Source organism: Polaromonas sp. P4_F9 (assembly GCF_056401235.1).
The window spans coordinates 57,000-114,670 of sequence record NZ_JBFUJT010000003.1; the positions used below are offsets into that span (position 1 = coordinate 57,000).

A 57,671-nucleotide genomic window follows, 5' to 3' on the forward strand; every position below is an offset into this window, starting at 1 on the left:
ACCTGAAGCCGTCTGGCAAGTACCTGGCCGTGGACCTGCACCGCGCCGGCGGCATTCCGCAGGTCATGAAGATCCTGCTGGCGGCCGGCCTGCTGCATGGCGACTGCCTGACGATCACCGGCCAGACCATTGCCGAGGTGCTGAAAGATGTGCCCGAGGCACCGCGCGCCGACCAGGACGTGATTCGCCCCATCGGCAACCCCATGTACGCCCAGGGCCACCTGGCCATCCTGAAGGGCAACCTTTCGCCGGAAGGCTGCGTGGCCAAGATCACCGGCCTGAAAAACCCGGTCATGACTGGCCCGGCCCGCGTATTTGACGACGAGCAGTCGGCGCTGGCCGCCATTCTGGCCGGCAAAATCAAGGCGGGCGACGTGATGGTGCTGCGTTACCTCGGCCCCAAGGGCGGTCCCGGCATGCCGGAAATGCTGGCGCCCACCGGTGCGCTGATTGGTGCCGGGCTCGGCGAAAGCGTGGGCCTGATCACCGACGGCCGCTTCTCCGGCGGCACGTGGGGCATGGTGGTCGGCCACGTGGCCCCCGAAGCCGCCGCCGGCGGCAACATCGCCTTTATCAACGAGGGCGACTCCATCACCATCGATTCAAAACAGCTGCTGCTGCAACTGAACATCAGCGACGCAGAGCTGGAAAAACGCAAGGTCGGCTGGAAGGCGCCGGCACCGCGCTACAACCGCGGCGTGCAGGCCAAGTTTGCCTTCAATGCCTCTAGCGCCAGCAAGGGCGCGGTGCTGGACGACTATTGATGCCGGCTGACCTGTAAAACAAAAAAAGAGCCCGTAAGTCACAGACTTCACGGGCTCTTTACTTTGGTAACAGGGCAACGCTTAGGACAACTCCTGGCGGCCCGAAATCCAGTTATTTTCGTTTTTTGAGCATGCCCATGGCATCGCGCTGCTTGTCAATGCGGTCCTGCTTGCGCTTGGCCATCTTGTCAACTTCCTTCTGCTTGGTATAGCCCGAAGCGTCCGCCCAGGCCCACCAGGCCACCGCCAGCGCAAAAGGCGACAGCACGACCCACCAGCTCCAGGCTGCGACCGGGTCTATTTCCAGGTACTTCATCACCAGGCCAACAATTCCGATCAATAACAAATACATACGTAACTCCTGAGGATTTGGGGGGAAAGCGGCCGGGTATTCCCCTGCAGCACGGGGTCAACCGGCATCACTACAATCGCGTTAGTTGACTGTAACTGAATCTATAACTCTCCCTCACGAGGACAATCCATGAAACGCATTCTTTTGGCAATCGCTTCCGTGGCTACCGGCTTTGCCGTATCGACTCCCGCGCTGGCAGACCTGCAGCTGGCAACCGCCAAGAATTGCATGGCGTGCCACGCTGTCGACAAAAAACTGGTGGGCCCTTCGTACAAGGATGTGGCCGCCAAATACGCCGGCCAGAAAGACGCGGCCGACAAACTCGCAGCCAAAGTCATCAAGGGCGGCTCGGGCGTGTGGGGCCCCGTGCCGATGCCGGCCAATGCGCAGGTCACCCCTGACGAAGCCAAAAAGCTGGTGGCCTGGATCCTGGCGCAAAAGTAATCCTGGCTCACGACCTGCCCCTCCGGCATCGGTGGGTACAGGGAAATGAAAATGAAAAAGGCCCGTCAAAATGACGGGCCTTTTTTGTGGGCGCTACGGGGTGACCGTACGACCGACCAGCCCGATGGGCATTGGTCAGTCTCATTAGTCAGTGGTGAGTGGTCAGTGGCCGGCCGGTACCGACCCCTCTCAAGGATCTCTCAAAGCCTCCTCAGAAACCTCTCAAAGGTTTTCAGACAGCTGATCGAGAATGGCGGGGTTTTCCAGCGTCGAGGTGTCCTGCGTGAGGGCCTCACCCTTGGCAATGCCGCGCAGCAGGCGCCGCATGATTTTGCCGCTGCGCGTCTTGGGCAGGTTGTCGCCAAACCGGATGTCCTTGGGCTTGGCAATCGGGCCAATCTCCTTGCCGACCCAGTCGCGCAGCTCCTTGGCAATCGCCTTGGCTTCATCGCCCGTGGGCCGCGAGCGCTTGAGCACCACAAACGCCACGATCGCCTCGCCGGTCAGGTCATCAGGACGGCCCACCACGGCAGCCTCTGCCACCAGGGTTGAGTGCGCCACCAGTGCCGATTCGATTTCCATGGTGCCCATGCGATGGCCCGACACATTGAGCACATCGTCAATCCGGCCGGTGATGCGGAAGTAGCCGTTGTCGGCATTGCGCACCGCGCCGTCGCCGGCCAGGTACATCGTGCCGCCCATCTCCTCCGGAAAGTAGCTCTTCTTGAAACGCTCGGGGTCGTTCCAGATGCCGCGAATCATGGACGGCCACGGGCGTTTGACCACCAGCAGGCCACCCGAGCCGTTGGGCAAGTCCTTGCCGGTTTCATCGACGATGGCAGCCATGATGCCGGGCAGCGGCAAGGTGCAGCTTCCGGGCACCAGCGGCGTCGCGCCAGGCAGCGGCGTGATCATGTGCCCGCCCGACTCGGTTTGCCAGAAGGTGTCCACGATCGGGCAGCGCTCGCCACCAATGTTTTTGTAGTACCACATCCAGGCCTCGGGATTGATGGGTTCGCCCACCGTACCCAGAATGCGCAGGCTGCTCAGATCCGAGCGGGCCGGGTGTATTTTTTCATCGCCTTCAGCGGCCTTGATCAGCGAACGGATGGCGGTGGGCGCGGTGTAGAAAATCGTGACCTTGTGCTTCTCGATCATCTGCCAGAACCGGCCGGCGTTCGGGTAAGTCGGAATGCCTTCAAAGATGACCTGCGTCGCACCAGCCGCCAGCGGACCATATGCCACATAGGTGTGGCCGGTGATCCAGCCGATGTCGGCGGTGCACCAGAACACATCAGCGGGCTGGATGTCGAAGGTCCAATCCATGGTGAGCTTGGCCCACAGCAGGTAGCCACCAGTGCTGTGCTGCACGCCCTTGGGCTTGCCGGTGGAGCCCGACGTATAGAGGATAAACAGCGGGTGCTCGGCGCCCACAAATTCCGGTTCGCAGGTGGCTGCGGCCTTGGCCGTGATCTCGTGCATCAGGCTGTCGCGCCCGGCCACCATGTTGCAGGCCGTGGCGGTGCGCTGGTAGACCACCACGTTCTTGATCGACTCGCAGCCGCCCATGGCAATGCCTTCGTCCACAATCGCCTTGAGCGGCAACTCCTTGCCGCCGCGCAACTGGTAGTTGGCCGTGATGACAGCGGCAGCACCAGCGTCCTGGATACGCTCCTGCAGGCTCTTGGCCGAAAAACCACCGAACACCACCGAGTGCGTGGCACCAATGCGGGCGCAGGCCTGCATGGCCACCACGCCTTCAATGGTCATCGGCATGTAGATGATGACACGGTCGCCCTTCTTCAGCCCCAGGTCCTTGAGCGCACTGGCAAACTGGCTGACTTTCGCATGCAGCTCCTTGTAGGTGACATGGGTCGCCTTGCCATCGTCGCTCTCGAAAATAATGGCCTTCTTGTTCTCTGTCGGGGTGCCAAGATGGCGGTCCAGGCAGTTGTAGGAGGCGTTCAGTTCACCATCGGCAAACCATTGGTAAAACGGCGCATTGGACTCGTCCAGAACCTGGGTGAAAGGTTTTTTCCAGCTGAGATTGTCCTTGGCCAGCCTGGCCCAGAAGCCGTCAAAATCATTGTCGGCCTCCCGGCACATCGCGGTGTAAGCCTCCATGCCGGAAATGCGGGCGGCCTTGACGATGGCTGGGCTGGGCGGGAACACGCGGTTTTCAACCAGCACGGACTCGATGTTGGACGGGGCGGAACTCATTGCTTTTGTCTCCTGTTTGTCATTGGGATGCGTGATACTGTCAATACTGCCGATACTGTCATATCCCGCACTTACAAGCCACTGACTGGCTTGAACCTTACAAAATTCCGCAAAGCGGAGGGTCTTTCCTGCATCCCTCCCGCTACCTTACAATTTTCCAACTTTTCAGTCACGCGCCCCATGTCAGAACCCACACCAACAAAACCAATTTCGCTTCATCCCCTTCCTAACTCAACGCCGCTTCGTCCCCTTCCCAACCTGATTTTCGCCAGCCGCTGGCTGCAATTGCCGCTTTACCTGGGCCTGATTGCGGCTCAGGCCGTCTATGTGGTTCACTTCCTGGCGGAGCTCGTGCACCTGATCGAGGCTGCGTTTGGCAGCGAGACGGCCCTGCAGGCGCTGATCACCAGCATTGGCTACAAGACGGCCACCCCGATTGCCGCCCTGAACGAGACAGTCATCATGCTGGTGGTGCTGGCCCTGATAGACGTGGTCATGATCTCCAACCTGCTGATCATGGTGATTGTGGGGGGCTATGAGACCTTTGTGAGCCGCATGAACCTGGAAGGCCACCGCGACCAGCCTGAATGGCTGAGCCATGTCAATGCGTCCGTGCTCAAGGTCAAGCTGGCCACGGCCATCATCGGCATCAGCTCGATTCACCTGCTCAAGACCTTCATCAATGCGGACAACTACAGCGACCGCGTGTTGATTGCGCAGACCGCCATCCACATCACCTTCCTGCTGTCCGCGCTGGCCATTGCCTACACCGACAAGGTGATGTCGGCCATTGCGGCCCAGCGCCACTGAAGACGCAGGGCCGCAAGGCCTCGCCTCATTCCGCCGACGGGGCAATCCGGCCGAAGCTGGCAACGCGGCTCGGTGCAGCTGCCGGCAGCACGGCCTTTTCCATCTCGGCACGCCGCATCGGGCGCAGCACATACCAGGCCATCAGCGCCGCGATCGCGTTCATGACGCTGCCAACAATGAACACGGCGTGCCAGTTGCCGGTCATTGCGGTGAGCACGCTGGACAGCGGAACCAGCAGCGACGCCGTGCCCTTGGCGGTGTAAAGCAAGCCGGCGTTGGAAGCGGCGTACTTGGAGCCAAAAGTATCGGCACAGGTCGAGGGAAAGAGGCTGTAGATCTCGCCCCAGGCGAAGAACACCATGCCCGTCAGGATCACGAAGGCGATTGGGTTGTGGCCGAACTGGTACAGCGCCAGGATGCCGATCGATTCGATGCCAAAGGCGATCAGCATGGTTTTTTCACGGCCGATCTGGTCCGACACCCAACCGAAGAAAGGACGGGTCAGTCCGTTGAGCACGCGGTCGATGGCTAGGGCGAACGTGAGCGCAGGCAGCATCAGGCCCATGATGCTGACAGGCACGTCACCGACGTGGAAATCCTTGGCGATGGGGCCGAGCTGGGCCGTAGCCATCAGGCCACCGGCCGCCACCATCACGAACATGACGTACATCACCCAGAACACCGGCGAGCGCAGGACTTCGGACGGCTTGTAGTCGCGCCGGCTCTGCTGCACATTGATCGTGGAGATCGAGCCGCTCTTGGCCAGATTCTCGGGCGCCCGTGTCAGCAAGAACGACACAACAAATACGACCGCCCCCTGGATGATGCCGAAATAGAGGAATGCGGCTTCATAGCCACTGCCCTTGATCATGGCCGAGATCGGGAGAATGGTGAGCGCGGAACCCGCACCAAAACCCGCAGCTGTCAGGCCCGCCGCCAGGCCACGGCGATCCGGAAACCACTTCAGGGCATTGCCGACGCAAGTGCCGTACACCGCCCCGGCGCCAATGCCGCTGACCGCGGCGGCGACGTAGAGCAGCATCAACGAATCGGCGAACGAATTGAGCACCCAGCCTACGCCGCAAAGAATGCCACCGACCATGACCACCGGGCGCGGCCCGAAGCGGTCGACCAGGTAGCCTTCAATCGGCACGAGCCAGGTTTCAGTCAAAACGAAAATCGTGAAGGCAACCTGGATGGCGGCCTTGCTCCAGCCGTGCTTGTCGGCTATCGGGTTCACAAAAAGGGTCCAGCCGTATTGCAGGTTCGCGATCATCGCCATGCAGACGATGCCCATGAGAAGCTGCATCCAGCGATGTGCGCTGGACGGCGCGGTGAGTGCCTTGTTGGCGTATGTCATTCATGTCTCCTGTCGCTTTTGTACCGTGGAAATTGCAATCGAAATTGCAATGGCTAATGGTGTTGTTGTTGTTGTTGTTGTTGTTGTTGTTGTTGTCGGCCGATTGTCAGAGCGTGATTTCAAAAGCCCCTTGACCACGATCAATTTTGGGAAATTTTTACGCGACGTTGCATGCGATACAAATACGGCAGGGCCAAACAAAGCTCAGTCCATTGCTGTGGACTTCATAGCAGCGAACCTGATTCGTGAAATTGGAGGGCGTAACAATCGCGGCGCCGAGCCTGGCGCGCCATGCGTGGATCAGCAAACGCCCGGCGTTGCACCGGGCTGGGGAAGCACAAAAAAGAAGCCGCGCAACGCAGCCTGCCGCCGGTGGCGCAGACCGGCCGGCAGGAGGCAGTACTTAGCGGCTACGCAGTGCGCTGATGAAGATGTACAGCGGCGTGGCGGCGATCAACTCACGCAGCAAGTTGCGTACGCGTGCACCAAATGCGGGCTGGACAATCTTCGAATACAGGGCGAAGGTGATCATGATGTTCCCTTGGTGGTCAGAAGATTCCTGACCGCAATCATAGGGTAAACCCTATGATCTTGTCAATGAGTCAAGGGAGCAACTGCCGAACCGGGTTGCCGCCAACCTCAGCCCACCATGTTTTCAGGCCGCACCCAGGCGTCAAACTGCTCGCCCGTGACATAACCCGAGGCGAGCGCGGCGTCGCGCAGCGTGCTGCCCTCCTTGTGCGCTTTTTTGGCGATGAACGCCGCCTTGTCGTAGCCAATGTGAGGGTTGAGCGCCGTCACCAGCATCAATGACCGCTCCACCAGTTCGGTGATGCGCGCCCGATTGGGCTCAATGCCGGCGGCGCAATGGTCGTTAAAGCTCACCATGCCGTCGGCCAGCAGGCGCACGCTCTGCAAAAAATTGTGCGCAATCATGGGCCGGAACACATTGAGTTCGAAGTTGCCCGATGCACCGCCAAAGTTGATGGCCACGTCGTTGCCGAACACCTGCGCGGCCAGCATGGTGACCGCCTCGCTTTGCGTCGGGTTGACCTTGCCCGGCATGATGGACGAGCCGGGCTCGTTTTCCGGAATACTCAGTTCCCCAATGCCGCTGCGCGGCCCGCTGGCCAGCCAGCGCACGTCGTTGGCAATCTTCATCAGGCTGGCGGCCAGCGTCTTGAGCGCACCGTGCGCGTGCACCAGCGCATCGGCAGCGGCCATCGCCTCGAATTTGTTGGGTGCCGTCACGAACGGCAGCCCGGTCAGGCTGGCCAGCTCGGCCGCTACCTTCTCGGCATAACCCTTGGGTGCATTCAGGCCGGTGCCCACCGCCGTGCCGCCCAGTGCCAGTTCATAGAGGTGCGGCAGAGCCGCGGCCACGTGCCTTTCACACTGCTCCAGTTGCGCCGCATAGCCCGAGAACTCCTGGCCCAGCGTCAGCGGTGTGGCGTCCTGCAGGTGAGTTCGTCCAATCTTGACAATGTCATCAAAGTCGCTGGCCTTCTGTGCCAGCGTGGCGCGCAGCTTCGCGATGGCCGGCAACAACCGACGCGTGATGGCCTCGACCGCCGAGACATGCATGGCCGTGGGAAACACGTCGTTGGAGGACTGGCTGCGGTTGACGTCGTCATTGGGATGCACCAGCCGGCCATCGCCACGCTCGCCGCCCAGCAACTCGCTGGCGCGGTTGGCCAGCACTTCATTGACGTTCATGTTGGTCTGGGTGCCCGAGCCGGTCTGCCAGACCACGAGCGGGAATTCGTCAGGATGCCGGCCTGCGATCACCTCATCGGCGGCGGCCACAATCGCCTCCGTCTTTTTTTCGCCCTGCAAACCCAACGCGTGGTTCACCCGTGCGGACGAACGCTTGATTTCCGCCAGCGCCCGGATAATTTCGCGCGGCTGCTGCTCGCCGGAGATGTCGAAATTCTGCAGGGAGCGCTGGGTTTGTGCCCCCCACAGCCGCTCGGACGCGACTTCAATCGGCCCAAAGGTGTCGTGTTCAGTACGTGTTTTGCTATGTGTGCTGCTATGTGTGCCGGTACGGGTTTTCATGGTCATTTCCTCATGGCGCAGGGCCACCTGTTCACACCTGTCAAAATACGGGGTTGCGGCTACCGTAGCACAGAGTGACCGCCCCGAAAAGACCGCCCCGAAAAAGCAACCCGGAAAAAGCCATTCCCCCACCCAAGCACCTGACCATGACGACCATCATCAAACAAGCCGACCTGATTGAATCCGTTGCCGCCGCCCTGCAGTACATCAGCTACTACCACCCCACCGACTACATCGCCCATCTGGCCCGTGCCTACGAGCGCGAACAGAGCCCGGCGGCCAAGGACGCGATTGCGCAAATCCTGACCAACAGCAAGATGAGCGCCACGGGCCAGCGGCCGATCTGCCAGGACACCGGCATCGTCAACGTGTTTTTGAAGGTCGGCATGGACGTGCGCTGGGAGGGTTTTACCGGCAGCGTGGACGACGCCATCAACGAAGGCGTGCGCCGCGGCTACAACCACCCCGACAACACGCTGCGCGCCTCCGTGGTGGCCGATCCGCAGTTCGACCGCAAGAACACCAAGGACAACACGCCCGCCGTGATCTTTACCGAGCTGGTGACCGGCAACACGGTTGAAGTCACGGTGGCAGCCAAGGGCGGCGGCAGTGAAAACAAGAGCAAGATGGTCATGCTCAACCCCGGCGACTCGGTGGTCGACTGGGTGCTGAAAACCGTGCCCACCATGGGCGCCGGCTGGTGCCCGCCCGGCATGCTGGGCATCGGCATCGGCGGCACCGCTGAAAAAGCCGTGCTGATGGCCAAGGAAAGCCTGATGGACGACCTGGACATGTATGAGCTGCAGGCCAAGTCGTCTTCGGGTGCCAAACTGACCAAAACCGAAGAGCTGCGCCTCGAACTGTTCGACAAGGTCAACGCGCTCGGCATTGGCGCGCAGGGCCTGGGTGGTCTCACCACCGTGCTCGACATCAAGATCAAGATGTACCCCACGCACGCGGCCAGCAAGCCCGTCGCCATGATCCCGAACTGCGCGGCCACGCGCCACGCGCATTTTGTGCTCGACGGCAGCGGCCCGGTTTACCTGGATCCGCCGTCGCTGGACCTCTGGCCCAATGTGAACTGGGCACCGGACTACAACAAGAGCAAAAAGGTCAACCTCAACACGCTCACGAAGGAAGAAGTCGCCAGCTGGAAACCCGGCGACACCCTGCTGCTGAACGGCAAGATGCTGACCGGCCGCGACGCCGCGCACAAACGCATCGCCGACATGCTGCTCAAGGGCGAAAAGCTCCCGGTCGATTTCACCAACCGCGTGATTTACTACGTCGGCCCGGTGGACCCGGTCAAGGGTGAAGCGGTCGGCCCCGCCGGCCCGACCACCGCGACCCGCATGGACGGCTTCACCGAAATGATGCTGGCACAAACCGGTTTGATTTCGATGGTGGGCAAGGCCGAGCGCGGCCCCGTCGCGATTGAGGCCATCAAGAAACACCAGAGCGCTTACCTGATGGCCGTGGGCGGCGCCGCCTACCTAGTGTCCAAGGCCATCAAGCATGCCGAAGTGGTGGGCTTTGCCGACCTGGGCATGGAGGCGATTTACGAGTTTGACGTGGTGGACATGCCCGTCACCGTGGCAGTGGATGCCGGCGGCACCAGCGCGCACATCACCGGCCCGGCCGAGTGGCAGAAAAAAATCGCCACCGGCGAGTTCAAGAACATCCCGGTCGCCGCGGCTTGAACGGCCGGCCCATCGGCGTTTTCGACAGCGGCGTCGGCGGCCTGAGCGTCCTCGGGGCGCTGCGCGCCGAGTTGCCGGCCGAGGACTTCATCTATCTTGCCGACGCCGGCTTTGCGCCGTACGGCGAGCGTGGCGACAGCTACGTGATCGAGCGGACGCGCACCGTGGTGCGGCGCCTGGTACAGGAGGATCGCGTCAAGGCCCTGGTGATCGCCTGCAACACAGCAACCGCTGCCGCCATTCACCTGGTGCGCGCAGAGTATCCGCAGCTGCCGCTGGTAGGCGTCGAGCCCGCGCTGAAGCCGGCGGTGGCGTTGAGCAAGACCCGGCGCGTCGGCGTCATCGGCACGCGCGGCACGCTGGCCAGCGCCAAAGTCCACACGCTGCACGACTCGCTGAAAGACCAGGCCGAGTTCGTATTCCAACCCTGCGACGGCCTGGCCGATGCCATCCAGAACGACGACATGGCGCAGATCACAACGCTTTGCGCGCGGTACATGGAGGCCCTGGGGCCCTTCGGCACGCAAAGCGGACAGATCGACACGCTGGTGCTGGGCTGCACGCACTACCCTTTCGCCCAACACGTTCTTCAGGCACTGRTAGGCGAGACAGTCCAACTCATCGAAACCGGTGAGCCCGTCGCACGGCAGACAAGGCGACTGCTGGAAGCCGGGATGCTTTTGAAGAACGAGGGGATGGGCAGCGTGACGCTGCTGACGACCGGCGAGCCTGGGCAGCTAAGATCTGCCGCCGCACGCTGGCTCTCGCTCTAAGAGCCTGTTCACGATCTACAGGGGGTCGCGTTGGCCTGCAGCGCCGCTTCGCGCCCGCGCCGCATGTTCACCGGGATCAGCAGCACCAGCCCCACGACAAACAGCGCGGCCGTCGACAGAATGGCCATGCGCTGGTTACCGCCGGTCATCCAGGTGATGGCGCCGTAGCTCAACGGCCCGATGATGCTGGCCAGCCGGATCGCGAAGGTCCATAACCCGTAGAACTCCGCCAGTTGCCTTTTGGGCGCGAACATGCCGGCCATGGCGCGGCCGGCCGACTGGCTCGAGCCCATGCACAGGCCCGCGATCGCGGCTGCGTACCAGAAGCCGCCCTTGGTCGTTGTGACGGCAGCGATCACGCAAGTGGCGATCCAGCCCACCAGCGTGATGCCTAGCGCAAGCTTGTGGCCGATGCGATCCTGGAAATAACCAAAGGCGAACGCGCCGCCGGCGGCTGCAAGGTTGAGCACGAAGATCAGCACCATGGTTTCCTGCGGCTGGAAGCCGATCACCTGCTCGGCGTAAATCGCAGCCAGCGCGATGGCCACGGCCACGCCCCCCTGGTAAAACACCGCGCAGGCTAGCAGCCACATGAAATCCTGGTAACGCCTGGCCTGGCGAAAAGTCTGGCGCAGTTGCGCAAGCGAAGCCTTCATGCCGCTCTGACGCAAGGCAGCCGGGTTGGGCTGGGCCCGTTCATTGAGCAGGCGAAACGTGACCAGCGATGCCAGGCCGTAGATCACCGCCGTGATCAGCATGGTGACGGGAACAAACTGGTCGGCCTTGATGCCCTGGCCTTGGGCCCAGATCACGTAGCCCAGGCAAAGCCCCAGCGCCAGCATGCCGCCAAAATAGCCAAAACTCCAGCCCCAGCCACTGACCTTGCCCAAGGCCTCGGCCCTGGCCAGCTCCGGCAGGAAGGCGGCTGTCAGCGATTCGCCATACGAAAAGAAGGTGTTCGACAGGATGATCAACAACATGGCGAACGCCACGCTGCCAGGCCCTGCAAACGCGAGCGCTGCGGTGGTCACCACACAACCCACCGTCGTCAGCATCAGCAGCCGTTTCTTGGCTGCGCGCAGGTCGGCATAGGCACCGATGCTGGGCATGGTGAGCATGACAATCGCGTAGGACACGCTGAGCGCCACCGTCCAGGCAAAGGTGGCCCACTCGGCCTTCTGCGCAATGCCGCCCACGAAATAGGCGGCAAACACTGCCGTGATCACAACGGTGGTGTAGCCCGAGTTCGCAAAATCGTACATGGCCCAGCCAAACACCTCGCGTTTGCGTACGCCGGGGTTGAGGGCATCCTGGGAAAAAAGGGCCATGATTCAGCTCCTGAAGAGGGGCAAGCATAATTCACGGAGATGTCAGTGCCGATGGCGCGGTCGCCGGCCACCGCCGTTGCCGGCACTGCCCGGACCGCATCGAGCGCGGCATTGACGCTGCGGCCGACGTCTGAATTGCTACAAAAATAATAGCAACCGTCTCCCAGCACACAATGGCTAGAGCCCTAAAATATCATTAACCTTGGGCCTACGGGCGCTCCGGCGCCGCCGGCAGCGCTCACACCTCCGCCACGGGCTGCACTGCCGAAGGGCCCGGGTCCGCCGCACTGCGGATCAACCCCAGGTTGGCCTTGAGCATGTCGAACACCTTGCGCGTGACCGGGTTGATAACGTTCCGGCGAATGAACAGGTAGTAGTCCAGGTCGGGCAGCCGCGGCAGGCCGTCGTTTTCGCCCAGCACGCGCAGGTCGGCGCCGGCCATCTCGATGCCGCGTGCTGTCACGCCCAGGCCCGCCCGCAGCGCGGCCTTGATGCCGATCAGGCTGGAGGCGGTGTAGTTGGGCGACCACGGAATGCCGGCGGCGTCCAGCGCCTCGCGCGCCAGCCGGTAAAACACGCTGGGCCCTTCCACCAGGATCAGCGGCACCGGCTTGGCGCGGTCATGCACGTAGCTGGCCGAACACAGCCACACCGTGGGCGAAGTGCGCAACACCACACCGTCCAGCGCCGGGTCGTTGCGGTTGGAGATGGTCATGTCGAGCTCGCCGCGCTTGAGCGACTCCATGAGGAAGGGGCTGCGCCCCACGTGGATGTCGAGCTGCAGCAGGGGTGAGGCGCGCGCCACCTGCGCCAGCAGCGTCGGCAGCATGGTGTCGGCCACGTCGTGCGGCGCGCCTATGCGCAGCACGCCCTCCAGGTTGCCCTGCTGCAGGCTGCGCAAGGCATCGTCATTGATGGCCAGCAGGTGGCGCGCGTAATCCAGCAGCTTTTGCCCGTGCGGCGTCAGGCGCTTGTGGCGCCCCTGCTTTTCAAACAGCGGGTGGCCGATCTGGTCTTCCAGGCGCTGCATCTGCTGCGTCACCGCCGACTGGGTTTTGCCCAGCTGGATGGCGGCGCCGGCAAAGCTGTTCCGTTCTTCAATGGCCACCAGGGTCCTCAGCAATTCCAGGTCAAGCGTGTTCATTCAAGGTCACCAGCAAGTCATCAGCAAAGCCATCAGCAAGATTTACATATTACAAATACTAATGTATTTATCTCTATTTTTGAGTTGTTTCAGAAATATGACTTGACTATATTAGGTCCATCAAATCGAAATTTCACTAGGAAAACACCCATGAACGCAGCAGCAGAGCGCAACCAGGTGGTTGGTGCCGCCATTAAAAACATTAAAAATATTGTTGGAAACGGCGAGGCGACGCGCCAGTCCCTGGCCGGGGTGCTGGCCGTGCTGAACCAGCTGGCCGGCCGCAAGGACCTGTGGAGCGCCGCAGATTTCGCGCCGCCTGAAAGCCCCGAGCTGCAGGCGCGCTACCTGATCGCCGAAGACGCTGACCAGAGCTTCGCGCTCTACCTCAACGTGATGCGCCCCGGCAAACGCATCGTGCCGCACAACCACACCACCTGGGCCTGCATCAGCGCCGTGGAAGGGACCGAGCTCAACCGCGTGTACGAACGCCAGGACGACGCCTCGGTGCCGGGCAAGGCACAGCTCAAGGAAGTCAGCTCGGTCGTGGTCGAGCCCGGCACCGGCATCGCGCTGATGCCGGAAGACATCCATTCGGTGGAGATCCCGGCCGGTCAGGTGATACGCCACCTGCACATGTATGGCCGCGCGCTTGAAACGCTGAACACACGCACCGGCTACGACCTGGAAAAGGGCACGTACGAAACCATGGGGATCGGCGTGCAGACCCGCCGCTGATGACCTTGCCCTCCCACTCCACGCACTCCACGCACTCCACACATTCCACGCGCTCCCGATCCATGACACGTTTTATAGACGCCGCCACGCTGAAAACCTGGCTGCACGACGGCGAGGAAATCGCCCTGTTTGATGTGCGCGAGCACGGCCAGTACGGCCAGTCCCATTTGTTTTACGGCATTCCCCTGCCCTATAGCCGGCTGGAACTGGACGCGCCACGCCTGGCGCCGCGCCAAAGCGTGCGGCTGGTGGTGTATGACGGCGATGGCTGCGGCGCAGCGCCCCTGGCCGCGCGCCGCCTCACCGCGCTCGGCTACAGCGATGTGCAGGTGCTGCAGGGCGGCACGGCTGGCTGGCAGGCCGCCGGTTTTCCGCTGTTTGCCGGCGTCAACGTGCCATCCAAGACCTTTGGCGAGCTGGCCGAGCAGGTCTACCACACGCCCCGGGTGAGCGCGACCGAGTTGGCGGCCATGCTGGCGCGGCAGGACGACGTCGTGGTGCTGGACGGGCGGCCGTTTTCGGAATTCCGCAAGATGAACATCCCGACGGCGATCAGCTGCCCGAATGGCGAACTGGCCTTGCGCATCCGCGAGCTGGTGCCCAGCGAGCAGACCCACATCGTGATCAACTGCGCCGGGCGCACGCGCAGCATCATCGGTGCGCAGACGCTGATCAACCTGGGCCTGCGCAATCCCGTGTCCGCGCTCGAAAACGGCACCCAGGGCTGGTACCTGGCCGACCTGAAACTCGAACACGGCGGCACGCGCCGCTACAAGGAAGCGGAGGAACCGGCCCAGCCCGGCGAGTCCGCCGGCATGCGCGCGGCGGCCCAGGCGCTGGCAAAGCGTTTCGGCGTGCCCGTTGTCGATGCGCAGACCGTGCGCGGCTGGGCTGGCGATGCACAGCGCACGCTCTTTTTGTGCGATGTCCGCAGCCCCGAAGAATACGCACGCGGCAGCTTGCCCGGCGCGCAGCACACACCCGGCGGCCAACTGATCCAGGCCACCGACCAGTACGTGGGCGTGCGCCAGGCCCGGCTGGTGCTGTTCGATGCGGACGGCATCCGTGCGCTGACGGTGGCCAGTTGGCTGCGCCAGCTGGGCCACGACGCCAGCGTGCTGGACCAGGGCCTGGCCAGCGGCCTGGCCTTGCCTGAAGCGCAGCCGGCGCCCTTGCCTGTGTTGCCCGTCACCAGCGCCAAAGCCCTGGCCGCCGGGCTGACAAGCGGTGCGGCGCTTGCCATCGATCTGCGCCCCAGCATGCAGTTTCGCCAAAGCCATATTCCCGGTGCGCGCTGGGCCATCCGGCCGCGCCTGGCGGCGGCACTGGCCGGCGACAGCCGCCCCGTGGTACTGGTTGCCGACGAGCCCGCCGTGGTGGCCTGCGCCGCCGTCGACCTTCAAGCGCTGGGTCTGGAGGTCAGCCTGCTGGCAGGCGGCCTGGCCGCCTGGCGCGCCGCCGGTTTGCCGCTGCAGGCCACTGAACACATTCCGGCCGACAGCGACTGCATCGACTACCTGTTCTTTGTGCATGACCGGCACGACGGCAACAAGGAGGCGGCACGCCAATACCTGGCCTGGGAAGTCAACCTGATTGCTCAGCTTGATGCGCAGGAGCTGCAGGCCTTCCGGCTGCCGGATGCCGCACCTGGGCTTGCCCACGCAAGCGCCTAGCCTTTCGCTTTTTCACCTGCTTTTTATTCACTTTTCTTCAGGAGCCCGCCATGCTTGCCACGCTGAAATTCACTGCCGCCTCACTTTGCTGGGCCGTGCTTGCCGTGCACGGCACCGCCTCGGCGCAGCCCATGCCGCAGGTCGGCGGTTTCCCGAACCAGGCCATCAAGTTCGTGTCGCCCTTCCCGGCCGGCGGCGGCAATGACGCCACGACACGCTTTGTGACCAGCCGCCTGTCCGACATCACCGGCCAGAGCGCCGTGGTCGACAACCGCGGCGGCGCCGGCGGCAACATAGGCGCCAAGACCGTGGCCGACGCCAAGCCCGACGGCTACACGGTGCTCACGGGCCAGGTCTCGCTGATGGCGGTCAATCCCACGCTGTATGCCTCGCCGGGCTTTGACCCGTTGAAAAATTTCCTGCCCATCACCCAGATCAACGCGGCACCGCTGGTGCTGGTGGTGGCCAGCAACTCGCCCCTGAAAAGCTTTGCCGACCTGGCCACGCAGACCAAGACCCAGCCCGGCCGCGTCACCTATGCCACGCCGGGCAACGGCACGCTGTCGCACCTGGTCGGCGTGGTGCTGGAAAAGGACAGCGCCCTGAGCATGACCCATGTGCCCTACAAGGGCGCGGCCCCGGCCATCACCGACCTGCTGGGCGGCCAGGTGGACATCCTGATCACCTCCACCGCCTCGGTGTCCAGCTTCATCCAGAACGGCAAAATGCGCGCCCTGGCCGTCACCAGCCCGCGCCGCATCGGCGTGTTCGCCAAGGTGCCGACGCTGGAAGAGTTGGGCTACCGCAACTCGACCTTTGAAGACTGGTACGGGTTTTTCGCGCCGGCCGGCACGCCGCCCGAGCGCGTGGCCTACCTGCACGACAGCATCGTGCGTTCCCTCAAGTCACCGGAAGTCAGCAAGCTGATCACCGACGGCGGCAGCGAAGTGGTGGGCAACACGCCGGCGGCCTTTGCCGCGCAGCTCAAGGAAGACATCGCCCGCTGGTCGCGCGTCGTCAAGCTGTCGGGCGCAAAACTGGACTGACGTGTCCCCGATGTGTCCCTGATCTGTCGTTCACCAAGGCGCTCCCTGCATGAATAAAAAATCGCCGCCGGCTACCTCACCATCCGGTGCGTCGCCCCTGACCCGTCTGGTCCACGCCGGCAAGCAGCCCGCCTTCGACGGCGGCCGGCCGGTCAACCCGCCCGTGGTGCGCGCCAGCACCGTGCTGTTTGACAACACGGCGCAGCAGCGCGAGATGCGCATGCGGCGCGGCGATGAGCGCCTGTTCACCTACGGGGCCCGCGGCAACCCGACGAATTTCGCGCTGGAAGACCTGGTGAGCGAACTAGAAGGCGCTCACCGCACGCGGCTTTTCCCCACCGGCCTGGCCGCCATCGCGATGACGCTGCTGTCCTACCTCAAGCCCGGCGACCACCTGCTGATGTCGGACAGCGTCTACGAGCCGGCGCGCAAGCTAGTGCATTCCTTCCTCACGCCTTACAACATCCGCTGCACTTTCTTTGCGGCCGACGGCAGCGATGTGGAAGAAAAAATCGAGGCCGGCACGCGCATGATCTACGCCGAATGCCCGGGCTCGCTCGTCTATGAAATGTGCGACCTGCCGCGCCTGGCCGACATCGCGCACGCCAGGGGCCTGCTGCTGGTGGCCGACAACACCTGGGGCTCCGGCTGCCAATACCGGCCGCTGGCGCTGGGCGCCGACGTGTCCATCATGGCCGCCACCAAATACCTGTCGGGCCATTCCGACGTGATGATGGGCACCGTAGCCACCACGCAGGACGCCTGGCAGGCGCTGGCCGAGCGCAGCGACGCCTTCGGCATGACGGTGAGCCCTGACGACGCCTACCTGGTGCTGCGCGGTGCGCGCAGCCTGGCCGCGCGCCTGGCCCTGCATGAAAGCAGCGCCCTGCAGGTGGCGGCATGGCTGCAAACCCGCGGCGAAGTAGCCACGGTGTTCTGCCCGGCCCTGCCCGGACACCCGGGCCACGCCTTGTGGCAACGGGACTGCTCGGGCACCAACGGCCTGCTGTCTTTCGAGCTGCAGCATGCATTCGACCAGGCCGCCGCCGAGCGGTTGATCGACAGCCTGCAGCTGTTCGGCATAGGTGCTTCGTGGGGCGGCTATGAAAGCCTGGTCACGCTGACCGACATGCGCCGCGCCCGCAGCGTGGCCGACTGGTCGGGCCGCGGCCAGGTCATCCGGCTGCACATCGGGCTGGAAGACCCGGCCGATCTGCTGCGTGATTTGCAGCAAGGGTTTGCCGCGCTCGCCGACTGATCAGCGGCGCCGCCCCGCCCGCCGGCGCTTCTTCGCTTCTTCGCTTCTTCAGGTTCCAAGACCCTTCAGGCCAGCAAACAGGCCGCTTCCGTTTGGTCATCGAGGCGGCGAAATGCCGGCACCTCCTGCGCACAACGTGCGATGGCCAGGGGGCAGCGGGTCCGAAACACACATCCCGAAGGCGGGGCCATGGGCGAAGGCAGGTCGCCCTGCAGCAACTGGATCACCTTTTTTCGCTCCAGCTTCGGGTCTGGGATCGGAATGGCTGAAAGTAGCGCCCTCGTGTAGGGATGGCGGGGCGTCGCATACAGCGCTTTCTTCCCGGCCAGTTCCATCTCGTGCCCTAGGTACATCACCAAAATACGATCACTGATGTGTTTGACCACGGCCAGGTCGTGGGCAATGAAAATCAGCGCCAGGCCCATGGACTTTTGCAGCTCCTTCAGCAGATTGATGATCTGCGCCTGGATCGAGACATCGAGCGCCGACACTGGCTCGTCGCAGATGATGAGTTTGGGCTCCAGGATCAGGGCCCGGGCAATGCCGATGCGCTGGCATTGGCCGCCAGAAAACTCGTGCGGGTAGCGGTTGATTTGCTGCGCCGTCAGGCCGACGCGGGTCATCATCGCCTTGACGCGCTTCATCACCTGATCGTCGGGCAGGTCGGCGTGGTGCGTGCGCAAGGGTTCGGCAATGATTTGCGCGATGGTCATGCGCGGATCCAGCGAAGCCAACGGGTCCTGAAAAATCATCTGAATGTCTTTTCGCACGCTCAACCAGACCTGGCTGGAGGCTCCGGTCATTTCCTGACCCATCCAGACGATGCTGCCGGCGGTGGCAGGAATCAGGTTCAGCACAGCACGGGCCAAAGTCGACTTGCCGCAACCCGACTCGCCCACCACGCCCAGCGTCTCACCCGCATGAATGTCAAAAGAAATGCCATCCACGGCCTTCAGGGTACGGGCCGGCGACCAGGGCCAGGCGCTGCCCATTTTGACCTTGAAATGCACTTTCAAATCGCGCACCGACAGAATCGGCGGAGCCGCCTCAGACATGGCTCACCCCTTTCGCCGCGAGTTCGGACACGGCCTGAATCGATCTGTGGCAGGCTCTGTGCACGGACGGATTGTTCTCGGCCGCCTGCAATGGGGGAAGCACGTCGCGGCACTCGGCGTCGGCCAGTGCGCAACGCTCGCTGAAAGGGCAGCCCCTGGGCAACCGGGCCATGTTGGGCGGCGCACCGGGAATGGCGACCAGCAGGTCATCCTCCGCGTCCAGACGCGGTATGGCGCCGAGCAGGCCCACGGTATAGGGATGGGACGCGCGGTAATAAATGCTGTTGGCGTCACCCTGCTCCATCACACGCCCGCCGTACAGCACCATCACTTCGTCGCACAGGCCGGCCACCAGGCCCAGGTCGTGCGTGATCATGACAATGGCGGTACCGAAGTCGCGCTGCAGGTCACGCAACAAGGCAACGATCTGCGCCTGCACCGTGACGTCCAGCGCCGTCGTGGGTTCGTCGGCAATCAACACCTCGGGCTCGCACAGCAAGGCCATGGCGATCATGACACGCTGGCGCATGCCCCCGGAAAACTCATGCGGGTACATCGCGATGCGGCGCGCGGCGTCGGGTATCTTGACGGCATCGAGCAGTTCGACGGACCTGGCGCGCGCGGACTTGCGATCCATGCCTTTGTGAAACTGCAGCACCTCGGTCATCTGCCGCTCCACCGTCAGGTAAGGGTTGAGCGAGGTCATCGGGTCCTGAAAAATCATGGCCACGCGGTTGCCGCGAATTTTGTTGAGCTCGGCCGGCTTCATGGCCAGCAGATCCTGGCCCTGGTACAAGGCCTGGCCGCTGGCTTTGCCGTTCCTGGCCAGCAGGCCCATCATGGCCAGCACGCTCTGGCTTTTGCCGGAGCCGCTTTCGCCCACGATGCCCAGGGTTTGACCCCGGTCCAGCGCAAAGTTGATGCCGTTGACGGCGTAGATCAGCCCGTCCTGGGTTTGAAACCGGACCCCGAGGTTTTTGACTTCAATCAGGCTCATGGCGTGTTCATGCGAATCAGCGGTCTTTGGGATCCAGCGCATCGCGCAGGCCATCCCCGATGTAGTTAAAACAGTACAGGGTCGTGGACAGCAGGCCGGCCGGAAACAGCAGCATCCACACAGACACTTCCATGACGGACGCACCATCGTGAATCAGCACGCCCCAGCTCGTCATCGGCTCCTGAATCCCCAGTCCCAGAAAGGACAGCACGGACTCGGTCAGGATCACGGCCGGCACGGTGACCGTGGTGTAAATCACCACCACGCCCAAAAGATTCGGAACGATGTGCTGAAAGATGATGCGACGGGTCGGCACGCCCAGCGCTCGGGCAGCCTCAATAAACTCCTTGGAGCGCAGCGACAGGGTCTGGCCGCGCACCACACGGGCCATGTCCATCCAGGAGAACATCGTGATGGTGATCACCACCAGGTAAAACGCCCGCCCCAGAATGGTCACCATCAAAATGGCAATCAGCAAATAGGGCACGGCATACATCATGTCCACGATGCGCATCATGAAGGCATCCACCTTGCCGCCCATGAAACCCGACGTCGCCCCCCAGACGATGCCCAGGGTGACGGAAGACAAGGTGGCCAGAAAGCCCACCATGAGGGAGACGCGGCCACCGACCAGAGTGCGAACAGCCAGGTCCCGGCCAGACTCGTCGGTGCCAAAAAAGTGCCAGTTCTTGAGCATGGGCGGCATGCTCATGGCATCCCAGTCGGCGGCGTCAAAGGCGTGCGGCAGCAACCATGGCCCGGCGATGCAGGTCAGCGTGATGAAGGCCAGCAGGCACAGGCTGAACACCGCTGCCCTGTTGCGCAGAAAACGTCCGCGCGCATCGGCCCAGGGACTGCGCCCCGAGATGTCGGCCACTTCCAGCGTATCCAGGGCCGCGACCAAAGCCTCCTTCTCCTGTTTGTTCCTGAATAACATGCTGGCTTCCAATCAACGCAGTTAATACGGTCAGTACCTGATCTTCGGGTCAAGCAGGGCATAAGCCAGATCGACCAGCAGATTGAACGTCACGGCAATCACCGTCACCAGCACCACCAGGCCCAGCACCAGGGTGTAGTCGCGATTGGCGGCGCCGTTCACAATCAGTTTCCCCAGTCCCGGCAGCGAAAACACCGACTCGGTCACGATGGCCGAGGTGATCGATGAAATAGCCAGGGGCCCGATGATGGAGACCACCGGCAACAGCGCGGGCTTGAAGGCGTGGCGCAGGATAATGGTGCGCGTGGGCAGGCCCTTGGCACGCGCCGTGCGGATGAAGTTGCTGTGCAGCACTTCAATCAGGCTGCCGCGCATGACGCGCCCAATGGTGGCGACGTTGATGAAAACCAGCAACATCATCGGCAAGACCATGAACCGCGGCGAGAAATCGTTCCAGCCCCCGGCCGGCGCGACCTTGAGCCAGACGGCAAAAACCAGAATCAGCACGGGGCCAATCACAAACGAGGGAAAGGCGTGCCCGGCATTGCCAAGCAGCATCACGAGGTAATCGACCACACTGTTCTGGCGCAAGGCGGCAATGGTGCCGAGCAGCACCCCCACAAACAAGGCAATCACAATGGCGCCCCCGCCGATCACCGCGGACACCGGCAACGCCTTGGCCACCAACTCGTTAACCGACCAGTCGGCATAGCGAAATGAGGCGCCCAGGTCACCGTGCAGCAGGCTGTTGAGGTAGTGCAGGTATTGCTGCCACAGCGGCAAGTCCAGATGGTATTTAGCCTGCAGATTGGCCAGAACCGCTGCGGACACCTTGCGTTCGTCGTCAAACGGCCCACCCGGTGTGGCATGGAGCAGGAGATAGCAGACGGTGACAACAGCCAGCAAGGTCGGAATCGTCGCCAGGATGCGCCTGAGGGTGTAAGACCACATGAGGAATATCTCCGGTCGATGTCAGTGTGAGAGCGAAAGCGAAAGCGAGAACCGACCACAGCTTGGCCCTGAACGACTCATGGGGCGTCAGGAAACGTCAGAAAACGTCAGAAAAAACAGGTCACCGATGGTCAGGCATCGTGGTGACGTCTGCCCCATCTTTAGCTCAGCCCGGACATCAATGCTTGATGATGTACAGGTCCTTGGCGCGGTAGCGGTCCAGGGCGTTGGTCGTCGAATAACCGCCTACATAGGGCTTGACCAGTCGCGGCACGGTGTACTGCAGCAAGGGAATCATGGGGTAGTCGTCCATGATCATCTTCGCCGCCTGGGTCAGCAATGTCTTGCGCTTGGCCGGGTCCAGCGACTGGTTGCCTTCATCGATCAGCGCGGAGGCCTTGCGGTTGCAGCTGTTGTGGTAGTTCTGATCCGAATCGCATTGCACCAGCGTCAAAAAGGTGGTCGCATCGTTGTAGTCTGCAACCCAGCCGTTGCGGGCCATCTGATAGTCTTTATCCGTGCGTTTCTTGATCAGGACCTTGAACTCCATCGCTTCCAGTTCAACGTCTACGCCCAGCTTGGTTTTCCACTCGGAGGCGGCAAAAATGGCCATTTTCTTGTGGTAGTCGCTGGTGTTGTAGGAAAACTTGATCTTGGTGCCAGGCGCAACGCCAGCGGCCGCCATCAGCTTCTTGGCCTCCTCCACGCGTTTGGCCATGGGCCACTTGGCCCAGTCGTAGGCGGTGACATCCGCACCCGCCGTGCCCTTCACGATTACGCCATAGGCAGGGGTCTGCCCATCGGCCGTCACACGCTGCGCCAGGATGTCGCGGTCAATCACCATAGACAGCGCCTGGCGCATGCGAATGTCCTTGAGGACCGGATCCGCATTGTTGAGGGAGTAATAGCGCAAACCCAGCATGTCCGTGTTGCGAATTTCCTTCGGGTACTGTGCCTTGTACTTGTCAAAGGTACCCGGGGGGAGCTGATACACCCAGTCGTTCTCGCCCGACTCGTACAGCTTGACATCGGCGTTGCCGTCTTCGACCGACAGGTAGGTCATCTTGTTCAGCTGGACATTTTTGGCATCCCAGTAGGTGGGGCTTTTGGCCAGCGTGATCTTGCTGTTGACCTGCCAGTCTTTCAGGACGAAAGCGCCATTGCTCACCATGTTGGCAGGTTTGGTCCAGTCTTTGCCAAACTTTTCCACCGTCGCTTTGTGGACCGGACCCAGCTGGAGGTTGGAAACGACATCAGGCAAAAATCCGACAGGAAAGGGGGTCTTGATTTCCAGCGTGTACGGATCCACGGCCTTGACGCCCAACTCGGTGCCGGGCTTCTTGCCCTCAATGATTTCCTTGGCGTTGAGCAGGAAGATACCGTAGGTGGCGGCATATTTCGAGGCAGTCGCCGGGTCCACAAAGCGCCGCATGCCGTAAACAAAGTCATCTGCGGTCACTGCATCGCCGTTGGACCACCGGGCGTTCTTGCGCAGTTTGAAGACCCAGGTTTTCTCATCGGTCTGCTTCCAGCTCTCCGCGACTGCGGGTACAACCTTGCCGTTCGCATCGGTTGCCGTCAGCCCCTCAAACATGTCACGGATGACGTTATTTGCCGGCACGCCCGACGCCAGCGCGGGGTCCAGGGTTTCGGGCTCAGAGCCATTGTTGCGAACCAGTTCCTGCGTTTCATGCAGCTTCACGCCCGCAGGCACCGTGGCCGCAGAAACCAGGCCAGCGCAGGCCAGCAACACAGCGCCTGCCAGCGCCTTCATCGTTCGATTTGACTTCATGCTTGTAGCACTCCTGAATAAAAAACTGGCGAACTTTTGGCCCGCTGTGCTTCATGGTTCGGCGGGTCTCCAATGGGGAGAGGCCGCGCTTGCGTGTCTTTCGGCTGCGAATATACAGCCGCCCCAACAGCTCCTTCGTAGGGGCTAACCCTTCAGCAAGGACTTCAAGCCCTTTCATCATGGGTTACGCGGCGCGCGCCTTTATCCGCAAAAATTTAATCGCAAAAAGTGTGCCCGAGGTGGCAGCCATCGCCGAGTACCAGCCGTTTGCAAGCACAACCGGATACGGCTGGCGCGCTCAATGCAGCCCTCCTGGCAGAACCCTTGCGCGGTGAAGCGGAAAACACAAAACGCCTTGATGGCTCCGAACCCGGTGGGGCGGGCCGCGCGAAACCGGTCTGGATGGCATTGCAATGATTGAATAGGCATCCGGCCCATAAATGCCATGCGCAAGATGCTATTCAATTGAGAGCGACTTCGCTCACATTCGCTCACAAATACCTGTGGGCGCKGCGGCAAAAGCGCCGTACCCAACGCTCAGGATGTGCTCAGGGCGCTGCGGAGGCTGCCGGCTCTTTCCAGCCACCACCCAGCGTTTTGTAAAGCGTGACCTGGCTCTGAAGCTGGGCCAGGCGGGTCTGCACCACGGCCTGCCGCGCGGCGAACAGCGAGCGCTGGGCATCGAGCAGGTCAAGGTAGCTGGCCACCCCGTTCTGGTAGCGCAGGTCAGCCAGCTTGAAGCGCGTGGCTTCGGCGTTGGCCTGTGCCTGCTGCGCGCGCAACTGCTCGCCCAGCGTGGCGCGGCCTGCCAGCGCATCGGAAACTTCGCGGAAGGCCGTCTGGATCGATTTCTCGTACTGGGCCACGGCGATGTCGCGCCCGGCATTGGCCGAATCCAGCCCCGCACGATTGCGCCCCGCATCAAAAATAGGCAGGAGCAACTGCGGCGCCAGCGTCCAGCCGTAAGAGCCGCTCTTGAAGAGGCCCGAAAGGTGCGAACTGGCGCTGCCGGCGCTGGTCGTGAGCGAAATGCGTGGGAAAAATGCGGCGCGGGCTGCGCCGATATCCGCATTGGCGGCAAGCAGCTGCTGCTCGGCCTGGCGAATGTCGGGGCGGCGGGTCAGCAGGTCGGAGGGCAGTCCGGCAGGCACATCGACCAGCATGGGCGTGTCAGCCAGCCCCTTGCCCGCCGGCGGCGCCACTGCCAACTCGCCCGCGAGGGGCTGGCCCAGCAAAAGCGTCAGGGCATTCTGATCCAGGGCACGCTGGCGGACCAGCTGGGCCAGGGAGACACGGGCCGCTTCCGTCAGCGACTCGGCCTGCCGGAAATCCAGCTCGGACGTCACGCCATTGTCAAAGCGCAGCTTGCTCAGCTTGAAGGATTCTTCGCGCGTCGCCAGCGTTTGCTGCGTGATGGCCAGCAGCTCTTCATCGGCCAGCAGACTGAGGTAGGTGTTGGCCACGGCCGCGATCAGGCTGATCTGGGTGGTCTTGCGGCCCTCTTCAGTCGCCAGGTACTGCGCCAGCGCGGCTTCCTTCAGGCTGGCCACGCGGCCAAAGAAATCGAGCTCATACGACGTCACCAGCAAGCCGGCGGAGTAGGTGCTGGTGATACTGCTGTCGCCGTTGCCATCGGCCTTGGGCTGGCGCGAGCCCGAGAGCCCGGCATTGACGGTCGGAAACTGGTCGGCGCGCCGGATCTGGAACTGGGCCCGGGCCTGCTCGATATTGAGCACCGCAATCCGCAGGTCGCGGTTGTTGCGCAGCGCCGCCTCTATCAGTTGCCTGAGCTTGGGGTCACTGAAAAAACCCTGCCATTCGATGTCGGCCGCCGGCACGGCGGGTGCCGTTGCCACGGCAGGGCTCGCACCGGTGGTCGCCTGGGCCGATTCAGCCATCCAGCTCGAGGCCGGCCACTCTGCGGCAATCGGCGCGGCCGGCCGCTCGTATTTGGGAATCATCGAGCACCCCGCCAGCAGCGCCGCGGCGCCCACCGTCAGGAGTTGGGGGAGCCTGGATTTACGCATGGGCTTTACCTTCATTTCCTTCATCTCCCGAGATGCCTGCCGCTTTGGCATGCTCCGAATAGATCCTGTTTTGCCGCGCACTGCCTTTGAAAAAGCCGCGCACCACGACAAAGAACACCGGGACAAAAATCACCGCGAGCGCCGTGCCGGTCACCATGCCGCCGATCACGGCGGTACCGATGGCACGCTGGCTAGCAGAGCCGGCGCCCGAAGCCAGCACGAGAGGCATCACGCCGAGGCCGAAAGCCAGCGAGGTCATGATGATGGGGCGAAAACGCAGATGGGCCGCGGCCAGCGCCGACTCGATCACGCCCTTGCCCTGCGCCTGAAGGTCTTTCGCAAACTCGATGATCAAAATGGCGTTCTTCGCCGACAGGCCGATGATGGTGATCAGGCCCACCTGAAAGTACACGTCGTTCGAATAGCTGCGCAGCAGGGTCGCCAGCAACACGCCGATCACGCCCAGCGGCACCACCAGAATCACCGCCAGTGGAATGGTCCAGCTCTCGTATAGCGCAGCGAGACACAGGAACACCGCGAGGATCGCGAAGCCATAGAGAAGGGTCGCCTGGGAGCCGGCGAGTTTTTCCTCTCGCGACTGGCCGGTCCACTCATAGCCGAAGCCCTGCGGCAGCTGCGCCGCCAGCTTCTCCATCTCGGCCATCGCGGCGCCGGTGCTGTAGCCCGGTGCGGCGCTGCCGCCGATGCGGATCGCCGGATAGCCGTTGTAGCGCACCGTCTGCATCGCGCCCTTGGCCCAGCGCGTCGTGGCAAATGCCGAGAGCGGCACCGATTGCCCCTTGCTGTTGCTGGCGTTCAGTTTTAGCAGGTCATCGGGCTGCATGCGCGCCGGTGCATCGGCCTGCACCACCACACGCTGCAAGCGCCCCTGGTTCGGGAAGTCGTTCACGTAGCTGGAGCCCAGCGAGGTCGACAACACCGAATTGATCGCATCGAACGGTACGCCCAGCGCATTGGCCTTGTCCCGGTCAATATCGATCTGCAGTTGCGGCGCGTCTTCCAGGCCATCGGGACGCACCTGCGCGAGGACCGGGCTCTTGGATGCCAGACCCAGCAACTGGTTGCGCGCATTGACGAGCGCCTCATGGCCCGCGCCGCCGCGATCCTGCAAACGGAAGCTGAATCCCGACGCCGTACCCAGTTCGGGAATTGGCGGCGGGCTCAGCGGAAAGATGAACGCATCACGCACACCCATGAGCGCACCGAAGGCCCGTCCCGCAACCGCTCCGGCCGAATGCTGCTCACCCGCGCGCTCTTTCCAGTCCTTGAGCGTCACGAACGCGAGCGCGGCGTTCTGACCCTGGCCGGAGAAGCTGAAACCCAGCACGCCGACCATGCTTTCCACTTCAGGCTGCTTGAGGATGAACGCTTCGACGGTCTGCATCACCGAGAGCGTGCGCTCGTACGTCGCGCCCGGAGGCAGCTGCACATTCACCAGCAGGTTGCCCTGGTCTTCGTTGGGCAAGAACGAGGTGGGCAGGCGCAGGAAGACCACGGCGATCGCGCCGATGATCGCTGCGTAGATCACCAGATAGCGCGCCGCACGCTTGAGGATGCGCGCAACCACGCTTTCATAGCCCTTGGCCGTGCGTGTGAAGCCCCGATTGAACCAGCCGAAGAAACCGGTCTTTTCGTGGTGGTGCCCGGCCTCTACCGGTTTGAGCAGCGTGGCGCAGAGCGCCGGTGTGAGCGACAGCGCCATGAATGCCGAGAAGCCGATTGACGACACCATCACCGCCGAAAACTGCCGATAGATATTGCCGGTCGAGCCCGCGAAGAAGGCCAGCGGCACGAACACGGAGATCAGCACCACGGTCACGCCGATGATGGCGCCGGAGATCTGCTTCATCGCCTTGCGCGTGGCCTCGAGCGGCGGCAGGCCCTCTTCGGTCATGATGCGCTCGACGTTCTCGACCACCACGATCGCATCGTCCACCACGATACCAATCACCAGCACCATGCCGAACATGGTGAGCACGTTGATTGAAAACCCGAGCGCCAGCAGCGTGGCGAAAGTGCCCAGCAGCGAGATCGGCACCACGATGGTCGGGATGATGGTGTAGCGCCAGTTCTGCAGGAACAGAAACATCACCAGGAACACCAGCGCCACCGCCTCGAACAGCGTCTCGGCCACCTGCGAAATCGATATCCTGACGAAGCGCGAGCTGTCGTAGGGGATGTCCCATTTCATGCCCTGCGGGAAGTAGCGCTCAAGCTCGGCCATCTTCGCGCGCACGGCCTTGGCGGATGCGAGCGCATTGCCGCTGGGCGCGAGCTGCACGCCGATACCGACGGCGGGCTGGCCATTAAGACGCGCCGACGTCGCATAGGACTGTCCGCCCAGTTCGATACGTGCCACATCCTTCAGGCGCACCGACGAGCCATCGGGGTTGGCGCGCAGCACGATATTGCCAAACTGCCCGACGTTGGCGAGCTGCCCATTGACCACCACGGTGGCTGCAATGCCCTGGCCTGCCACGTTGGGCCGGTCGCCGATGCTGCCGGCGGCCACCTGGGCATTTTGCGCACGAATCGCTGTATTGACATCGTTCGCCGAAAGGCTGAAGCCCGTCAGCTTGGCCGGGTCGAGCCAGATGCGCATGGCGCGTTCGCTGCCGAACAGCTGGGCCTGCCCAATGCCGGGCAGGCGCTGGAGTTCGGGCACGATGTTGCGCGAGGCATAGTCGCCGAGCGCGACCGGGTCATGCGCCGGGTTGTCGGACGACAGCATGGTGAACAACAGGAAGTTGGCACGCGACTTGTCTACGCGTACGCCCTGCTGCGTCACAGCGGCTGGCAGCCGCGGCGAGGCGCGCGACAGGCGGTTCTGCACGTCCACCTGCGCCAGCTCGGCATTGGTGCCGGGCTGGAAGCTCAGCGTGATGCTGCCGGAACCGTCGGCCTGCGCGACCGACTCCATGTAGATCAGGCCGGGCGAGCCGTTCATTTCACGCTCAATCACCGACAGCACGCTGTCCTCGAGCGTCTGGGCCGACGCGCCGGGGTAGGCCGTATTGATGACGATCGCGGGCGGGGCCACGGGCGGGTACTGGGCAATCGGCAGCTGCGTGATCGACACGCCGCCGACCACCAGGATGAACAAGGCAATCACCCAGGCAAAGATCGGCCGATCAATAAAAAATTTGGCCATGTGCCGGGCTCCTTATTTTGTCGCGGCTGCGGATGCAGCCGATGCCGCCGGTTGGGCAGCGCCCGCCGACGATGCCGCAGCAGCCGGAGCAGAAGCCGCGCCAGCCGGATTGGCACCCGGCGGCTGCCACGGCACAGGCTTGACCAATGCGCCGGGCTGCAGTTTCTGGAAACCATCCACCATGACCTGTTCACCTGTTTTCAGCCCGTCAAGCACCACCCATTGCGAGCCCTTGGCGGAGCCAATCTTGACCGGGCGCGATGCGACTTTTCCAGTGGCATCCACCACCATGACGCTGTCACCCTGCGCCGTACGCGTCACGGCCTGCTGCGGCAAGGTGACGGCATTGGTCGCTTGCGCCTGCTCCAGGCGCACCCGCACATACAGACCCGGCAGCAGCTGGCCGCCCGGATTGGGAACCTCCGCGCGCAAGGTCACCTGGCCCGTGGTGGCATCGACGGTCAGGTCTGAAAACAGCAAGCGGCCGGGACGCGGGTATTCGGTGCCATCTTCCAGCACAATGCGCACGCTGGCCGCATCTTCCCCGCTGGCGCGCTTGAACTGGCCGCTTTCCATGGCCGCACGCAGCTTCATGACCTCGGAGGCGGATTGCGTGAAGTTGACGTACACGGGGTTGATCTGCTGGATCACGGCGAGTTGGGTGGCGTCGCCCTGCCCGACCAGCGCGCCTTCAGTGACCAGCGCGCGGCCTATGCGGCCCGAGATAGGAGCCGTCACCGATGCATAGCCCAGATTGATGCCGGCCGTCTGCACATTGGCCTTGCCTACCGCCACATCGGCTTCGGCCTGTTTTTGCGCCGCCACGGCGTTGGCGTATTCCTGCTTGCTGATCGCATTGGCTTCAACCAGCGGCTTGTAGCGCTCGGCCAGGGCGCTCGCCTGCGCCAGATTGGCTTCAGCGCGCGCCTGGCCGGCTTTGGCACTGGCAGTTGCCGCAGCGTAGGGCGCTGGGTCAATGCTGAACAGCGGCTGACCGGCCTTGACGTCACTGCCTTCCCGAAACAGCCGCTTTTGCAAAATGCCGGCCGCCCGCGCCCGGACCTGCGCGACGCGCGAGGCTTCAAGACGCCCGGGCAACTCGGTCACCAGGCCCACATCGCCCTGGGTTACCGTCACCACACCCACCTGCGCGGGAGGTGGGGTGGCCCCGCCTTGCGCGGTTCCCCCATTGCCGCAACCGGCCAAAAAAACTGAGACCGCAGCAATTAGCGCCAACGGCTGAAGCCCCATAAACGACGAGGGCAGGAAATAAGACTGGGAAGACTGGGCAACGCGGGACGTAGGCATGCTGTTCCTCGGATGTTGGAAAAAGCGCGAAAGTGGCGCAGCGTCGGCGAATAGTGCAGAGCATACGCAAGCACATTCACCGAAAAGGGAAAGGGTAAGGGTTTTTACGAGTGTTATAGTTTACATACATTTATGAATGTATATAGACACCCCGAAAATTGATTTCAGGAGACACCCATTGGCCCGCCGAACCAAAGAAGAGGCACTGGCGACTCGCCACAAGCTGCTTGATGCCGCCGAATACCTGTTTCAGGCGCAGGGCGTGTCGCGCACCAGCCTGCAGGACATCGCCCGGCGCGCCGGCGCCACGCGCGGAGCCATCTACTGGCACTTCAAGGACAAGGCCGACCTCTTCAACGCCATGATGGAGCGGGTGACGCTGCCCATGGAAGAATCTTTCGACCAGGAGGGGGCTGATCAGCAAGAAGCCGCTGACACCAGCGCCAACGCGCTTGACCGCATCCGGCGCGCCACCATCAACGCCCTCAAGCAGATCGTCAACGACACACAGACCCGTCGGGTTTTTGAAGTGGCGACCCAAAAGGTGGAATATGTAGAGGAGCTTCAAGCCGTCCGCCTTCGTCACCTGGCGGTGCGCAACGGGTTCTTGAACCGTTGTGAACAGAGCATCGACCTCGCCTCCCGCCAGACGGCCTTGACGCTTTCGATGCCCGCCTCTGTTGCCGCACAGGGCTTTCATGCCCTGATAGACGGCCTGATACAAAACTGGCTGCTGGACCCGGAGGCTTTTGACCTTCTCGAGGTTGGTCAATGCGTGATGAACGTTTACCTCGGCGGGCTCGGCTTTACCAACCGGCAGCACCCCGCCGCGCCAGCAGGGACTGCGCCAACACCTTCGTAGTGCAAATTAGTGCAAATGCCTGGGCTTGCGCCCGCCGCCCCCGTGGCCCGACCCACCCTGCGGCCCGCCCAATCCGCGCGGCGGCTTGCCGAGCTGCATGGAGTTGACCAGCGCATCGAAGCGCTGCTCGAATAATTTATCGACCGCCGCCACGACCTCGCCCAGCTCCGAGGCGTCGAAATGCCGCTCCATGAGGCCTATCATGTCCTGCACGAGCAAGTCGCGCTGGACCTGCATGATGGCGGCCGGCGTGGGGCCGACAAAGTACATGGCAAAGTCATCACGCGCCTCGTCATCCTCGGCGCCCTCTTCTTCGTCGAAGTCAGAGTCGTAAAAAGTCACTTCAATGGGCGCGCCCATCTCGGCAAGATCGTTCAGCCCCATGCACATTTCGTCGAGCGCCTGGCGAAAATCCTCGTCACCGGGCACGGTCCAGCACATCTGGAGCAGGTGCTTGTGAACATCAAACTGGATGCCGGGCTCCTCCTCGTAGGCACTCGCAGCGCCCGCCGCCAGGGACTTTGAGCCCGCGTACTTCCACAAGGGCTTGAGGGCCTCCTGCAGCTGCTCAAAGGTGACGTCCGCGCGCAAAGGTACTTCGCCGTGAACGTGAATTTCAAATGGTGTGTTGTAGCGGGCCATGGATTTAATCTTACCCAGTTTTCGGGGGCGCAACCGGCACATGGGTGGTTGGCCCGATGGTGGTGCCTGAGACCGGAATCGAACCGGTACGCCCCTGTTAGGGAAGCGGCGGATTTTAAGCCGGAAGATTGGCAATACACCGAGGTCTTCCAGGCTACGCCCCAGCTCTCTTGAGCAGGTTTTCTCTCGAAGCATCAAGCCTGATGATACCCCGGTGTTCGACCCACATCGACCCGGTTCCCTTTCGCTTGGCTCCTAGCTGGCTCCTGGAAATCGGGTATTTCCAGGAGTACACATGGCTAAGATGAAATTGACTAAAACGGTTGTTGACGCTGCACAACCTCAATCCACCGACGTTGAACTACGTGACACCTTGGTGCCGGGTTTCCTGTGCAAGGTTACCCCGGCAGGCCGCAAGGTCTTCATGATTCAATATCGGACCAACGCCGGTGAACGCCGCAAACCGTCGCTTGGGCTGTTCGGCGAGTTGACCGTCGAACAGGCCCGTGCGCTTGCACAAGACTGGCTGGCCGAGGTTCGCCGCGGCGGTGATCCAGGCGGTGAGAAGGCAGATGCGCGCAAGGCACCGACCGTCAAGGAACTGTGCATTCGATTCATGGAGGACTACTCCAAGACGCGCAATAAGCCAAGCACCCAGCGCTCATACCAGAATCAGATCGATCGCTCAATCATTCCCGCCTTCGGCAGCAAGAAAGTCCCTGAAATCACGCGCATGGACGTGATTGCGCTGATGAAGCGCAAGGAGAAATCACCCATACAAGCCAACCGCGTACTCGGCTGCATCCGCAAGATGTTCAACCTCGCCGAGCTGTGGGGCTATCGGCCCGATGGCTCAAACCCCTGCAGGCACGTTCCGAAGTATCCAGAAAAAGGCACGACCCGCCTGATCACCGATGCGCAGATGGGGCAACTGTTCGCCTATCTCGACAAGGCCGATACCGAGGGCCTGGAGCATCCGACACTGACTCTGGTTATCCGGCTGCAATTCGAGTTTGCCGCCCGTATGTCGGAAATCCTGCTGTTGCAGTGGGACTGGATTGACCTGCCCAACAGGCGTGTGGTTTGGCCTGACAGCAAGACCGGCGACATGTCCAAACCCATGAGCGAGGAGGCTTACCGACTTCTGTCGAGTGCCGCGCATTACGAGAACTCCCCCTATGTCTGCCCGTCGATCTTCGATCACAAGCAGCCACTGACCGGGAATTCGTACTACCAGGCTTGGCGGCGCATCCTTGATCGTGCCGGCGTGCCCCCGGTCGGGACGCATGGCATCCGCCATCGATCAGCCACCGACATAGCCAACTCTGGCGTTCCGGTCAAGGTAGGCATGGCGCTGACCGCGCACAAGACGGTCACGATGTTTATGCGTTATGTGCATACCGAGGACGACCCAGTGCGCGCAGCAGCCGAGTTGGTCGCCAATCGGCGCAAGGCCGTTGTAGAGAGCCGTCCGATTGCCCCAAAAGTTGCTCCTGAGCCGGTCGCCGGCACATCTGGAGCGAAACCGGCTTACCAAGCCTTCCGTCACCGCAGGGGGGAAAACCGCCCCGCTCCTCCCGGCAGCAAGCGGGCCACCAGCACTGCAACCGAGTCTGCTGCGTCATGACCGTCGAACTGCTGTTCACCGGGACTTCGCAAGCTTTGACTTCTGTGAAGTATAAGTTACAATGGAGGCTACACACATGATTGAAGTGCGCCGGTATCAGCGCCTTGATGGCGAAGTACCACTGACCGACTGGCTCGCCGGAATGCGTGATGCGCGGGCCAGGGCCAAGCTGGAAATCCGTTTTCGGCGGGTATCCCTGGGCATCTTCGGTGACATCAAGCCAGTCGGCGAAGGTGTGCTGGAGTTGCGCGAAGACATTGGTCCCGGCTATCGCGTGTATCTCGGGCGGCATGGCGCGACGTTGGTCATCCTGCTCTGCGGCGGCGACAAGCGCACGCAGGATGCGGACATCAAACGGGCCAAGGAATACTGGTCGGACTGGAAACGGAGAAACACATGAGCCATCGTAAACATGCAGCTTCGGTTCCCCATACCGAAACGACCATCGCCGAACTGCGGACTGATCGGGCCTTTGCGGTCGAGTATCTGAAATCGGCGCTGGAAGAATTGGACGATCCCGAGCATCGCGCCGTCGGCCTGCTCGCGCTGCGCGATGTGGCCGAAGCCTATGGCGGGCTTGCGAACGTGGCGCAAGAAGCAGGCGTCACCCGCGAGGCGTTGTATCGGGCGCTGTCACCGAGCGGCAACCCAACACTCAAGACGCTTCTGGCAGTGCTTCACGCTGTCGGTATGCGACTGTCTGTTGTGCCGGCCGAGCCTACTCCGGTTCATGGGTAAATAAGGACGAATCGCGGTGGCGGACACCTTGAGGGTTGACGTGTGTTACCGACCATTGCGTATCGGCTGGGCGGTACGGCAAGGCGATAGCGTTGCCATTCGCCAAGCAATGCGGTATTCGCATGCACTCTGGGGTGGTCGATTCAATCCGATACTGGTGGTTGACCGCGAGGAAGAGGCGCTGCACTTGGTCAAGCTGTTTCGTCTTGATTTGATATGGCCCTTGGGCGACAGCCAAGAGGTCAAGGACTTTCCGAAGAAGTTTCCGCACCTTATCCCACCGTTTCATGGCGATTCAATCTTCGTCAAGGACGTTCAGTGGAGGAGCTTCGCACACGTCCTGGACATCGCCAATGCGATTTCGCACTGGCATACCAGGCCGGAATGGAAACTTTTCATGGATCAGGGCGTTCGTGCCTACCAATGGCAGCAGGACGACCCACTGGCAGACGTGTTTCTCATGCAGTTCGGGGCCTACCCGAGCGCCGACGAAGTCGGTGTGGACTATGCTGCGATGGTTGCCCAGGTGGCTACGCCGACGACGTACGCGCTGGCACCACAAGCTCCCGTCCCAGCCGATGTCACGGTACACCCCGGTTTTGCGGCCATCGGCCGATTCGGCATCGCACGTCACTACACGGTGCGGGCGGGCTGGGACGCACCCGGCTTCTTCGTCGGCAGCGCTGCCGATCCGGATGATCTTGTCTGCTGCTGGAATATTCGCGCCTGCGATATTCCCTTGTGGTTCGTCGATCCCACCGCCCTGGACCGCTACGCTGAGCTGATTCCCGAATGGGAGCGAACGCTGCATCGCATGGTGGAGCATCGCCGCGATGAGTGGGATCGCCGCCTGGGCGTTTGGTCAAGGCAGGACATTGATACGGCAGCCCAGCCTTTCGCAGGCATGCAATTGATACGCTGCCGCGTGCAGGACCACTTCTGGGCCGGTGGTGCCGTATCGCCGCCGGTGATGCATTTCGGGCAGGCGTCAACGCTCGGAGTGATAGGTGAGTCCAACGGCGTTCCGCGCGTGAATTTCGCACTGGCTGACAAACCGTTCAGCGGCGACCCACATTTCGGCAACCAACATCTGGTCGCATCCGTTTCGTTCATCGGCGGCCTCTATCACGACGAACAACACACGTTTAATGTGCCCTACCTTCCGGAACTTAACGAGTTCTATGCACGCGCCATGCATTTCCACTACGACAAACTGCGCGTCGAGCCGGATTGCGTGGGGCTCGTGATCGACGCCGCCGATCACGACAGTTTTCTCACCGCGATGCCAGTTGCTGACTTGATGCAGCGCATCTTTTCAATGGCGGGCTTCGACAGCACGTTAAGCAACAGCGGACGCATCGTGCGTCAACTCCTGACACAACTAGGCGGGCTCCAAGGCGCGCGCGTGTTCAAGATCCCTGGTGCCAGACAACTGCTCAAAAAATACGGCCCGCGAGACACGTTTTCGCGCGAAATGGCGCGCGACACAATCGTCGGAAAAACGCCGGAACATTCGAACGGCACATTCGCCGCGCACAAGGACCTGTTTCTAGGTCCACGCCCGATCCATACCCAACTGACGCCGCCCGATGTCTTCACCTTCATGGTGGACAAAGGCCTGTTCCGCATGGGTGTCGATCTGGACTGCCCCAAGTGCGGAATGTCGAGTTGGGTGGCACTCGACGTGCTCAAGCAGCAAGCGACCTGCGAACTATGCGGCCATGGCCACGACGCGACGCGGCAGTTGATCGCCAGCACCTGGCGCTTTCGGCGATCGGGTGTGCTCGGCTCCGAGCGCAACGCGCAGGGTGCCGTCCCCGTGGCACTGACCCTGCAGCAGCTTGGAACGACACTGAGTGGCTCTCTGCGCCACAGTGTCTATGCACCTTCGCTGGACTTGAAACCAACGGCGGACCTGAATCTACCAAGTTGCGAAGTCGATTTCGTCTGGCTTATGGCCGGACGCTATCCGGACCGGGCGGCGATAATTCTCGCTGAGTGCAAAGATCAGGGCCCGATCAAGGCCGAAGAGTTTCAACGCGACGTGGACAACCTGCGTCGCGTCGCCGATGCCTTCCCCAAGCATCGGTTCGAGACATACCTGCTTTTTGTAAAACTGACGCCGTTCACCGCTGACGAGGTCGCCATGGCGGGCACATTGAACGAGCCTTATCGGCATCGCGTGATTCTACTGACAGCGCGCGAGTTGGAACCGTACCACATCTTCGAACGGCTCAAGACCGAGCACGGAATAGACAGTTACGCGGGATCAGCGAAAGAATTGGCTCAGGTGACAGCCCGACTCTATTTCACCGCCCCGGCTGCCGCCGGCGATCAGGCAACCGAGTAGCAAATCCAAGCGCTCGAAGAGTAATTCTGTTATGCGTGGCTTCAACCTCAGAAAGACGACCGCTCAGCGGGACGCCTGAAGAAAGCTTGCGATCTTGGCGGTTAGCTCCGAAGGCTGAACGCAGCGAGTATCGGCTTCATTCCTACTCCATCAATACGCTGAATCGGTTGCATGACTGTTCTCGAATGCGCTAGCAGAACGTCCCGGCGTTGCCGCCGTCGGGCTCGCGGGCGTTGCCCCGCGTCTCGTGCCGAGTCACGGCCATTCGGCATTGATCCCTGACGCCTCCGGCCCTTTGGGCCTGCGCGCTCCGCTTGCCACTGAGGCGTTGGAGTGTGTGAGGCGGCCTTGCTGTTCCCTTCAACGTACCACGCCGTTCTCGCCGTCAAGGGCTGCGCATGCTTCGCACGCTTGCGTCCTCGCGGCCGTCTGCGACCCCTGACTGCTGCGCTGCGCCGTGTTCCTCCGGTTCCGGGCAATTCCGCCCGAGCAACTGGAGATCACCATGAACGATAAATCGCACGTTTCGCTGGAACAACACGTCTGTCTGGTATGCGGCAGCAGCTTCGACACCGGCAGCATCCTGCTCGACAGGCGCCTGCGTGCAACCATGGAGCACCATACGACGACGGGCTGGGGCTTGTGTCCTGAGCACCAGCGGCTGTTCTCGGAGGGCCTCGTCGCTCTGGTCGAATGCGACCCGCAGCGCAGCGGCGTGCCTTCGGGCGATGGCCGCGTGAAGCCCGAGCAGGCCTACCGGACGGGACGGCTGGCCCATCTCAAACGCGGCGCGTTCGCCCAGGTGTTCAACACGTCGATCGCGGTCGACCAGCCGTGCGTGTTCGTCGAACCTGGCGTGATCGAGCGTTTGCAGTCGATGGTGGCGCCAGCGGAGTGATGGTTCGCTGAAACCATCGGTGCGCCACCCCGGCGTTGCGGGCGTGGCGCACCGCGTCTATTTGCTGTGCCCAATGGCGATGCCTTCGCGCCTGCGGCGCTGCGCACTGCGCTTGCCTCCAGGGGATCGGCCGACGGCCCATCCCCGCCGCGCTTCGCTTGGCGCCCCTGGAAAGACCGCCGAACAGGCTGCGCCTGATCGGCCAGCGCCCTGAACGGCCGAAGGACCACATCGTCGCTAAGTTCAGGCTGGTACGGCTGGACAGGCGCCTCTTGCCGAGTCACGGCTATTCGGCATTGATCCCTGACGCCTCCGGCCCTTTGGGCCTGCGCGCTCCGCTTGCCGTTGAGGCAGTGGAGTGTGTGTGAGGCGGCCTTGCTGTTCCCTTCAACGTACCACGCCGTTCTCGCCGTCAAGGGCTGCGCGTGCCCTGCCCGCTGGCGTCCATTCGGCCGTCTTCGACCCCTGACTGCTGCGCTGCGCCGTGTTCCTCCGGTTCCGGGCAATTCCGCCCGATTCGGACTGGAGCACGATCATGTCGAAACGCACTCATTCTCTCGATTCTTCCCTTCTCGTTCGCGATGTCGCGGGCGACTACCGTCCGGCCAATGCCGACGAGGTGTTGCAGGCTGCGCAACGTGTGCTCGCAGGACAGATGCGCAACTGCGAAGTCCTGAACTCGCCGCAGGTGGTGCGCGACTTCCTGCGGGTGAAGCTGGGAGCGCTGGAGCACGAGGTGTTCGCCATCATCCATCTGGATGCACAGAACCGTGTCATCGAATACGTCGAGATGTTTCGCGGCACGGTGAGCCAGACATCGGTGTATCCGCGCGAGGTGGTCAAGGAGTCCTTGGCCAGGAATAGCGCTGCGCTAATACTGGTGCATAACCATCCCAGCGGTTCGACCCAACCGTCTCGCGCCGACGAGATGCTGACGCAGACGCTGAAGTCGGCACTGGCGCTGGTGGACGTGCGAGTGCTGGATCACCTGATCGTCGCCGGCGGCGACATCCTGTCTATGGCGGAACGCGGGCTGTTGTAGCCCGAGGGGGCATTGCCCCCCTTTTTTTGCTGCGTCCTTGACATCCAGTAAAGGCTGCGCGCTGCGCTTGCCTCCAGGGGTCGGCTTACAGCCCACCCCGCCGCGCAGGCTTGGCGCCCCAAAAGACCGCCGAACAGGCTGCGCCTGATCGGCCAGCACACAACGTCGATCGCGCGCCACGCGCTTTGCTCACCTCCAGCCAGGCGTGCTGCGCACGCAGGGGCGCTCGCCGCGCGGCGTTGGTTTGTCGCGTCTCTGGCCGTAGGCCGGTCATCCGTCTTTCCCCTCCTTCATCGCTGGTCCCGCGACCGTAGCCCGCGGTGCCTGGCCGTCAAGGCGCGCAGGGCCGTGTCCTCGCCTGCGGCTGCGGGCCGCACCAACCCTGCGCTTGTTTCCTTGACGGCCAGTCCCCGCCGGCCCGGTTGTTCGCGGGCGATGAACTCAGGAAAGACGGCGGCAACGGCGATCAGCCCAGGTCACTGCGCCGAATCAACCGAAGCCAACACCGGGCTCCGAATCTTGGAATCCGGTCAGTTTTGAAACCACAGGAGGCCGCGCATGCAGACATCGACAACGTGAATCACCGAGCGAGTTTTTCTTCATCCATTTTTGTTTTCAACTGATAGGAGCTATCACCATGAACACCGTTACCCATCAAGAAACCCAAGCCCTGCATGCAGTCACTGCCGCCGCAATTGCGGCATACGACCTGCTGTTGATTCCACTGTCGCAATTGCGGCCTTCGAGCCGCAACGTGCGCAAGAGCGGCGGCGCGTCGATTCCCGAGCTGGCTTCGAGCATCGCCCGCGTCGGCCTGCTGCAAAACCTCACCGTCACCGTATCGAGCGATGGTGAGCATTACGAAGTCGTCGCAGGCCAGCGGCGGCTGGCCGCGTTGAAGCTGCTGGCGAAGCGGCGCAAGCTTGCCAAGACCCATGACGTGCCTTGCCTGCTGGTGCCGGATGCGTCAGCGCGTACCGTGAGCCTGACCGAGAACGTGCAGCGCGAGGCCATGCACCCCGCCGAGCAGTTCGAGGCGTTCGCCGCGTTGGTGGCCGAGGGTCGGCCTGTCGAAGATATTGCCGCCGATTTTGGTGTGACACCGCTTGTGGTGCAGCGGCGTTTGAAGCTGGCGAATGTCTCGCCGCGCCTGCTGGCCGACTATCGCGCCGATGCTGTCACGCTCGACCAGTTGATGGCCCTCGCCATCACGGACGACCACACCGCACAGGAGGCGGCGTTCTATGACGCGCCGCAGTGGCAGCGCAGCCCGCAGGCGCTGCGCGAGCACCTGACCGAACGCGAGATCGACGCCACACGCGATGCGCTGGCGCGTTTCGTTGGCATCGAGGCTTACGAGGCCGCGGGCGGCGGTCTGCGGCGCGACCTGTTCTCGGACGACACACGGGGCGTGTTCCTGACCGATGCGGCGTTGCTGGATGGCCTTGCGCGAGACAAGCTCGCTGCGGTGGCGGACACCGTTCGCGCCGAAGGCTGGGCATGGGTCGAAACGGTGCCGCGCGTCACGTCAGCGGAACTGCACGGCTTCCAGCGTGCCCGCCGTGACCGGCGCACACCGAACAAGACCGACGCCAAGCGCATCGCCAAGGTGCAAGCACGGCAACAGGCCATCGACGACAGGCTGAATGCCGACGATGCCGAGGACATCGCCGAAGAGGAAGCATCGGCGCTCTACGAAGAAAGCGACAAGCTTGGCGCGGAACTCGACACCATCGAGCAATCGCTTTTGGTGTTTGCGCCCGAGGTTCTGACGATGGCCGGGACCATCGTGGCGGTCGATCATGCGGGTGAGGTCGTCATCCATCGCGGCCTGTTGCGCGAGGGCGAGGCCAAAGCGTTGCGGGCACAGGAACGGCAAGGCATGCAGGCGGGCGATGATGGCGAAGGCGCGGCGCAACCGACTGCGCCCGGCATTTCCGAGAAGCTGGCGCGGCGCTTGAGCGCGCACCGCACGGCGGCGCTGCAAGCGGAAGTCGCCCGCCATCCGCAGGTGGCGCTGGTGGCCGTGGTGCATCGCCTCGCGCTGCGCGTGGTGGTGGATGGCTACCGTTCGGACGATTCGCCGATCAACATCAGCGCTTCACCGCAGGACGGACTGGATGCGTTTGCGCCGGACGTGGCGCAGTCGCCCGCCCTGATCGGACTGCGGGAAGTGCGGCAGGCGTGGGCGGTTCGGCTACCCAGTGACCCGGATGCACTGTTCGCGGAACTGCTGGCGTTTCCCCCGCAGGAACTGCTGTCGCTGCTGGCGGTGTGCGTGGCTGCGACGGTGGGCGCGGTGACGCCACGCGAAGACACGTTGCCTGCTACCGCGCTGGCGCAGGCGGTGGGCCTCGACATGCATCCGTGGTGGACACCGACCGCCGAAGGCTACTTCGCCCATGTGTCAAAGGCCAAGGCCATCGAGGCGGTGCAGGTGTTCGCACCGGAACACGCGGCACGGCTCGCCAAGCTCAAGAAGAACGACCTGGCCAGCGAAGCGGAACGGCTGGCGGCGGGCACGGGCTGGCTGCCCGCGATGCTGCGCGTAGCGGTACAGGAGGCACCAGCAGAAACGCTCCCGGATACTGAGGCGAGCGAGTAAGCAGGATGTCCCGGCGGGTTTCCGCCGGGATTTTTTTACGCGTCGCGCGCGGCAAGTATGCCGCGCGCGTTTTAACAGCCGACAGCCCCCACCCCTTTCCGAAAACGCGCCCCGCCACAAGGGCGGCGCGCCGGAGTGCGACAGACTTTGCTGCGCCCGGTTGTGCAATGGCGCACCGTCCCCGACGCTGGCGGGTAGGTCGCCATGAACGACGGCGGCTCACCGACAGGCCGTCCACCATGCCCAGAGCCATCCACGCCGCAATCCATCAAGCCCGCGCCAATGCGCGCGGAGCGTTCATCCTTGGCGATTCGGAACCGACCTTGCCTGCAATGGGGTGCGTGCCGGCGCAACGCTTGTGCGGAGATACCGGAGCCATGCTGCCTTCCGGTGAGGATCGCACCCAACGGCGGCCTTGGCTTGTCGTGAATCCTGGCGAGGCAGCGGCTGCGCCTCGGGCTTCATGGCTGCAACCGTCCGGCGCAACGATTTTCCCCGGCACTGCGTGCCTTCCTCGCGCAACAAAATCGCCGCGCCTCCCGGTCCTCCACTGCGTTGCGGCCGCTATGCGGTGCAGCCCGCCCGTACCTCGCCCTTTGGATCACCGACAAGGCCGCGATGGGCGCGACCTTGATTCACCGAAAGGAAACTTCATCATGGCAAACATCGGCATCTTTACCGCACAAAACGACAGCTTCACCGGCACGGTTCGCACCCTGACGCTTAACGTCAAGGTCAAATTCGTTCCCAACACCAAGGAGAGCGACAACGCCCCGGACTACCGCATCGTCGCCGGCAACTTCGAGATCGGCGCGGCGTGGAAGAAAATCAGCAAGGCGGACCGGCCCTACCTGTCGGCAACCCTGGATGACCCGTCGTTCCCGGCGACCATCTATGCCCGCCTGGTCGAAGGCGAGGACAGCGCGCACAACCTGATCTGGTCGCGCAGCAAGGGCGACTGATCGTCGCCCTCGACGCCCCGCCCTTGCGGCGGGGCGTTTTTGCGTTCACCGTCAGCGGCCCGCGATGCGCATCGCGGGCCGTCTCATTTCATGCACTGAATCGCTTATTGGCGGAGTACGGAATCCCGTGGAACCGTGCATCCGTATCCGTGCTTGGGCACAAACCCGCTTCTACGGATTTGCGGTTTTGTAGTTTCACTGAGATGAGTGAAAACGGTTCTGCGTGTTCGTGGGCTTGTGCACCAGCATTGAGGGCATTCGTGCGTCCCCCGGCAATGCCGGGCCGCGCTATCGTGCTGCGCATCGAGCCGCCGGTGGCGTCTCACCCTTTCGGCTTCCATCGCTGACGCCTGCGCGCTTTGCTTGCCCTCCAGGGGATCGGCTCGACGCCCATCCCCGCCGCCCATGCTTGGCGCCCCTCCCAATTCGCCGAACAGGCTGCGCCTGATCGGCAGGCAAGACGACATGCGCTATCGAACCTGGTCTGATGCCGACCGCCGTTCACGTAGCCGTCACGCGGGCGCTGCCGCTGGGCAGCGCCCTTTGCTCGCCTATTTTCTCGTCTGGGCCTGGATGGTGGCCAGCTCGCGCTGCGCGCGCTCGATGACTTCACCCATCCCCTTGCTGTCGCCGCCATAGGCCAGCGTCAGCAGGGTGAGCGGATGCACGTCCATGACCTCGCACAGCTCAGCGACCTTGCTCAAGGTCGGGCTTTTCAGGCCACGTTCGAGGGAACTCATGTACGTGCGGCTCGACACGTCAGAGAAAGCTTCCTGGCTGAGGCCGCGAGCTTTTCTGATTGTCTTGAGCGCCGCAGGGAATGAGTTCTTCAATGTCGTCAAATCGTTTCAGGTAAAACGACGATGACACCTGATAGCGCCCTATAGGGCTACAATCTATAGTGTTCATTTTTAGCCTTTTCCGCTTTCTACCAATGGCGATCGTGCCTGTGCTGAAAGCCGCTTCTACTGAAATCATGGCTTCCGTACTTACGCAATCGCTGATTCGTGTATCCACGGATTCGGTGGAATCCGCTTTGGCAATTTGACGCAGAAGCACACTTGTTCTGTCACACTTTGACGCATCGGCACGTTTGCGCAAAACTAATGCTTCGTTGATCGTGATCACTTGCGCGCAGCGACCATGAAACCACTCATTACCGACGATCACCGCGTCCAACTGCTCGATAACGGCGCTGCCGCCGCGCGCGGCGAAAAGCGCGACCCGCTGCCGGTTGTCAAGCTGTTCACCCTGGATGCGCATGCGACCTGGCTCTTGACCGAACTCAGTCCCGACGACGGCGACACCGCTTTCGGTCTCATCGACCTCGGCATAGGTACGCCGGAACTCGGCCATGTGCGGTTGTCCGTCCTGGAAGGCATTCGCGGGCCACAGAACCTGGCCGTTGTACGCGATTTGCATTTCACGCCAAAGCGGCGGCTCTCCGAATACGTTCGGCTGGCCCAGGCTGACGGATCGATCAACGACTGATCGACCCGCGTTGGCCCGTCGCTGGTGGGTCATGCCATTGCAATGCCGCAATATTGTCGGCCAACTTACCGAATGTTGCACGCTGATGCTGGGGGTAACCCTTAACCTCATCAGTTGCAAACCTTGTTGATTCATAGCGGTCGAAGACCGAAGTGGTCTTGCCCGCCGTATCCCCCCATGGCGATTGATTTCCTTCTATCCGAGAGGAGTTTGCGCCATGGCAGATTCGAGCGCTGTTCACTGGCATCCCAGTGCTGCATACCTGTACGTCCTGCATCTGGACGGCCCCGCTCTGGCGTGGGAATACCTGCGGCGCAACCCGGAATACCAGCGCGCCTGGCAGCGCCACCGGCGCCATCCGCAGCACGAGGCGCTGCGCTGGGGCTTGCGCCTGCTGGAAGACCCCGCGCGCGATGCACGCGACGCATACCCCGACTGGTCCCCTGATCCATCCTCGGTAGTCCAGGTCTATCCCGATGCCGATCCCACGGCCGATGCGCTGCTGTTCCAGCTCTGGCGCTTCCCCGGCCGCAAACACCTGGTGCACGACGGCAAGCGCCTGGTGCTGACCACTCAGCTCGTCAATCGCATGCTGCGCATGGCGATACCTCCCGCACTGGAAGACGGCATGGCTTACGTCTATGCCGTCCGTGCCGGTTGCAAGCTCCGCGAGCGCTGGCGCGCAATCGAAGCCGAGCTGGCGTTGCTTGACGCCGCAAAGGTGTACCGCACTGCAATCGTCACAAGCCGACCAGGTTGCACGCCAATGCTCCACATGCGCACCCTGCAGGCGCTCGACGGCACGCTGGCCGGCGCCTCGCAGCGCGGCGTGGCCGAAGTGCTGTTCGGCAACGCCGCCGTTACCGAGCGCTGGCACGACGACGGCGATTTGCGCGCCCAGGTCCGCCGCTTGATCCGGCGCGGGCAGACGCTCATGGACGGCGGATACCACCGCCTACTCTAACGCGGCAAGGCCGAACAGGGACGTTCGCACGGCGGCGCAAAACGTCCCTGCGCAGAACGCCTGACTTTCCCGAGACTGCTTCCATCCGGCGGCGATTGCTTCGTCGGCGATCTTGACCGATGGAGGCACATGCCATGAGACCCGCACCGTTACGGCCGCACCACGTACCCGCAGCCGCACCCACTGCTACCCAGCAGCCCGCTCAATCCGCGCAGCCAGCGCGTTACCTGACCAACGACGAAGCCGCCGCATTCCTCCGGTTATCGCCGCGCACGCTGGAAAAGCAGCGCGTCATCGGCGGCGGGCCGCGCTTCCGAAAGTTTGGCCGGCGCGTGATGTACGCCGTCATCGACCTCGAAACCTGGGCCGATGCGCGCAGCTTTGAGATGACGTCCGACCCCGAATACGCTGAACAACACAGCGCGCACCGTCCCGGCGTGCGGTGATCGGCGATGGGCACCGTCACTGATGGACATCGGGCACGACCCGCAGCGCGAGCAGCTCGAACTATTCCATGCCTTCTCCGGCGAGCTGCCGGCACGCGATGCGCAAGACTTGATGGCCTACCCGTTCTTTTCGCTGGCCAAGAGCAAGCGCACGGTGCCGATCGACTTCCGCACCAGCAGCGTGACCGTGCGGGTCGAGGGCACGGCCGAGCATGGCCTGGCGACGATATGGGATGCCGACATCCTGATTTGGGCTGCCAGCCAGATCGTCGAGGCGCGCGATGCGGGGATTCGCTCGTCGCGGCTGATGGCCGCTACACCCTACGAGATCCTGCGCTTCATCGGCCGCGGCACGTCGCTGCGCGACTACCAGCGCCTCAAGGCTGCGCTGGACCGCTTGCAGTCCACCAGCATCGCCACATCCATTCGCCAACCCAATGCGCGGCGGCTGCATCGCTTCTCATGGATCAACGAATGGAAGGAACGCGCGGACGGCCAAGGCCGGCCGCTGGGCATCGAGCTGATCCTGCCGGACTGGTTCTATGCCGGCGTGTTCGAAGAGAGCCTGGTGCTGACCATCGACGCCAACTACTTCCGCCTGACCGGCGGTATCGAGCGCTGGCTGTACCGCCTGGTACGCAAGCACGGCGGCTGGCAGCGCGAAGGCTGGCGCTTCGATTTCCCGCACCTGCACCGCAAGTCCGGGAGTCTGGCGCGCTTCACCGACTTCGCCTACGACCTGCGTTGCATCGTGGCGCGGCAACCCTTGCCGGGCTACACGCTCGCCATCCTGCGGCCCAAGCATGGGCCGGAGGTGCTGACCTTCCGCGCCGTGCCGTCCACGGCACCGCTGCGGCCCGGTGGCAGCTTCAGTGCCGGTGCAGTGCCTGTGGAAAAGCGGTGAATACGCTCGTGCTATCGGGAGTGGGAATCCTCGTGCTATCAGGCGTAGTGCTGTCGTGCTATCAGGAGTACGAACGCGTCGAAAAGCCTTGCGCGGCAAGGGTTCCAGCGTTTCCTAACTTAGGTTCTAACTTTGAATCTATAAAACTAACGATAAGAAGAGCCCGCGCGCTGTGGATAAGTCGGCGGACAGGAGGCAGCGCATCATGATCATCGCGCTACTCAATCAAAAAGGCGGGGTCGGCAAGACAACCCTCGCCACGCACATCGCCGGTGAGCTGGCGACGCAAGGCAGCTCGGTGATCCTGCTCGATGCCGATCCCCAAGGGTCGGCACTCGATTGGACACAGCGCCGCAGTCAGAGCGGCTTGTCCCGGCTATTCGGTGCTGTCGGTCTGGCAAGGGAAACGCTGCATCAGGAAGCGCCAGAACTCGCCAAGCGCTGCGATCACATCGTGATCGATGGCCCGCCCCGGATCGCCGCCCTCGCGCGCTCCGCGCTGCTCGCAGCGGACCTGGTGCTGATTCCTGTGCAACCCAGTCCTTACGACGTGTGGGCCAGCGCCGAGATGGTGTCGCTGATTCGTGAAGCGCAGGTATTCCGGCCAGCGCTGCGCGCGGCCTTCGTCATCAACCGACGCGTCAGCACCACGGTGATCGGACGCGAGGCACGCGGTGCGCTAGCCGATCAACCGCTACCCTCGCTGTTGTCGGAGGTTCGGCAGCGCATCGTGTTTGCCGACAGCGTGGCCAGAGGCCAACTCGCACGTGAACTCGACGTGGACAGCATTGCTGCACGCGAAATCGCGGCGCTCACCGATGAAGTCTTGAGGATGGTGCGATGAAGAACGGCAAGCGCGTTGCCATTGGTGCGCGTCCGCCCGCCAATCCGCACGCCGATGCCTGGGTGCGCCAGGGCGACGGCGCCGACATCGGGAAAACCGATCTCTATACCGCCCGGCTGACCATCGACGTGACGCCGGCGCTGCGCGCCCGCATCAAGGTCGCGGCCTTCACACGCGGCATCACGGTGGCCGAGATGCTGCGTGCGTTGCTGGAACATGAATTCCCGGAGAAGCAGCCATGAGTACGCTGCCGCAAGCGGCCAGCAACGCGCCGCCCATGCCACGTCCCGTGCTTTCGAGCGTCGCGAACAGCACGCCGCTGACGCGCGTCTCGCTGGCGTTCGTCGAACGTCGGATCAACCTCTACCTGCGCTTCGGCCATCCAGTTCGTGAGCTGCGGCTGGACCGCTGGCGGCGCTGCGCGGTGTTCCTGCCTGCCACCCTATTCTGCCGCGTGCGCTGGGAGTCCAACGACTACGGTACGACGCGCTGGCAGCTCATGGTGCTGCAAACCTGCACGCCACTCGATGCGGCGCAGCGCATCGCCGGCATCCAGCCGGGCGCGCGCCTGCTGCTGCACGCCGAAGGCGAACAGCAAGTGCAGTCAGTCCTGCCGCAGATCGACGCCATCGAAATGCTCGGCATCGATCCGGTGACCGTGTCGCCCGCGTACTGGCGCACGTTGGGCAACCGACTGTCTGCGCGCCTACCGCTGCCGGCTTACACGGTCGAACGGCATGCCGCTTACCTCGCAGGCGAGGTGTTGCGATGAACACCCGTCGCGTTGTAGTCGCGCTATTCACCGGCTTTGGCATCGCTGCGCTTGCCTGGCCGTCGCTGCATACATCAGTGGCGCGCATCGTCTACAACCCCAGCGACAGCGTACCGCCTGGCTGGTATCGCATCGACCCGCCCGACTCGCTGCACGTCGGCAGCATCGTGCTCGCCCGGCTTCCAGCAGACGCCACTGCGCTGGCTGCGCAGCGTGGCTACCTGCCTGAACACATCCCGCTGCTCAAACGCATCGGCGCGATGTCACCGCAGCAGGTGTGCATCGAGAAACACGTCGTTCGCATTGACGGCATGCCTGTGGCTGGCGTCCATACAACAGATGGCCGCGGCCGTCCACTGTCGGCATGGCAGCAATGTCGGCGGCTTCTCGATGGTGAGCTGTTCCTGCTCAGTGCAACCAATCCGGGATCGTTTGACAGCCGGTACTTCGGTCCCGTTGCTGTCTCTGCCGTGATCGGCAGCGCGCAGCCCTTATGGACGTGGTGGACGTGGAACAGGCCATGAACGTGCAGCGCTGCATACCGTTCTTCGTGCAGTCTCACTGCACATCGTTTGCACCACAGCCAGCGGCTGCGGTGCTTCACCCGTGCAGACAATCGCAGCCTGACCGTCTGGGTCGGTCGCGTCAGCGATCGGAAGAGACGGAGGGCAAGATAAAAGGACGCGGCACTTCGGCGCGTCGAAAGCCTTGTCTGCACGTGGGTTGGCGCGGCACGCGCTTCTTGCGATGCTGTGCCGTGTGCGGCGCGAAGGCCGCGCTCGCATTGGTCTATCAACGTGCTTCGCACGCTGGGCTTGGCAGTGCTACGCAGGAGTTCATTCCATGAGCAGTCGTGACGATGACCGTTTCCGCGTGCGCCCCGGCGCACCCAAGAACCGTCAGCAGAAGTTCGTTTCCCAGGTTTTGAAGGAGGTCAGCAAGGCTGGCGGCAAGTCCGTGCGCAAGTCGGGAGCGCGGCCTGGCGCACGCCTTGGGCGGGGGCATGTGGCCGCCCGTTTTACTGGACACACTGTGCGGCCAGGAGCACGGCGCGTCGCCATCAAGACCCGGCTGGTGAATCTCAAGCAAGCCGGATCGCGCTCGACCACCACGCATCTGCGCTACATCGAGCGCGAAGGCGTGGGTCGCGATGGCGAACCGGGCCAAGCCTACGGGCCGACGACGGACAGCGCAGACTTGGCGGTATTCGAGGAGCGTGGCAAGGAAGACCGGCATCAGTTCCGCTTCATCGTCTCGCCGGAGGATGCCGAGCAACTCGACGACCTGCGCACTTACACCCGGAACCTGATGAGCCGCATGGAAGCCGATCTGGGAACGAACCTGGATTGGGTGGCGGTCAACCACTGGAACACCGACAACCCGCACACCCACGTCGTGCTGCGCGGCAAAGACGATACTGGTAAGGACTTGATCATCTCTCGCGACTACATCTCCCAAGGGATGCGCGATAGGGCCTCGGAACTGGCGACCGAATGGCTGGGGCCGCGTACTGAGCTGGAGATCCACCAGAGCCTGCGGCGGGAGGTCGATCAAGAACGCTGGACCAGTTTGGACCGCACGCTGCAACACGAAACGCAAGGTGGACTGATCCACGTCAATCAGTCTGCCGGCGACCCCGGACATAAACAACAACGCGTGCTTCTGATCGGACGCCTGCAACGCCTGCAGCGCATGGGGCTGGCGCACGAGTCGGCACCCGGTGTATGGGCCATCCACGCCGAAGCCGAACAGGTTCTGCGAAAGATGGGCGAGCGTGGCGACATCGTGCGCACGATGCAGCGGGCCATGAGCGGCGTGCCGCGCGACTTGGTGGTGTTCGCGCCGGGCGAGAACGCACGGCACGTGGTCGGCCGGGTGGCCGCCAAGGGCATGGCGGACGAATTGCATGACCGAGGCTATCTCGTGGTCGACGGCACCGACGGCAAGGCGCACTACGTTGCGCTCAATGCAAAGGTTGAGCTGGAGCAGTACCCCGTCGGCTCCGTGGTCGAAGCCCGTGGTTCAGCCGATATACGCGCCGCCGACAAGAACATCGCCGCGCTCGCAGTCGATGGCCTGTATCGCACCGACCACCACCTGACGGTGGCCAAGGTGCAGGCCCAATCCCAGCCTACAGCCGAGCGCGATCCCAAAGAGGTGGTGGATGCCCATGTACGCCGCCTGGAAGCACTGCGCCGAGCAGGCATTGTGGAGCGAGTGGCCGAGGGCGTCTGGCGGGTGCCGACGGACTTTCCTGAACAAGGTCGGCGATACGACGCGCAACGACTGGGTGACGTGGCAGTGGACCTGCGTTCGCATCTGCCCATCGAACGGCAGGTGCGCGTGATCGGCGCGACCTGGCTGGACCAGCAGTTGATCGGCGGCGACAGCGGTATCGCCAACAACGGTTTCGGCGGTGACGTGCGCAAAGCACTACGGCAGCGATCAGACTTTCTGGTTGAACAAGGGCTGGCCGAGCGACGCGGACAGCGCGTGATCCTGGCGCGCAATCTGTTGGGGACGTTGCGTGGACGCGAGATAGATGGCGCAGCCAAAACCATCGCCGCGGAAACCGGCCTTACGCATCGCGCCGTTGCCGACGGCGAGCGCGTGACCGGCACCTATCGCCGCAATGTGCAACTCGCCAGCGGGCGCTTTGCGATGCTCGACGACGGCATGGGTTTCAGCCTGGTGCCGTGGAAGCCAGTGGTGGAACAGCGGCTCGGGCAGCAGGTATCGGCCATCGTGCGCGGGTCATCGGTCACTTGGGAGCTGGGGCGGCAGCGTGGACGATAGGCATAGGGCTATTTCGAAAGTGGTGGCCGCCGTTGCTCGCAACGCATGCAGCTACCTTTTCACCAGGCGACAAGACTTGATGAGGGCGTTGTTCTCATTTTTTAGAGAATTCATGTCACCATCGAAGCACCTACTTAATCACGCCAAAATAGACGAAACCGTGCCTAATCATAGTAAAGTGAGTTTACTGCACGAACAATCCGTGCAATGATTTGCAAGTTGCCCATATTCCGATATTTGATGGAAATCCACGCCATGTCAGATCGCTGGTTGTCGGTCGAAGAAATTGCCGAATACCTCGGCATAAGTAAAGACACCGTTTATGCATGGATCAGCAAACGAAATATGYCGGCACATCGCATTGGCCGACTTTGGAAATTCAAAACCGATGAAATTGATTTGTGGGTTCGTTCTGGTGGTGCAGCAGAGAACGAAAGTCGAGGCAAGGAATGAATGGTTGCCAACGGCTGGATTCGGTCGCCCTATCCAGCGGTCGAAACGAAATGAGGAGAATTAAAATGAAAAAAATTTCTTGTGTTGATCTGTTCTGCGGCGCGGGCGGCTTGACGCATGGCTTTGTTCTGGAGGGACTACATGTTGCTGCCGGCATTGATTTAGACCCTGCATGCCGATTCCCATATGAAGCCAACAATCAAGCGCGATTTGTGGAGCGGGACATCAGCAAAGTCACCACCGCTGAATTGAATGGCCTGTTCGGAGATGCAGACTTAACGATTCTCGCGGGTTGTGCGCCTTGCCAGCCTTTTTCAACTTACGCACAGCGTTATGAGATTGATGGGAAAGATGGTAAGTGGGGACTGCTATATGAGTTTGCTCGCCTTGCAAAGGGCGCACGCCCCAATGTCATCACAATGGAAAATGTTCCGACTGTGGCGAAGCACGAGGTGTTTCATGACTTCGTCGATACGCTGAAACGGCTCGGTTACAACGTTTGGTTTGATGTCGTCGATAGCTCGCAATACGGTGTTCCGCAAACCCGAAGACGCATGGTACTGCTCGCATCGAAGCATGGCGAAATCAAGATGATTGGGCCAACCGTCAAAAAGCCAAAGACTGTAAAACAGGCGATTGGTCGCATGCGTGCATTGAGCGCTGGCGAAGCGGCCCCCAGAGACAAACTGCACGTTTCATCCACGCTGTCGAACAAGAATCTCAAACGCATCAAAGTTTCGAAACCGGGTGGAACATGGCGTGATTGGCCGGCGCATCTAGTGGCCGACTGCCATCGCGCGGAAAGCGGCAAGACTTACCCTGGTGTTTATGGCCGAATGGAATGGGACAAGCCTGCCCCCACCATGACAACTCAGTGCTATGGCTTCGGAAATGGACGATTCGGCCACCCAGAGCAAGATCGGGCAATCTCATTGCGGGAAGCAGCAGTTCTCCAGAGTTTCCCTCGCGACTACTCGTTTGTTCCCAAAGATGGCGAAGTAAGCTGCAAGGCTCTTGGGCGTCTCATCGGCAACGCTGTTCCTGTCGACCTTGGTCGCGCCATCGCACGAAGTATTAATTTGCATCTCGCATCTCTCAAGACTCACACATGATTTGATAAAAAGCAACGCGTACTGCCCGTCAGCTTTTGCAAAAATAATCTAACTAAGAAGGTGGCAGAACGCGTGGAAAATTCGAGTGCCCGAACTAGTCAAATCTATCGCGCTCACCCGGAACCCGGACAGCTGGTCGAAGTTCGTCGGCGTCAATGGATCGTTGCAGATGTAGCCTCTTCAAGGCTAACTTCGATTTCCGAACCACAAAATTTGGTGACGCTTTCATCTATTGATGAGGATGGGCTCGGCGAGGAGCTGGAGGTCGTATGGGAGATTGAGCCAGGCGCACAAATCATCGAACGTGCGGGTCTACCTTCCATCACCGGCCAAGACCACTCCGGCACCCTTGAAGCCTTTTTGGATGCGGTTCGCTGGGGTGCTGCAACGAACGCCGATAGAGGTTTTCTACAGGCACCGTTCCGCAGCGGCGTCAGCATTGAGGATTTCCAGCTCGACCCCTTGGTTCGCGCCATCGACATGGCCCGCGTCAACCTGCTCATTGCCGACGATGTTGGCTTGGGGAAAACCATTGAGGCCGGACTTGTCATCCAGGAGATGTTGCTGCGGCACCGTGCCCGCACCGTACTCATCGTCTGCCCCGCATCGCTTCAGGAAAAATGGCGCGTCGAGATGTTGGAAAAGTTTGGCCTCGAATTCCGCGTGGTCGATACGGCCTACATAAAACAATTGCGTCGAGAGCGTGGCATTCACGCAAACCCATGGACATCCCATCCGCGTCTGATCGCCTCCATGGACTGGGTCAAAAGCGGAGAAGGACTGCGCGCCATGCGCGATGTCCTGCCAGCGCACACCAGTTACCCACGGAAATTTGATCTTCTGGTCGTCGATGAAGCGCACAACATTGCGCCTGCTGCCGGGGCTCACTACGCGCTAGAAAGCCAAAGAACACGATTCATTCGTTTGATCAGCCCGCACTTTCAGCATCGGCTGTTCCTTACAGCGACGCCTCACAACGGCTACACCGAGTCCTTCACCTCGCTGTTGGAACTGTTGGACGACCAGCGCTTCGCCAGAAACATCCTTCCAGATGAAAAACAGTTGAGTCAAGTGATGATCCGCCGACTCAAGAGTGACTTGGTCGATGCTGACGGCAAACCCCTCTATGCCCAGCGGAAGTTACAAGCCTTGCCTGCCGCGTACACGGCGCAAGAGCGGGCAATTCACCAGAGGCTGAACGAATTCTGCGCGAGTCGCGAGCAGGATGCGGAGAAAGTCGGCAATTCGTTCGGCACCTCTTTCGTTAACCAATTGCTCAAGAAGCGGCTATTTTCTTCTCCAGCCGCATTCGCCTCCACCCTTGAAAAGCACCTCGCCAGTCTGGCCAATGGCCGCCAACGCAAAGACAATAATGCGATGGCCGACCGCATTTTGCGAAAAGCCATCCTGCGGGTAGATGAGGACTACGCAAATGACCAAGAAGTCGAAAACGCGCAGTCTGAGGCTGTTGAAGAAATCTCGCGCCGTGCGCCACCACTGACACCAGATCAGCAACAAATGCTGAACGAGTTGCGGCAGTGGGCGCAAACAGCCAAGAATCAAGTCGACGCCAAAGCCAAAGCAATTCTCGACTGGATCACTGTCAATCTCAAAACCGACGGCGAGTGGAATGAGCGCCGGGTGATTTTGTTCACCGAATACCGCACCACCCACCAGTGGATGCACGAGATCCTCGCCAGTCATGGTTTTGGTGGCGAGCGCCTGGCCCTCCTTCACGGCGGACTATCGCAGGAAGATCGCGAACCCATCAAAGCGGCGTTCCAGACTTCACCAAAAAACTCAGCGGTTCGAATCCTGCTCGCTACCGATGCTGCGTCCGAAGGGATCGACTTGCAGAACCACTGCAACTGCCTCATCCATCTGGAGATCCCCTACAACCCCAATGTGATGGAGCAGCGCAACGGCCGTATCGACCGGCATGGACAGCGCCAAAAAGAGGTATTGATCTGGCATCCCGTCGATGGCGGGGAGCAAGAGAAAGTCACGATCGGTGGCCACGGTGACGACATCATCCGCGCGCTGCGCAAACTCGAATCTATGCGGGCGGACATGGGCAGCGTCAACCCGGTCATCGCGCCACAGATGTCAGGGCTGATTGAGGGCACGCTGAAAGACCTCGATACCCGGCTTGCTGAAGCCAAAATAGCCAAGGCCCGCCGCTTTGTACGTGCCGAGCGTGAACTAAAAGAGCGTGTCGCCAAGCTGCATGAAAAGCTAATGGCTACAAAGAACGAGTTTCACCTCACTCCAGGGCACATATTACAGGCGGTAAAGACCGGCCTTGCATTAGCAGGCCGCCCCCAGCTAGCGCCATTCACTCTAGCGGATGCTCCGGCTGGCACCACGTTCAAAATGCCCGCATTGTCTGGCTCATGGGCGCGTTGCCTCGAAGGGTTGCGCCACCCCCATACCCTACAAATTCGGCCAATTACCTTTGATCACGCCGTCGCCACGGGACGAGACGATGTGGTGCTGGTTCACCTGAATCATCGCCTGGTGCAGATGTGCCTGCGTTTGCTACGCGCCGAAGTCTGGGCACAAGACGACGTGAAAAAACTGCATCGCGTCACGGTCCGCTCGGTACCCGATGCGCAAATCGACGGACCTGCCGTGGTCGTCATCTCGCGACTGGTCGTCACTGGCGGCAATCATCATCGCCTCCATGAGGAACTTACCGTGGCCGGAGGCTATCTGGGCGACAAATCCTTCCGTCGTGAAGAAGGCGTCACCAAGGTCCAACAATGGCTGGATCAGGCCAAGCCAGTGACCGCCGGAGATTCACTGTTCGATGCCATCCGTGTGCGTTTCGACCGTGCTCAAAGCGCCATCCTGCAGTCGGTCGATGCCCGGTCAAAAGACCGGCTCAAATTCCTGACCAACACCCTTCAATCCCGCATGCAGCAGGAAGTGGCCGACATTGGCACCGTGCTCGATGAGCTTGAAAAAGCCATTCAAGCCGAACTGAAAAAAGATCAGCAACCGGCGCAGCTCTCACTGTTCTCGGAAGACGAACGAACACAGCTCAGGCGCGACACCGCCGCACTGGAAGCGCGTCTTGCCCGCATTCCAGCCGAGCGTCTGCAGGAGGCCCAAGCCATCGAAACCCGATACGCCAAACTCAACGACCGCACCTTCCCGGTCGCCGTGATCTTTTTGGTGCCTGAATCTGCCGTTCAGGGAGGTGCAGCATGAGTACGACCAGCGTGCATGATGATTGGCTGTCGTTGATCGAGATCTCTGGCCCTTTCCTCGCAGTCCCCGTTCTGAAGGAAGCCTTTCCACAAGGGCTGGAAGAGCTGGACGGAACCAAACGCAAACGTCTGCGCCAAGCCTACGAGGAATGGCGTGAAGCGCTGGAGCTGGACGACGCGCAGTTCGCCGAATTGCACGTGGCTTGGATCGACGAGGTGCTGTCACGTGGTCTTGAGTTCGATGAAGACAGTAAGGGTGATGTCCTCAAGCGCGCCGACTGGTGCGCAGCCAACCTCCAAGCCAGCTTGCCAGAACACGGCGTGACGCTGTCACCTGATCTTGCGGTGATCAATGAGCAACGCGCCAACAGACCGCTGCTGCTGATCCAAACCTATGCGCAGGATGTCGACCTCGATGCAACCCTGAAGCAAGACGGCTGGGCCGCCACACCCGCCGATCGCATGGTCCAGTTGTGCCGTTCGATTGGTTGTCGACTTGGGCTGGTGACCAACGGCGAACGATGGATGCTAGTGGATGCCCCGGTGGGTGCCGTTACCACCTTTGCCAGTTGGTATGCCCGCATCTGGAGCCAAGAACCTATCACCCTGCAGGCCTTCGTTCACCTGCTCGGCATTCGTCGTTTCTTCGTCGACGAATCCGAACAACTGCCCGCACTGTTCGATCGCTCCCTGAAGTTCCAGGACGAAGTCACCGACGCCCTTGGCGAGCAAGTACGCCGTGCCGTCGAAGTATTGATTCAGACTCTCGACAAAGCCGACCAGGATCGCAATCGAGAGCTTCTGCACGACGTCAAAGAACCAGAGCTGTATGAGGCCGCGCTGACGGTAATGATGCGTTTGGTATTCCTGCTCTCCGCCGAGGAGCGCGGCCTGCTCCTGATGGGCGATGAACGCTACGAGGCCAACTACGCGCTCTCCACCTTGCGCATGCAGTTGCGCAAAGAGTCTGAAGAAATCCTTGAGCGCCGATGGGATGCCTGGTCGCGCTTGCTGGCGATCTTTCGCGCAGTGTTTGGCGGCATTGAGCACGAAAACCTGCGCCTGCCGGCTTTGGGTGGCTCTCTGTTCGACCCGGATCGTTTCCCTTTCCTTGAGGGTCGCGCCAAGGGCTCCGACTGGCGTAGCGATGCTGCCAAGCCGCTGCCCATCGACAACCGCACCGTGCTGCTGTTGCTCGAAGCCATCCAGCAGTTCCAAGGGCGGACGCTGTCCTACCGCGCGCTGGATGTCGAACAGATCGGCTACGTTTACGAAGGCTTGCTCGAACGCACCGTCAAACGCACCGATGGGGTGACGCTGGAGCTGGATGCCACCAAGAGCGCCAAGGCGCCTTGGATCAAACTCGCCGAGCTGGATTCGGCGCGCTTGGATGGCGCAACGCGACTGGCCGAGTTACTGCAAGAACGCTCGGGCAGTTCCGCCAGCCGGGTACACAATGATCTGGCCAAACCCGTTGATGACACCTTGGCCGACCGCCTTCTGACCGCTTGCCAAGGCGACACCAAGCTCCGCGACCGCGTCAAACCCTATGCCCATCTGTTACGCACCGATCCGTGGGGCTATCCGCTCGTCTACCCAGCCGGTGCCTTCATCGTCACCACCGGCTCCGACCGGCGCGAGACCGGCACCCACTACACGCCGAAATCACTCACTGAGGCCATCGTCACCGAAACGTTGACGCCGATCGCCTACGTGGGGCCAGCAGAAGCAACCCCGCGTGAGCTGTGGCTGCTCAAATCGCCTGCAGAACTGCTTGACCTCAATATCTGCGACCCGGCCATGGGCTCGGGCGCCTTCCTGGTGCAGGCCTGCCGCTGGTTGGCCGATCGCCTCATCGAGGCTTGGTCACGGGCCGAGGCCACAGGTAAGATGGTGAGCGTGGATGGCGAAGTCCCGGATGCGCCCAACACCAAGGAGCCTCTGCCCCGCGATACCGAGGCCCGAACCGTGATCGCCCGCCGCCTTATCGCCGAGCGCTGCCTATACGGGGTGGATCTGAATCCACTGGCGGTCGAACTCGCCAAGCTGTCGATCTGGCTTATCACGCTGGCCAAGGGGCGTCCGTTCGGCTTCCTTGACCACAACCTGCGTTGCGGCGACAGCCTGCTCGGCATCCGCCGCCTGGACCAGCTCACCGAACTCTCGATGACGCCAACTGGCAAGGGCCAGCAGCGCCTGTTCGGGCAGAACATTGAGCGGGCGGTACACGAGGCGATCGCCTTGCGTCTGAGGCTGCGCGAGATGCCGATTCGTGACATCCGCGACGTCGAGGCCATGGCGCGCTTGGATGCCGATGCACGTCGGACGCTCGAAGTGCCGGAACTCATCGCGGATGCATTCATCTCAGAGGTCTTGGTTTCTGGCGGGAACACGAACTCCCTCGCTAGTGCCATTGATTCGTTGGCGATTCAGGCCGGGCAGACAGTGGACGGACAGCGTGATGCCTTCGACGCCATGGTTCGTCGCACAAACGAAACATTGAGCACCGACCTGTCCCCTGAAAAGTCCAGACGCAGCCCATTCCACTGGCCGCTCGAGTTCCCCGAGGTGTTCGCACGCGAGAATGGTGGGTTCGACGCGCTCGTGGGCAATCCACCGTTCCTTGGGAACCGTCTGTGGAAAAGCTCCATGGGCGAGAAGCTGCAATGGCAGTGTCAGATGGTGCTGGGCTCCCCGCCCGGCAAGATCGATTTATGCGTCGTTTTTCACCGGCGCGCCGCCGACTTGCTGCGCAAAAGTGGCTGTTATGGCCTGCTTGCGACCAGCAATATCGCGGAGGGCAGTGCCATCGAGGCTGGCCTCGGCGTCATCGTCCAGAACGGCAACATCTATTTCGCCAAGAAGGGTATGCCATGGCCAGGTACAGCAGCCGTCGTGGTCGCCGTCGTCTGCTTTATCGCAGGGGAATGGCAGGCCGACTGCGACGCCGATGGTTTCAAATGCGCTCGCATCGGCCCGAGGTTGGAGCCAGAGGCAGCAGACATCTGGGTGCCGCAAGTTTTACCAGATGCCCCGTTTGCATT

The 57,671-nt window shown here is 62.1% G+C and carries 49 protein-coding genes (2 of these 49 cut by a window edge); 32 read left to right on the plus strand and 17 right to left on the minus strand.

Annotated features, from left to right (window positions below; all coding sequences use genetic code 11):
• A protein-coding gene (ilvD, locus tag AC1DUB_RS03980; protein WP_477728408.1) for a dihydroxy-acid dehydratase crosses the window boundary here: on the plus strand, positions 1-764 show its final stretch. The gene continues 931 nt to the left of window position 1, outside the view; only the last 764 of its 1,695 coding nucleotides appear in the window; the start codon falls outside the window, past its left edge; it ends in the stop codon at positions 762-764.
• A 112-nt stretch (positions 765-876) separates the two neighbouring features.
• On the opposite strand, the gene AC1DUB_RS03985 is transcribed toward ilvD, so the two are convergent.
• Complete coding sequence (locus AC1DUB_RS03985) at positions 877-1,116, minus strand: TIGR04438 family Trp-rich protein (RefSeq protein WP_477728409.1); 240 nt, start codon at positions 1,114-1,116, stop codon at positions 877-879.
• A gap of 129 nt (positions 1,117-1,245) precedes the next feature.
• Between AC1DUB_RS03985 and AC1DUB_RS03990 the strand changes: the two genes are divergently transcribed.
• On the plus strand, positions 1,246-1,560 hold the full coding sequence (locus AC1DUB_RS03990; protein WP_477717038.1) for a c-type cytochrome: 315 nt from the start codon (positions 1,246-1,248) through the stop codon (positions 1,558-1,560).
• Positions 1,561-1,782: 222 nt separating this feature from the next.
• Here the strand turns inward: AC1DUB_RS03990 and acs are convergent, their stop codons facing one another.
• Positions 1,783-3,780, minus strand: coding sequence for an acetate--CoA ligase (gene acs, locus AC1DUB_RS03995; protein WP_477728410.1), 1,998 nt, complete (start codon positions 3,778-3,780; stop codon positions 1,783-1,785).
• A 180-nt stretch (positions 3,781-3,960) separates the two neighbouring features.
• Here acs and AC1DUB_RS04000 point away from each other — a divergent pair, with 180 nt between their 5' ends.
• Entirely contained in the window at positions 3,961-4,590 is a 630-nt protein-coding gene (locus AC1DUB_RS04000) for a YqhA family protein (protein ID WP_477728411.1), read from the plus strand.
• Between the two features lie 25 nt (positions 4,591-4,615).
• On the opposite strand, the gene oxlT is transcribed toward AC1DUB_RS04000, so the two are convergent.
• Positions 4,616-5,950 (minus strand): oxalate/formate MFS antiporter, encoded by a 1,335-nt coding sequence (gene oxlT, locus AC1DUB_RS04005; RefSeq protein ID WP_477728412.1) that lies wholly within the window; start codon positions 5,948-5,950, stop codon positions 4,616-4,618.
• Between the two features lie 25 nt (positions 5,951-5,975).
• Between oxlT and AC1DUB_RS04010 the strand changes: the two genes are divergently transcribed.
• Positions 5,976-6,530, plus strand: coding sequence for a hypothetical protein (locus AC1DUB_RS04010; RefSeq protein WP_477728413.1), 555 nt, complete (start codon positions 5,976-5,978; stop codon positions 6,528-6,530).
• Between the two features lie 59 nt (positions 6,531-6,589).
• Here AC1DUB_RS04010 and fumC read toward each other — a convergent pair whose 3' ends face one another.
• Complete coding sequence (fumC, locus tag AC1DUB_RS04015) at positions 6,590-8,008, minus strand: class II fumarate hydratase (protein WP_477728414.1); 1,419 nt, start codon at positions 8,006-8,008, stop codon at positions 6,590-6,592.
• 146 nt (positions 8,009-8,154) lie between these two features.
• Here fumC and AC1DUB_RS04020 point away from each other — a divergent pair, with 146 nt between their 5' ends.
• Entirely contained in the window at positions 8,155-9,708 is a 1,554-nt protein-coding gene (locus tag AC1DUB_RS04020; protein WP_477728415.1) for a fumarate hydratase, read from the plus strand.
• Positions 9,705-10,481 (plus strand): glutamate racemase, encoded by a 777-nt coding sequence (gene murI, locus AC1DUB_RS04025; protein WP_477728416.1) that lies wholly within the window; start codon positions 9,705-9,707, stop codon positions 10,479-10,481. The genes AC1DUB_RS04020 and murI overlap by 4 nt, the downstream gene beginning before the upstream one ends.
• An 8-nt stretch (positions 10,482-10,489) precedes the next feature.
• Here the strand turns inward: murI and AC1DUB_RS04030 are convergent, their stop codons facing one another.
• On the minus strand, positions 10,490-11,809 hold the full coding sequence (locus AC1DUB_RS04030; protein WP_477728417.1) for an MFS transporter: 1,320 nt from the start codon (positions 11,807-11,809) through the stop codon (positions 10,490-10,492).
• Positions 11,810-12,047: 238 nt separating this feature from the next.
• Positions 12,048-12,953: a LysR substrate-binding domain-containing protein gene (locus tag AC1DUB_RS04035; protein ID WP_477728418.1), complete on the minus strand. Its 906-nt coding sequence runs from the start codon at positions 12,951-12,953 to the stop codon at positions 12,048-12,050.
• A gap of 150 nt (positions 12,954-13,103) precedes the next feature.
• Here AC1DUB_RS04035 and AC1DUB_RS04040 point away from each other — a divergent pair, with 150 nt between their 5' ends.
• From AC1DUB_RS04040 to metC, 4 genes are all read left to right on the plus strand, one after another.
• Positions 13,104-13,691, plus strand: coding sequence for a cysteine dioxygenase family protein (locus AC1DUB_RS04040; RefSeq protein ID WP_477717048.1), 588 nt, complete (start codon positions 13,104-13,106; stop codon positions 13,689-13,691).
• A gap of 62 nt (positions 13,692-13,753) precedes the next feature.
• On the plus strand, positions 13,754-15,364 hold the full coding sequence (locus AC1DUB_RS04045) for a rhodanese-like domain-containing protein (protein ID WP_477728419.1): 1,611 nt from the start codon (positions 13,754-13,756) through the stop codon (positions 15,362-15,364).
• A 50-nt stretch (positions 15,365-15,414) separates the two neighbouring features.
• Entirely contained in the window at positions 15,415-16,410 is a 996-nt protein-coding gene (locus AC1DUB_RS04050) for a Bug family tripartite tricarboxylate transporter substrate binding protein (RefSeq protein WP_477717050.1), read from the plus strand.
• Between the two features lie 49 nt (positions 16,411-16,459).
• Positions 16,460-17,668 (plus strand): cystathionine beta-lyase, encoded by a 1,209-nt coding sequence (gene metC / locus AC1DUB_RS04055; protein ID WP_477717051.1) that lies wholly within the window; start codon positions 16,460-16,462, stop codon positions 17,666-17,668.
• 65 nt (positions 17,669-17,733) lie between these two features.
• On the opposite strand, the gene oppF is transcribed toward metC, so the two are convergent.
• From oppF to AC1DUB_RS04095, 8 genes are all read right to left on the minus strand, one after another.
• Positions 17,734-18,723: a murein tripeptide/oligopeptide ABC transporter ATP binding protein OppF gene (oppF, locus tag AC1DUB_RS04060; protein ID WP_477728420.1), complete on the minus strand. Its 990-nt coding sequence runs from the start codon at positions 18,721-18,723 to the stop codon at positions 17,734-17,736.
• Complete coding sequence (locus AC1DUB_RS04065) at positions 18,716-19,720, minus strand: oligopeptide/dipeptide ABC transporter ATP-binding protein (RefSeq protein ID WP_477728421.1); 1,005 nt, start codon at positions 19,718-19,720, stop codon at positions 18,716-18,718. The genes oppF and AC1DUB_RS04065 overlap by 8 nt, the downstream gene beginning before the upstream one ends.
• Before the next feature lie 16 nt (positions 19,721-19,736).
• Positions 19,737-20,657: an ABC transporter permease subunit gene (locus AC1DUB_RS04070; RefSeq protein WP_477728422.1), complete on the minus strand. Its 921-nt coding sequence runs from the start codon at positions 20,655-20,657 to the stop codon at positions 19,737-19,739.
• Positions 20,658-20,687: 30 nt separating this feature from the next.
• Complete coding sequence (oppB, locus tag AC1DUB_RS04075) at positions 20,688-21,608, minus strand: oligopeptide ABC transporter permease OppB (RefSeq protein ID WP_477728423.1); 921 nt, start codon at positions 21,606-21,608, stop codon at positions 20,688-20,690.
• 178 nt (positions 21,609-21,786) lie between these two features.
• Entirely contained in the window at positions 21,787-23,400 is a 1,614-nt protein-coding gene (locus tag AC1DUB_RS04080; protein ID WP_477728424.1) for a peptide ABC transporter substrate-binding protein, read from the minus strand.
• Between the two features lie 548 nt (positions 23,401-23,948).
• The gene (locus AC1DUB_RS04085; RefSeq protein ID WP_477717057.1) at positions 23,949-25,427 is read right to left on the minus strand and encodes an efflux transporter outer membrane subunit; all 1,479 of its coding nucleotides are present in this window, start codon (positions 25,425-25,427) and stop codon (positions 23,949-23,951) included.
• The gene (locus AC1DUB_RS04090) at positions 25,420-28,599 is read right to left on the minus strand and encodes an efflux RND transporter permease subunit (RefSeq protein ID WP_477717058.1); all 3,180 of its coding nucleotides are present in this window, start codon (positions 28,597-28,599) and stop codon (positions 25,420-25,422) included. Before AC1DUB_RS04090 ends, AC1DUB_RS04085 begins: the two co-directional genes overlap by 8 nt.
• Before the next feature lie 12 nt (positions 28,600-28,611).
• Positions 28,612-29,907, minus strand: a complete 1,296-nt coding sequence (locus AC1DUB_RS04095; RefSeq protein WP_477717059.1) for an efflux RND transporter periplasmic adaptor subunit — start codon at positions 29,905-29,907, stop codon at positions 28,612-28,614.
• 178 nt (positions 29,908-30,085) lie between these two features.
• Here AC1DUB_RS04095 and AC1DUB_RS04100 point away from each other — a divergent pair, with 178 nt between their 5' ends.
• Positions 30,086-30,769: a TetR family transcriptional regulator gene (locus AC1DUB_RS04100; RefSeq protein ID WP_477728425.1), complete on the plus strand. Its 684-nt coding sequence runs from the start codon at positions 30,086-30,088 to the stop codon at positions 30,767-30,769.
• A 6-nt stretch (positions 30,770-30,775) separates the two neighbouring features.
• Here AC1DUB_RS04100 and AC1DUB_RS04105 read toward each other — a convergent pair whose 3' ends face one another.
• The gene (locus AC1DUB_RS04105; protein ID WP_477717061.1) at positions 30,776-31,411 is read right to left on the minus strand and encodes a DUF6806 family protein; all 636 of its coding nucleotides are present in this window, start codon (positions 31,409-31,411) and stop codon (positions 30,776-30,778) included.
• 295 nt (positions 31,412-31,706) lie between these two features.
• On the opposite strand from AC1DUB_RS04105, the gene AC1DUB_RS04110 reads away from it, so the two are divergent.
• The 8 genes from AC1DUB_RS04110 to AC1DUB_RS04145 all read left to right on the plus strand — a co-directional run bounded on the left by AC1DUB_RS04110 (position 31,707) and on the right by AC1DUB_RS04145 (position 41,633).
• Positions 31,707-33,038: a tyrosine-type recombinase/integrase gene (locus AC1DUB_RS04110; protein ID WP_477728426.1), complete on the plus strand. Its 1,332-nt coding sequence runs from the start codon at positions 31,707-31,709 to the stop codon at positions 33,036-33,038.
• Positions 33,039-33,114: 76 nt separating this feature from the next.
• Entirely contained in the window at positions 33,115-33,438 is a 324-nt protein-coding gene (locus AC1DUB_RS04115) for a type II toxin-antitoxin system RelE/ParE family toxin (protein WP_477728427.1), read from the plus strand.
• A complete protein-coding gene (locus AC1DUB_RS04120; protein WP_477728428.1) occupies positions 33,435-33,776 on the plus strand; it encodes an addiction module antidote protein in 342 nt (113 codons plus the stop codon). The genes AC1DUB_RS04115 and AC1DUB_RS04120 overlap by 4 nt, the downstream gene beginning before the upstream one ends.
• A 16-nt stretch (positions 33,777-33,792) precedes the next feature.
• Positions 33,793-36,126, plus strand: coding sequence for a hypothetical protein (locus tag AC1DUB_RS04125; protein ID WP_477728429.1), 2,334 nt, complete (start codon positions 33,793-33,795; stop codon positions 36,124-36,126).
• A 505-nt stretch (positions 36,127-36,631) separates the two neighbouring features.
• Complete coding sequence (locus tag AC1DUB_RS04130) at positions 36,632-37,024, plus strand: ATPase (protein ID WP_477728430.1); 393 nt, start codon at positions 36,632-36,634, stop codon at positions 37,022-37,024.
• A gap of 535 nt (positions 37,025-37,559) precedes the next feature.
• Positions 37,560-38,066, plus strand: coding sequence for a RadC family protein (radC, locus tag AC1DUB_RS04135; protein WP_477728431.1), 507 nt, complete (start codon positions 37,560-37,562; stop codon positions 38,064-38,066).
• A gap of 637 nt (positions 38,067-38,703) precedes the next feature.
• Positions 38,704-40,671, plus strand: coding sequence for a ParB/RepB/Spo0J family partition protein (locus AC1DUB_RS04140; protein ID WP_477728432.1), 1,968 nt, complete (start codon positions 38,704-38,706; stop codon positions 40,669-40,671).
• A 656-nt stretch (positions 40,672-41,327) separates the two neighbouring features.
• Positions 41,328-41,633, plus strand: coding sequence for a DUF736 domain-containing protein (locus AC1DUB_RS04145; protein ID WP_477728433.1), 306 nt, complete (start codon positions 41,328-41,330; stop codon positions 41,631-41,633).
• Positions 41,634-42,184: 551 nt separating this feature from the next.
• Here the strand turns inward: AC1DUB_RS04145 and AC1DUB_RS04150 are convergent.
• A complete protein-coding gene (locus AC1DUB_RS04150) occupies positions 42,185-42,475 on the minus strand; it encodes a helix-turn-helix domain-containing protein (RefSeq protein WP_477728434.1) in 291 nt (96 codons plus the stop codon).
• On the minus strand, positions 42,393-42,761 hold the full coding sequence (locus tag AC1DUB_RS04155) for a hypothetical protein (RefSeq protein ID WP_477728538.1): 369 nt from the start codon (positions 42,759-42,761) through the stop codon (positions 42,393-42,395). The genes AC1DUB_RS04150 and AC1DUB_RS04155 overlap by 83 nt, the downstream gene beginning before the upstream one ends.
• Positions 42,762-42,776: 15 nt before the next feature.
• Here AC1DUB_RS04155 and AC1DUB_RS04160 point away from each other — a divergent pair, with 15 nt between their 5' ends.
• From AC1DUB_RS04160 to AC1DUB_RS04220, 13 genes are all read left to right on the plus strand, one after another.
• Entirely contained in the window at positions 42,777-43,124 is a 348-nt protein-coding gene (locus AC1DUB_RS04160; protein WP_477728435.1) for a DUF2958 domain-containing protein, read from the plus strand.
• 217 nt (positions 43,125-43,341) lie between these two features.
• Positions 43,342-44,088, plus strand: coding sequence for a DUF2285 domain-containing protein (locus tag AC1DUB_RS04165; protein ID WP_477728436.1), 747 nt, complete (start codon positions 43,342-43,344; stop codon positions 44,086-44,088).
• Positions 44,089-44,222: 134 nt separating this feature from the next.
• A complete protein-coding gene (locus tag AC1DUB_RS04170) occupies positions 44,223-44,534 on the plus strand; it encodes a helix-turn-helix domain-containing protein (RefSeq protein ID WP_477728437.1) in 312 nt (103 codons plus the stop codon).
• A 22-nt stretch (positions 44,535-44,556) separates the two neighbouring features.
• Entirely contained in the window at positions 44,557-45,438 is an 882-nt protein-coding gene (locus AC1DUB_RS04175) for a replication initiator protein A (RefSeq protein ID WP_477728438.1), read from the plus strand.
• A gap of 205 nt (positions 45,439-45,643) precedes the next feature.
• Complete coding sequence (parA, locus tag AC1DUB_RS04180; protein ID WP_477728439.1) at positions 45,644-46,282, plus strand: ParA family partition ATPase; 639 nt, start codon at positions 45,644-45,646, stop codon at positions 46,280-46,282.
• Entirely contained in the window at positions 46,279-46,524 is a 246-nt protein-coding gene (locus tag AC1DUB_RS04185; RefSeq protein WP_477728440.1) for a chromosome partitioning protein ParB, read from the plus strand. Before parA ends, AC1DUB_RS04185 begins: the two co-directional genes overlap by 4 nt.
• A 35-nt stretch (positions 46,525-46,559) precedes the next feature.
• Positions 46,560-47,054, plus strand: coding sequence for a DUF2840 domain-containing protein (locus AC1DUB_RS04190; protein WP_477728534.1), 495 nt, complete (start codon positions 46,560-46,562; stop codon positions 47,052-47,054).
• Positions 47,051-47,578, plus strand: a complete 528-nt coding sequence (locus AC1DUB_RS04195; protein ID WP_477728441.1) for a S26 family signal peptidase — start codon at positions 47,051-47,053, stop codon at positions 47,576-47,578. The genes AC1DUB_RS04190 and AC1DUB_RS04195 overlap by 4 nt, the downstream gene beginning before the upstream one ends.
• Positions 47,579-47,897: 319 nt before the next feature.
• Positions 47,898-49,850 (plus strand): DUF3363 domain-containing protein, encoded by a 1,953-nt coding sequence (locus AC1DUB_RS04200; RefSeq protein WP_477728442.1) that lies wholly within the window; start codon positions 47,898-47,900, stop codon positions 49,848-49,850.
• Positions 49,851-50,105: 255 nt separating this feature from the next.
• The gene (locus AC1DUB_RS04205; protein WP_477728443.1) at positions 50,106-50,303 is read left to right on the plus strand and encodes a helix-turn-helix domain-containing protein; all 198 of its coding nucleotides are present in this window, start codon (positions 50,106-50,108) and stop codon (positions 50,301-50,303) included.
• Between the two features lie 65 nt (positions 50,304-50,368).
• Positions 50,369-51,415 carry a DNA cytosine methyltransferase gene (locus AC1DUB_RS04210; RefSeq protein WP_477728444.1) on the plus strand — a complete coding sequence of 349 codons (1,047 nt, stop codon included), beginning with the start codon at positions 50,369-50,371 and terminating at the stop codon, positions 51,413-51,415.
• A 72-nt stretch (positions 51,416-51,487) separates the two neighbouring features.
• Positions 51,488-54,628, plus strand: a complete 3,141-nt coding sequence (gene drmD, locus AC1DUB_RS04215; RefSeq protein WP_477728445.1) for a DISARM system SNF2-like helicase DrmD — start codon at positions 51,488-51,490, stop codon at positions 54,626-54,628.
• Positions 54,625-57,671 carry the 5' portion of an Eco57I restriction-modification methylase domain-containing protein gene (locus AC1DUB_RS04220; protein ID WP_477728446.1) on the plus strand. It continues 1,033 nt past the right edge of the window, so 3,047 of the gene's 4,080 nt are visible here — the first part of the coding sequence; it begins with the start codon at positions 54,625-54,627; its stop codon lies off the right edge, out of view. The genes drmD and AC1DUB_RS04220 overlap by 4 nt, the downstream gene beginning before the upstream one ends.

Excerpts from the sequence above, each read along its gene's own strand:
- AC1DUB_RS03985 (WP_477728409.1), bottom strand. The coding sequence starts at position 1,116 with ATGTATTTGTTATTGATCGGAATTGTTGGCCTGGTGATGAAGTACCTG.
- AC1DUB_RS03990 (WP_477717038.1), top strand. The coding sequence starts at position 1,246 with ATGAAACGCATTCTTTTGGCAATCGCTTCCGTGGCTACCGGCTTTGCC.
- acs (WP_477728410.1), bottom strand. The coding sequence starts at position 3,780 with ATGAGTTCCGCCCCGTCCAACATCGAGTCCGTGCTGGTTGAAAACCGC.
- AC1DUB_RS04000 (WP_477728411.1), top strand. The coding sequence starts at position 3,961 with ATGTCAGAACCCACACCAACAAAACCAATTTCGCTTCATCCCCTTCCT.
- oxlT (WP_477728412.1), bottom strand. The coding sequence starts at position 5,950 with ATGACATACGCCAACAAGGCACTCACCGCGCCGTCCAGCGCACATCGC.
- fumC (WP_477728414.1), bottom strand. The coding sequence starts at position 8,008 with ATGAAAACCCGTACCGGCACACATAGCAGCACACATAGCAAAACACGT.
- AC1DUB_RS04020 (WP_477728415.1), top strand. The coding sequence starts at position 8,155 with ATGACGACCATCATCAAACAAGCCGACCTGATTGAATCCGTTGCCGCC.
- AC1DUB_RS04030 (WP_477728417.1), bottom strand. The coding sequence starts at position 11,809 with ATGGCCCTTTTTTCCCAGGATGCCCTCAACCCCGGCGTACGCAAACGC.
- AC1DUB_RS04035 (WP_477728418.1), bottom strand. The coding sequence starts at position 12,953 with ATGAACACGCTTGACCTGGAATTGCTGAGGACCCTGGTGGCCATTGAA.
- AC1DUB_RS04040 (WP_477717048.1), top strand. The coding sequence starts at position 13,104 with ATGAACGCAGCAGCAGAGCGCAACCAGGTGGTTGGTGCCGCCATTAAA.
- AC1DUB_RS04045 (WP_477728419.1), top strand. The coding sequence starts at position 13,754 with ATGACACGTTTTATAGACGCCGCCACGCTGAAAACCTGGCTGCACGAC.
- AC1DUB_RS04050 (WP_477717050.1), top strand. The coding sequence starts at position 15,415 with ATGCTTGCCACGCTGAAATTCACTGCCGCCTCACTTTGCTGGGCCGTG.
- metC (WP_477717051.1), top strand. The coding sequence starts at position 16,460 with ATGAATAAAAAATCGCCGCCGGCTACCTCACCATCCGGTGCGTCGCCC.
- oppF (WP_477728420.1), bottom strand. The coding sequence starts at position 18,723 with ATGTCTGAGGCGGCTCCGCCGATTCTGTCGGTGCGCGATTTGAAAGTG.
- AC1DUB_RS04065 (WP_477728421.1), bottom strand. The coding sequence starts at position 19,720 with ATGAGCCTGATTGAAGTCAAAAACCTCGGGGTCCGGTTTCAAACCCAG.
- AC1DUB_RS04070 (WP_477728422.1), bottom strand. The coding sequence starts at position 20,657 with ATGTTATTCAGGAACAAACAGGAGAAGGAGGCTTTGGTCGCGGCCCTG.
- oppB (WP_477728423.1), bottom strand. The coding sequence starts at position 21,608 with ATGTGGTCTTACACCCTCAGGCGCATCCTGGCGACGATTCCGACCTTG.
- AC1DUB_RS04080 (WP_477728424.1), bottom strand. The coding sequence starts at position 23,400 with ATGAAGTCAAATCGAACGATGAAGGCGCTGGCAGGCGCTGTGTTGCTG.
- AC1DUB_RS04085 (WP_477717057.1), bottom strand. The coding sequence starts at position 25,427 with ATGCGTAAATCCAGGCTCCCCCAACTCCTGACGGTGGGCGCCGCGGCG.
- AC1DUB_RS04090 (WP_477717058.1), bottom strand. The coding sequence starts at position 28,599 with ATGGCCAAATTTTTTATTGATCGGCCGATCTTTGCCTGGGTGATTGCC.
- AC1DUB_RS04095 (WP_477717059.1), bottom strand. The coding sequence starts at position 29,907 with ATGCCTACGTCCCGCGTTGCCCAGTCTTCCCAGTCTTATTTCCTGCCC.
- AC1DUB_RS04105 (WP_477717061.1), bottom strand. The coding sequence starts at position 31,411 with ATGGCCCGCTACAACACACCATTTGAAATTCACGTTCACGGCGAAGTA.
- AC1DUB_RS04110 (WP_477728426.1), top strand. The coding sequence starts at position 31,707 with ATGGCTAAGATGAAATTGACTAAAACGGTTGTTGACGCTGCACAACCT.
- AC1DUB_RS04115 (WP_477728427.1), top strand. The coding sequence starts at position 33,115 with ATGATTGAAGTGCGCCGGTATCAGCGCCTTGATGGCGAAGTACCACTG.
- AC1DUB_RS04120 (WP_477728428.1), top strand. The coding sequence starts at position 33,435 with ATGAGCCATCGTAAACATGCAGCTTCGGTTCCCCATACCGAAACGACC.
- AC1DUB_RS04130 (WP_477728430.1), top strand. The coding sequence starts at position 36,632 with ATGAACGATAAATCGCACGTTTCGCTGGAACAACACGTCTGTCTGGTA.
- radC (WP_477728431.1), top strand. The coding sequence starts at position 37,560 with ATGTCGAAACGCACTCATTCTCTCGATTCTTCCCTTCTCGTTCGCGAT.
- AC1DUB_RS04140 (WP_477728432.1), top strand. The coding sequence starts at position 38,704 with ATGAACACCGTTACCCATCAAGAAACCCAAGCCCTGCATGCAGTCACT.
- AC1DUB_RS04145 (WP_477728433.1), top strand. The coding sequence starts at position 41,328 with ATGGCAAACATCGGCATCTTTACCGCACAAAACGACAGCTTCACCGGC.
- AC1DUB_RS04160 (WP_477728435.1), top strand. The coding sequence starts at position 42,777 with ATGAAACCACTCATTACCGACGATCACCGCGTCCAACTGCTCGATAAC.
- AC1DUB_RS04165 (WP_477728436.1), top strand. The coding sequence starts at position 43,342 with ATGGCAGATTCGAGCGCTGTTCACTGGCATCCCAGTGCTGCATACCTG.
- AC1DUB_RS04170 (WP_477728437.1), top strand. The coding sequence starts at position 44,223 with ATGAGACCCGCACCGTTACGGCCGCACCACGTACCCGCAGCCGCACCC.
- AC1DUB_RS04175 (WP_477728438.1), top strand. The coding sequence starts at position 44,557 with ATGGACATCGGGCACGACCCGCAGCGCGAGCAGCTCGAACTATTCCAT.
- parA (WP_477728439.1), top strand. The coding sequence starts at position 45,644 with ATGATCATCGCGCTACTCAATCAAAAAGGCGGGGTCGGCAAGACAACC.
- AC1DUB_RS04185 (WP_477728440.1), top strand. The coding sequence starts at position 46,279 with ATGAAGAACGGCAAGCGCGTTGCCATTGGTGCGCGTCCGCCCGCCAAT.
- AC1DUB_RS04190 (WP_477728534.1), top strand. The coding sequence starts at position 46,560 with ATGCCACGTCCCGTGCTTTCGAGCGTCGCGAACAGCACGCCGCTGACG.
- AC1DUB_RS04195 (WP_477728441.1), top strand. The coding sequence starts at position 47,051 with ATGAACACCCGTCGCGTTGTAGTCGCGCTATTCACCGGCTTTGGCATC.
- AC1DUB_RS04200 (WP_477728442.1), top strand. The coding sequence starts at position 47,898 with ATGAGCAGTCGTGACGATGACCGTTTCCGCGTGCGCCCCGGCGCACCC.
- AC1DUB_RS04210 (WP_477728444.1), top strand. The coding sequence starts at position 50,369 with ATGAAAAAAATTTCTTGTGTTGATCTGTTCTGCGGCGCGGGCGGCTTG.